Annotated in this window: 47 protein-coding genes and 1 tRNA gene (1 of these 48 only partly in view); 25 read left to right on the plus strand and 23 right to left on the minus strand. The window is 73.9% G+C overall.

Annotated elements, in window-relative coordinates:
* The first annotated feature begins 207 nt into the window (after window positions 1–207).
* The 8 genes from IE271_RS15030 to IE271_RS15065 all read left to right on the plus strand — a co-directional run bounded on the left by IE271_RS15030 (window position 208) and on the right by IE271_RS15065 (window position 9,675).
* Window positions 208–621, plus strand: coding sequence for a DUF3151 domain-containing protein (locus tag IE271_RS15030; RefSeq protein WP_190190795.1), 414 nt, complete (start codon window positions 208–210; stop codon window positions 619–621).
* A gap of 210 nt (window positions 622–831) precedes the next feature.
* Window positions 832–1,677 carry a tryptophan 2,3-dioxygenase family protein gene (locus IE271_RS15035; RefSeq protein WP_190190796.1) on the plus strand — a complete coding sequence of 282 codons (846 nt, stop codon included), beginning with the start codon at window positions 832–834 and terminating at the stop codon, window positions 1,675–1,677.
* A complete protein-coding gene (gene kynU / locus IE271_RS15040; protein ID WP_190190797.1) occupies window positions 1,670–2,890 on the plus strand; it encodes a kynureninase in 1,221 nt (406 codons plus the stop codon). Before IE271_RS15035 ends, kynU begins: the two co-directional genes overlap by 8 nt.
* Before the next feature lie 453 nt (window positions 2,891–3,343).
* Complete coding sequence (locus IE271_RS15045) at window positions 3,344–4,243, plus strand: alpha/beta hydrolase family protein (protein ID WP_190190798.1); 900 nt, start codon at window positions 3,344–3,346, stop codon at window positions 4,241–4,243.
* 141 nt (window positions 4,244–4,384) lie between these two features.
* Window positions 4,385–5,722, plus strand: coding sequence for a sensor histidine kinase (locus tag IE271_RS15050; RefSeq protein WP_373308769.1), 1,338 nt, complete (start codon window positions 4,385–4,387; stop codon window positions 5,720–5,722).
* Window positions 5,719–6,384: a response regulator gene (locus tag IE271_RS15055; protein WP_190190799.1), complete on the plus strand. Its 666-nt coding sequence runs from the start codon at window positions 5,719–5,721 to the stop codon at window positions 6,382–6,384. Before IE271_RS15050 ends, IE271_RS15055 begins: the two co-directional genes overlap by 4 nt.
* Before the next feature lie 157 nt (window positions 6,385–6,541).
* Complete coding sequence (locus IE271_RS15060; protein WP_190190800.1) at window positions 6,542–8,215, plus strand: serine/threonine-protein kinase; 1,674 nt, start codon at window positions 6,542–6,544, stop codon at window positions 8,213–8,215.
* Window positions 8,216–8,454: 239 nt separating this feature from the next.
* Window positions 8,455–9,675, plus strand: coding sequence for a cytochrome P450 (locus tag IE271_RS15065; protein WP_190190801.1), 1,221 nt, complete (start codon window positions 8,455–8,457; stop codon window positions 9,673–9,675).
* Here IE271_RS15065 and IE271_RS15070 read toward each other — a convergent pair.
* Both IE271_RS15070 and IE271_RS15075 read right to left on the minus strand, forming a co-directional pair.
* Complete coding sequence (locus IE271_RS15070; protein ID WP_190190802.1) at window positions 9,650–9,883, minus strand: hypothetical protein; 234 nt, start codon at window positions 9,881–9,883, stop codon at window positions 9,650–9,652. The two genes, IE271_RS15065 and IE271_RS15070, sit on opposite strands and share 26 nt — an antisense overlap.
* 211 nt (window positions 9,884–10,094) lie before the next feature.
* A complete protein-coding gene (locus IE271_RS15075; RefSeq protein ID WP_229919349.1) occupies window positions 10,095–10,928 on the minus strand; it encodes a diacylglycerol kinase family protein in 834 nt (277 codons plus the stop codon).
* A 197-nt stretch (window positions 10,929–11,125) separates the two neighbouring features.
* Here IE271_RS15075 and IE271_RS15080 point away from each other — a divergent pair, with 197 nt between their 5' ends.
* Entirely contained in the window at window positions 11,126–12,409 is a 1,284-nt protein-coding gene (locus IE271_RS15080) for an adenylosuccinate synthase (protein ID WP_190190804.1), read from the plus strand.
* A 73-nt stretch (window positions 12,410–12,482) separates the two neighbouring features.
* Here the strand turns inward: IE271_RS15080 and IE271_RS15085 are convergent, their stop codons facing one another.
* From IE271_RS15085 to IE271_RS15105, 5 genes are all read right to left on the minus strand, one after another.
* On the minus strand, window positions 12,483–13,133 hold the full coding sequence (locus IE271_RS15085) for a putative DNA-mimic protein (protein WP_190190805.1): 651 nt from the start codon (window positions 13,131–13,133) through the stop codon (window positions 12,483–12,485).
* Between the two features lie 78 nt (window positions 13,134–13,211).
* The gene (locus IE271_RS15090; protein WP_190190806.1) at window positions 13,212–15,689 is read right to left on the minus strand and encodes a dolichyl-phosphate beta-glucosyltransferase; all 2,478 of its coding nucleotides are present in this window, start codon (window positions 15,687–15,689) and stop codon (window positions 13,212–13,214) included.
* Entirely contained in the window at window positions 15,686–16,495 is an 810-nt protein-coding gene (locus IE271_RS15095) for a GntR family transcriptional regulator (RefSeq protein WP_190190807.1), read from the minus strand. Before IE271_RS15095 ends, IE271_RS15090 begins: the two co-directional genes overlap by 4 nt.
* A gap of 265 nt (window positions 16,496–16,760) precedes the next feature.
* Entirely contained in the window at window positions 16,761–18,122 is a 1,362-nt protein-coding gene (locus tag IE271_RS15100; RefSeq protein WP_190190808.1) for an aspartate aminotransferase family protein, read from the minus strand.
* A gap of 443 nt (window positions 18,123–18,565) precedes the next feature.
* Window positions 18,566–19,309: an SLATT domain-containing protein gene (locus tag IE271_RS15105; protein WP_190190809.1), complete on the minus strand. Its 744-nt coding sequence runs from the start codon at window positions 19,307–19,309 to the stop codon at window positions 18,566–18,568.
* A 257-nt stretch (window positions 19,310–19,566) separates the two neighbouring features.
* Between IE271_RS15105 and IE271_RS15110 the strand changes: the two genes are divergently transcribed.
* The 7 genes from IE271_RS15110 to IE271_RS42015 all read left to right on the plus strand — a co-directional run bounded on the left by IE271_RS15110 (window position 19,567) and on the right by IE271_RS42015 (window position 26,675).
* Complete coding sequence (locus tag IE271_RS15110; protein ID WP_190190810.1) at window positions 19,567–19,908, plus strand: YbaB/EbfC family nucleoid-associated protein; 342 nt, start codon at window positions 19,567–19,569, stop codon at window positions 19,906–19,908.
* 113 nt (window positions 19,909–20,021) lie between these two features.
* Window positions 20,022–20,621, plus strand: a complete 600-nt coding sequence (gene recR / locus IE271_RS15115; RefSeq protein WP_190190811.1) for a recombination mediator RecR — start codon at window positions 20,022–20,024, stop codon at window positions 20,619–20,621.
* A 45-nt stretch (window positions 20,622–20,666) separates the two neighbouring features.
* On the plus strand, window positions 20,667–21,326 hold the full coding sequence (locus IE271_RS15120; protein ID WP_190190812.1) for a DUF5063 domain-containing protein: 660 nt from the start codon (window positions 20,667–20,669) through the stop codon (window positions 21,324–21,326).
* A 336-nt stretch (window positions 21,327–21,662) separates the two neighbouring features.
* Window positions 21,663–22,937, plus strand: a complete 1,275-nt coding sequence (locus IE271_RS15125) for an aspartate kinase (protein ID WP_190190813.1) — start codon at window positions 21,663–21,665, stop codon at window positions 22,935–22,937.
* Window positions 22,937–24,004 carry an aspartate-semialdehyde dehydrogenase gene (locus IE271_RS15130; protein ID WP_190190814.1) on the plus strand — a complete coding sequence of 356 codons (1,068 nt, stop codon included), beginning with the start codon at window positions 22,937–22,939 and terminating at the stop codon, window positions 24,002–24,004. The genes IE271_RS15125 and IE271_RS15130 overlap by 1 nt, the downstream gene beginning before the upstream one ends.
* A gap of 341 nt (window positions 24,005–24,345) precedes the next feature.
* A complete protein-coding gene (locus IE271_RS15135; RefSeq protein ID WP_373308770.1) occupies window positions 24,346–25,041 on the plus strand; it encodes a SigE family RNA polymerase sigma factor in 696 nt (231 codons plus the stop codon).
* Window positions 25,038–26,675: a hypothetical protein gene (locus tag IE271_RS42015; RefSeq protein ID WP_229919350.1), complete on the plus strand. Its 1,638-nt coding sequence runs from the start codon at window positions 25,038–25,040 to the stop codon at window positions 26,673–26,675. Before IE271_RS15135 ends, IE271_RS42015 begins: the two co-directional genes overlap by 4 nt.
* A gap of 188 nt (window positions 26,676–26,863) precedes the next feature.
* Here IE271_RS42015 and IE271_RS15145 read toward each other — a convergent pair whose 3' ends face one another.
* From IE271_RS15145 to IE271_RS15180, 8 genes are all read right to left on the minus strand, one after another.
* Window positions 26,864–27,781, minus strand: coding sequence for an SURF1 family protein (locus tag IE271_RS15145; RefSeq protein WP_190190815.1), 918 nt, complete (start codon window positions 27,779–27,781; stop codon window positions 26,864–26,866).
* A 180-nt stretch (window positions 27,782–27,961) separates the two neighbouring features.
* On the minus strand, window positions 27,962–29,917 hold the full coding sequence (locus tag IE271_RS15150; protein ID WP_190190816.1) for a S9 family peptidase: 1,956 nt from the start codon (window positions 29,915–29,917) through the stop codon (window positions 27,962–27,964).
* Between the two features lie 145 nt (window positions 29,918–30,062).
* Window positions 30,063–32,006, minus strand: a complete 1,944-nt coding sequence (locus tag IE271_RS15155) for a potassium channel family protein (protein WP_190190876.1) — start codon at window positions 32,004–32,006, stop codon at window positions 30,063–30,065.
* Between the two features lie 301 nt (window positions 32,007–32,307).
* A complete protein-coding gene (locus IE271_RS15160; RefSeq protein WP_229919351.1) occupies window positions 32,308–33,519 on the minus strand; it encodes an acyltransferase family protein in 1,212 nt (403 codons plus the stop codon).
* Window positions 33,520–34,052: 533 nt separating this feature from the next.
* Window positions 34,053–38,327, minus strand: a complete 4,275-nt coding sequence (locus tag IE271_RS15165) for an nSTAND1 domain-containing NTPase (protein WP_444546144.1) — start codon at window positions 38,325–38,327, stop codon at window positions 34,053–34,055.
* A gap of 602 nt (window positions 38,328–38,929) precedes the next feature.
* A tRNA-Pro gene (locus IE271_RS15170) sits at window positions 38,930–39,003 on the minus strand.
* A 75-nt stretch (window positions 39,004–39,078) separates the two neighbouring features.
* Entirely contained in the window at window positions 39,079–39,846 is a 768-nt protein-coding gene (locus tag IE271_RS15175; RefSeq protein WP_190190819.1) for a Pr6Pr family membrane protein, read from the minus strand.
* A 223-nt stretch (window positions 39,847–40,069) separates the two neighbouring features.
* Window positions 40,070–40,996 (minus strand): metallophosphoesterase, encoded by a 927-nt coding sequence (locus IE271_RS15180; protein ID WP_190190820.1) that lies wholly within the window; start codon window positions 40,994–40,996, stop codon window positions 40,070–40,072.
* A 98-nt stretch (window positions 40,997–41,094) separates the two neighbouring features.
* Here IE271_RS15180 and IE271_RS15185 point away from each other — a divergent pair, with 98 nt between their 5' ends.
* Entirely contained in the window at window positions 41,095–41,559 is a 465-nt protein-coding gene (locus tag IE271_RS15185; protein WP_190190821.1) for a GatB/YqeY domain-containing protein, read from the plus strand.
* A gap of 159 nt (window positions 41,560–41,718) precedes the next feature.
* Here IE271_RS15185 and IE271_RS15190 read toward each other — a convergent pair whose 3' ends face one another.
* Complete coding sequence (locus IE271_RS15190; RefSeq protein WP_190190822.1) at window positions 41,719–44,031, minus strand: transglycosylase domain-containing protein; 2,313 nt, start codon at window positions 44,029–44,031, stop codon at window positions 41,719–41,721.
* Between the two features lie 584 nt (window positions 44,032–44,615).
* On the opposite strand from IE271_RS15190, the gene IE271_RS15195 reads away from it, so the two are divergent.
* Window positions 44,616–44,954 carry a WhiB family transcriptional regulator gene (locus IE271_RS15195; RefSeq protein WP_190190823.1) on the plus strand — a complete coding sequence of 113 codons (339 nt, stop codon included), beginning with the start codon at window positions 44,616–44,618 and terminating at the stop codon, window positions 44,952–44,954.
* A 21-nt stretch (window positions 44,955–44,975) separates the two neighbouring features.
* Here IE271_RS15195 and bagB read toward each other — a convergent pair whose 3' ends face one another.
* Together bagB and bagA are read right to left on the minus strand one after the other, a co-directional pair.
* Window positions 44,976–46,346 (minus strand): ATPase BagB, encoded by a 1,371-nt coding sequence (gene bagB, locus IE271_RS15200; RefSeq protein ID WP_190190824.1) that lies wholly within the window; start codon window positions 46,344–46,346, stop codon window positions 44,976–44,978.
* The gene (gene bagA / locus IE271_RS15205; protein ID WP_190190825.1) at window positions 46,343–47,320 is read right to left on the minus strand and encodes an ATPase BagA; all 978 of its coding nucleotides are present in this window, start codon (window positions 47,318–47,320) and stop codon (window positions 46,343–46,345) included. The genes bagB and bagA overlap by 4 nt, the downstream gene beginning before the upstream one ends.
* Window positions 47,321–47,392: 72 nt before the next feature.
* Between bagA and sp36 the strand changes: the two genes are divergently transcribed.
* The 4 genes from sp36 (at window position 47,393) to IE271_RS15225 (ending at window position 49,867) form a co-directional block, all read left to right on the plus strand.
* Entirely contained in the window at window positions 47,393–47,554 is a 162-nt protein-coding gene (gene sp36, locus IE271_RS15210; RefSeq protein WP_093601778.1) for a Sp36 family protein, read from the plus strand.
* A complete protein-coding gene (locus tag IE271_RS15215) occupies window positions 47,551–48,018 on the plus strand; it encodes a RidA family protein (protein ID WP_190190826.1) in 468 nt (155 codons plus the stop codon). The genes sp36 and IE271_RS15215 overlap by 4 nt, the downstream gene beginning before the upstream one ends.
* A 149-nt stretch (window positions 48,019–48,167) precedes the next feature.
* Complete coding sequence (locus tag IE271_RS15220; protein ID WP_190190827.1) at window positions 48,168–49,040, plus strand: NUDIX hydrolase; 873 nt, start codon at window positions 48,168–48,170, stop codon at window positions 49,038–49,040.
* The gene (locus IE271_RS15225) at window positions 49,037–49,867 is read left to right on the plus strand and encodes an MBL fold metallo-hydrolase (RefSeq protein WP_190190828.1); all 831 of its coding nucleotides are present in this window, start codon (window positions 49,037–49,039) and stop codon (window positions 49,865–49,867) included. Before IE271_RS15220 ends, IE271_RS15225 begins: the two co-directional genes overlap by 4 nt.
* A 157-nt stretch (window positions 49,868–50,024) precedes the next feature.
* On the opposite strand, the gene IE271_RS15230 is transcribed toward IE271_RS15225, so the two are convergent.
* Window positions 50,025–50,699, minus strand: a complete 675-nt coding sequence (locus IE271_RS15230) for a Crp/Fnr family transcriptional regulator (protein WP_006382668.1) — start codon at window positions 50,697–50,699, stop codon at window positions 50,025–50,027.
* Window positions 50,700–51,223: 524 nt separating this feature from the next.
* On the opposite strand from IE271_RS15230, the gene nth reads away from it, so the two are divergent.
* The 3 genes from nth (at window position 51,224) to IE271_RS15245 (ending at window position 54,449) form a co-directional block, all read left to right on the plus strand.
* On the plus strand, window positions 51,224–52,270 hold the full coding sequence (gene nth / locus IE271_RS15235; protein ID WP_373308772.1) for an endonuclease III: 1,047 nt from the start codon (window positions 51,224–51,226) through the stop codon (window positions 52,268–52,270).
* Between the two features lie 136 nt (window positions 52,271–52,406).
* Complete coding sequence (locus IE271_RS15240; protein ID WP_190190829.1) at window positions 52,407–53,102, plus strand: NUDIX hydrolase; 696 nt, start codon at window positions 52,407–52,409, stop codon at window positions 53,100–53,102.
* 147 nt (window positions 53,103–53,249) lie between these two features.
* A complete protein-coding gene (locus IE271_RS15245; protein ID WP_190190830.1) occupies window positions 53,250–54,449 on the plus strand; it encodes a MarP family serine protease in 1,200 nt (399 codons plus the stop codon).
* A 98-nt stretch (window positions 54,450–54,547) separates the two neighbouring features.
* Here IE271_RS15245 and IE271_RS15250 read toward each other — a convergent pair whose 3' ends face one another.
* The 4 genes from IE271_RS15250 to nhaA form a co-directional block, all read right to left on the minus strand.
* Window positions 54,548–54,727: a hypothetical protein gene (locus IE271_RS15250; RefSeq protein ID WP_190190831.1), complete on the minus strand. Its 180-nt coding sequence runs from the start codon at window positions 54,725–54,727 to the stop codon at window positions 54,548–54,550.
* Between the two features lie 236 nt (window positions 54,728–54,963).
* Window positions 54,964–55,914 carry an alpha/beta fold hydrolase gene (locus IE271_RS15255; RefSeq protein WP_190190832.1) on the minus strand — a complete coding sequence of 317 codons (951 nt, stop codon included), beginning with the start codon at window positions 55,912–55,914 and terminating at the stop codon, window positions 54,964–54,966.
* Window positions 55,911–56,396 carry a phage holin family protein gene (locus IE271_RS15260; RefSeq protein WP_190190833.1) on the minus strand — a complete coding sequence of 162 codons (486 nt, stop codon included), beginning with the start codon at window positions 56,394–56,396 and terminating at the stop codon, window positions 55,911–55,913. Before IE271_RS15260 ends, IE271_RS15255 begins: the two co-directional genes overlap by 4 nt.
* A gap of 101 nt (window positions 56,397–56,497) precedes the next feature.
* A protein-coding gene (gene nhaA, locus IE271_RS15265) for a Na+/H+ antiporter NhaA (protein WP_190190834.1) crosses the window boundary here: on the minus strand, window positions 56,498–57,671 show its 3' portion. 227 nt of this gene lie beyond the right edge of the window; 1,174 of the gene's 1,401 nt are visible here — the last part of the coding sequence; its start codon lies beyond the right edge, outside the window — the gene reads right to left on this strand; its stop codon occupies window positions 56,498–56,500.

The following is a 57,671-nucleotide window of genomic DNA, read 5'->3' on the forward strand; positions in this document are numbered from 1 at the left end:
ACCGGCCGAACGGTCACTCCGGCCCACCGGCTGTCCACAGGGCCCGGCGTCCGCCGCGACGCCGGGCCCTGCGCGTGCCCGGCCGGGCTCCGCGTGCGCCGCGGCCGGGTCCTGCAGGCGTTCCCGGCCGGGCCCTGCCCGCGGCGGTCGCGGACAGGGTCGCCGTACCGGGGCCGGCGGCCCGCGGCCATGCCGCAGACTGGGGGCATGACCCTTCACGAGAACCTGCTCGGGGGACCGCCCCCGACCCGGCTGCCCGACGACCCGGAGCCCCGTGAGCTCCTCGCGAACGGCACGGCGCCCGCCGACGTCGCCGCCAAGTACCCCACCTCCTCGCTCGCCTGGGCCCAGCTGGCCGACGAGGCGTTCGAGCGGGGCGGCGTCGTCGAGTCGTACGCCTACGCCCGCACCGGTTACCACCGCGGTCTGGACGCCCTGCGGCGCAACGGCTGGAAGGGGCACGGCCCCGTGCCCTGGGAGCACGAGCCGAACCGCGGCTTCCTGCGCGCCCTGCACGCCCTCGCCCGCGCCGCGCAGGCGATCGGCGAGCAGGAGGAGTACGAGCGCTGCTCGCAGTTCCTGAAGGACTCCTCGCCGACCGCCGCCCAGACGCTGGGCTGAGCGGCCGCGCGGGCGCACCGGGCCCGCACCGGCCGCGCGAGCGTGCCGGTGGGGCTCCTGACCTCGCCTTCCGTGGGCCCGTCCGGACGTGACCGGGCGGGCCTTGCGATTTCCGGAGGCAATTGCGGAGGATGCCCGGTGGGGACCGGGGCCCCCGTGCCGGCATCGGCAGGGGCGGACCGCTACCCGGAGTACGCACAGGAGACAGCGATGTCCCAGAAGGCTCAGTCCCGCGAGGCACCGGAGCCCGAGACCCCGCATCTCGACTTCGCGGGGACCACCCCGTACGAGGACTACGTCAAGGCGGACGTCCTCACCCACCTCCAGCACACCCTCTCCGACGACCCCGGAGAGATGGTCTTCCTGGTCACGACCCAGGTGATGGAGCTGTGGTTCACCGTCGTCGTCCACGAGTGGGAGACCGCCGCCCGCGCGCTGCGCTCCGACGACGTGCCGGCGGCCATGGCGGCGCTCAAGCGCTCGGTGCGCGAGCTGGAGGCGCTCGACGCCTCCTGGAAGCCGCTCTCCGGGCTGACGCCGGCCCAGTTCAACTCGTACCGCGGGGCCCTGGGGGAGGGCTCCGGCTTCCAGTCGGCCATGTACCGCCGGATGGAGTTCCTGCTCGGCGAGAAGTCCGCGTCCATGCTCGTGCCGCACCGGGGCGCGCCGCGCGTCCACGCCGAGCTGGAGAAGGCGCTGCACGAGCCGAGCCTGTACGACGAGGTGCTGCGGCTGCTCGCGCGCCGCGGGCACGCGGTCCCCGACGCCGTCCTGAACCGCGACCCCGCGCAGCGCTACGAGCCGTCGCCCGAGGTCGAGGAGGTCTGGGCGGCCCTGTACGCGGGCGACGAGAGCGACGAGCTGGCCCGCCTCGGCGAGGTGCTGACGGACGTCGCCGAGCTGGTGTGGCGCTGGCGCAACGACCACCTCGTCGCCACCCGGCGCGCGATGGGCGCGAAGGCCGGCACCGGCGGTTCGGCCGGTGTGGCCTGGCTGGAGAAGCGGGCGCGCAAGAACGTGTTCCCCGAGCTGTGGACGGCGAGGTCCCGTGTCTGAGACGACGTACGCGCAGGCGGACGCGGAGGGGGCGGGGGCCCTCGCCGCGCGGGCCGCCGCACTCGACGCCGCCGACCCGCTCGCCGCCGTGCGGGACCGGTTCGTGCTGGACGACGTGGTGTACCTGGACGGGAACAGCCTGGGCGCGCTGCCCGCGGCCGTGCCCGGACGGCTCGACGACGTCGTGCGCCGGCAGTGGGGCGAGCTGCGCATCCGGTCCTGGGAGGAGAGCGGCTGGTGGACGGCGCCGGAGCGGATCGGCGACCGGATCGCGCCGCTGGTCGGGGCCGCGCCGGGGCAGATCGTCGTGGGCGACTCCACCAGCGTCAACGTGTTCAAGGCGGTCGTGGGCGCGGTACGGCTCGCGGGGGAGGGGCGCGACGAGATCCTGGTCGACGCGACCACCTTCCCCACGGACGGGTACATCGCGGAGTCGGCGGCCCGGATGACGGGGTGCGCGGTGCGGCCGGTGGCCCCGGCCGACGTGCCGGCCGCGCTCGGCCCGCGCACCGCCGCCGTGCTGCTCAACCACGTCGACTACCGCACGGGCCGGCTGCACGACCTGCCGTCCCTGACGGCCGCCGCGCACGGGGCGGGCGCCGTCGCGGTGTGGGACCTGTGCCACAGCGCGGGCGCGCTGCCGGTCGGCCTCGACGAGCACGGCGTGGACCTGGCGGTCGGCTGCACGTACAAGTTCCTGAACGGGGGCCCGGGTTCGCCCGCCTACCTGTACGTGCGCAGTGACCTGCAGGAACGGTTCGACTCGCCGCTGCCCGGGTGGACCTCGCACGCGGAGCCGTTCGGGATGCGCCCGGCCTACGAACCGGCGGCGGGCGCGGTGCGCGGCCGCGTCGGCACGCCCGACATCCTCTCCATGCTGGCCCTGGAGGCCGCCCTGGAGGTGTGGGACGGCGTCCGGATCGAGGAGGTCAGGGCCAAGTCGCTGGCGCTGACGGACTTCTTCCTGGAGTGCGTCGCGGCGTACGTCCCCGGGGACCGGGTCGTCCCCGTGACCCCGGCGGCCCACGCGGAGCGCGGCAGCCAGGTCGCGCTGCGCTGCCCGGACGCGGGCGACGTGATGAAGCGGCTGATCGCCCGGGGCGTGGTCGGCGACTTCCGTGAGCCGGACGTCCTGCGCTTCGGCTTCACCCCGCTGTACGTCGGCTTCGCCGACGCGGAGCGGGCGGCGGGGGTGCTGGCGCAGGTGCTGTGAGGGGCGGGCCGGGGGACGGCCCGCCCGCGTCCGTCCCGGCGCACCGGCCGCCCGGCCCGTACGCACGCGTGTGGCACGCCCGCCAGGGCGGACGGTGCCGAAGCGGCAGGGGAGGCGCTGACCCGGCACCGGGAGGTGCCGCCCTGGCGCCGAGGGGTGCCGCCCTGCCGGGAGATGCCGCCCGCGCACGGGAGGTGCCGTCCCGGTACCGAGGGGTGCCGTCCGGGTGCCGGAAGCGCCGTCCGTCGTACGGAGCCCCCGGTACGGGAGGTGCCGTCCCGCGGGCGTGTACGCGGCCGTCGGCCGCGCGCGAGGGCGGCGGCAGGACCGTTTGAGCCTCACCCAGCGTGACAACCCCGTGTCCGCGCATGTCACGGGCCTGATACCGTCCCCGCCGACGGCCGAAATCTTTCCAGGTCCGCCAATTCCGTTTCGCCCCAGAGAGGTTGGAGCATGCCGGACGACGCCGCTGCCCGCGAGGCCGCCCCCTCGGTCGACACCGCCGCCCGGGACGCCGCGGAGAGGGAGTCGGCCTTCGCGCACCCGCCCGTCGCCCCCGACGCCACCGCCGCGTACGGCGACCACCCCGACCAGGTGATCGACTTCCACGCGCCGCAGGGCCCCGGCGCGTCGGGGCCCGCCCCGCTGGTGGCCGTGTTGCACGGCGGTGCCTGGCGCGCCCCGTACGACCGCCGGCACATCACGCCGTTCGCCGCCTTCCTCGCCCGGCGCGGCTTCGCCGTGGCCGTCGTCGAGTACCGGCGCGGCGCCGAGGGCCCGGACGGCTCCGCCGCGGGCCGCTGGCCCGACACCCTCGACGACGTGGCGGCGGCGCTCGACGCGCTGCCCGGTCTCGTCCGCGAGGCGCTGCCGCAGGCCGACCCGCGCCGCACGGTGCTGACCGGGCACTCGGCGGGCGGCCACCTCGCGCTGTGGGCCGCCGCCCGGCACGTCCTGCCCGCCGGCTCCCCCTGGCGCACCGACGGGCCGGCCCCGCTGCGCGGCGTGGTGGCCCTGGCGCCGATCGCCGACCTCACGGTCGCGGACGAGCTGGGGATCTGTTCCGGCGCCACCCGCCAGTTCCTCGGCGGGGACGAGCACGTCGCCGAGCGGCTGCCGCACGCGGACCCCGCGCTGCTGCTGCCCACCGGGATCGCGACGACGCTCGTGCAGGGCCGTACGGACGTCGTCGTGCCGCAGGCCGTCGCCGAGTCCTACGCGGACGCGGCGGCGAGGGCCGGCGAGGTCGTGGGCCTCACCCTGCTCGAAGGGGTCGGCCACTTCCCGCTGGTCGACCCGTCGGCGGACGCGTGCGCGGTGGTGGCGGAGGAGATCGCCCAGCTGGCCTGGTGAACCCGCCCGGCGGGCCGGTTCCGGCCGCGCGGCGCCGGATCCCCGGGGCCCCCGTACGGCGTGTAGTACCTGAGACGGACCCGTGAGGACCCTTCTGAGTGCGGACGACGGGGAGGGGGCCGTCCGCCTACCGTCGTGTACGTGACCGAGACGACCCAGACCATGACACCGCGGAGAGACGACGGCAGGCCGCACGACTCCGAGATGCGGGTGGCCGCGGACGCCCTGCGCGGACTGCGGCAGGACCTGATCCACGACGCCTCCGTCTACCGGCCGCTGCCGCCCCGGGGGACGGACGGCCCGTTCGTCCGGAGGCTGCCCGCCGGACTGCGGCGCTGCGTGGCGTGGACACCGCACGCCGTGGTGGCGGTGGCCGCCTTCATCACGCTGCTCTCCACCTACTTCGACGTGGACGGGTCCGCGGGGCCCCTCTCGGTCCTGCTCGCGCTCCTTCCGGTGGCGGCCGTCCTGCTGACGCTCGTCAGGCCGGCCGGCGCGTTCTGGCTGTCCCTGGCGGCGACGCCGGTCGTCGCCCTGGCGAGCGAACCCTGGGCGGGCCTGCCCTGGACGGCCGGCACGGGGATCGCCCACTGGACGGTGCTCACGGTCGTCGCGGCCCGGACGCGTCCGCGCACCGCCGCGTGGATGTGGGCCATCACGGCGCTCTACGCCTTCGTGGCCGAGCCCCTCGGCGACGGCTACGGGACCAGCTCGGGACCCGTGCTGGTCCTGTCGGCGATGTCGCTCATGGTCGTCAGCCTCTGGCACGTCCGCACCGCCGCGCGGCGGGAGGTGACCGCCGAGCGGACCGTCACCGCCCACGAGCGCTCCCGGCGCACCCTGCTGGAGGAGCGCACCACGATCGCCCGCGAACTGCACGACGTGGTCGCCCACCACATGTCGGTCGTCGCCATCCAGGCGGAGGCCGCGCCCTACCGGGTGGAGAACCCGCCGCCGGAGCTGGAGCAGGCGTTCGTGACGATCCGGGAGAACGCGGTGGCGGCGCTCACCGAGCTGCGCCGCGTCCTCGGCGTCGTGCGCGCGGAGGACTACGAGGCGCCGGACGCCCCGCAGCCCACCCTGGCCGACCTGGACCGGCTGCTGGAGAACGTCCGCGACACCGGCCTGGACGTGGAGAAGGCGGTGATCGGCGCGGTCCGCGAGCTGCCGCAGGGCGTGGAGCTGTCCGCGTACCGCATCGTGCAGGAGGCGCTCAGCAACAGCCTGCGCCACGCGCCCGGCGCCGCGGCCCGGGTCGAGGTCGCGTACGTCCTGGGCGGTCTCGGCCTGCGGATCGTGAACGGCCCGGCGAGGGGGCTGGTCAAGCCGTCGCCGGGGTCCGGGCACGGCATCACGGGGATGCGGGAGCGGGTGACGATGCTGAACGGCGAGATGACGGCGGGCGCGACGGACGACGGCGGCTACGAGGTCGCGGTCTTCCTGCCGGTACCGGCCGCCGGGGCGGAGGAGCGGGCGTGACCATCCGGGTGCTGGTGGCGGACGACCAGATGATGGTCCGCGAGGGGTTCTCGGTGCTGCTCAACGCGATGCCGGACATCGAGGTCGTGGGCGAGGCGGTGGACGGCCGCGAGGCGGTGGCCAAGGTGCGCGAGCTGGCGCCGGACGTCGTCCTGATGGACATCCGCATGCCCGGCATGAACGGCATCGAGGCGACCCGCGAGATCGTCGCCGCGGACGGGGCGGCGAAGGTGCTGGTCCTGACGACGTTCGACCTCGACGAGTACGTGTACCAGGCGCTGCGCGCCGGGGCGTCGGGCTTCCTGCTGAAGGACGCCTCCGCCCGGCGGCTCGCGGACGGGGTGCGGGTGGTGGCGGCCGGCGAGGCGCTGCTCGCGCCCTCGGTGACCAGGCGGCTGATCACCGAGTTCTCCCGGCTCGGCGACGCGCAGCGGATGGCGGCCACGGCGCAGGCGGCGTACGGGGACCTGACCGAGCGGGAGACCGAGGTCCTGGTGCTGATCGCGCAGGGGCTGTCCAACGCGGAGATCGCCGGGCGGCTGGTGGTGGCCGAGTCGACGATCAAGACGCACGTGAGCCGGATCCTGGTGAAGCTGGGACTGCGGGACCGCACCCAGGCGGCGGTGTTCGCGTACGAGGCGCGGCTGGTCACGCCGGGATAGCGGGGAGCGGGGCGGAGGTCCGGCCCCGAACGGTCCGGCCCGCCCGGACCCCGGCCCCTGCCCCGGCCGGCGGTCGCGGCCCACCCTTTAGGCTGCTCCCGTCGATCAGTTCATCTGACCGGTGGTCAGGTGGCGGGGGTCAGGGGGACGAGGGCCGATGAACCACGCGACCGGAGCTTTCCAGCCGCTGCAGGCGGACGACCCGCTCCTGGTGGCCGGCTACCGCCTCGTCGCCAGGCTCGGCGCGGGCGGCATGGGCCGGGTCTACCTGTCGCACACCCAGGGCGGCCGGCCCGTGGCCGTCAAGGTGGTACGGCCGGAACTGGCCGACGACCCGGACTTCCTCCGGCGGTTCCGCCGGGAGATCAAGGCGGCCCGGCGGGTGAAGGGCGCGTACACCGCCGAGCTGATCGACGCCGACGCGGACGGCGTGCCGCCCTGGCTGGCCACGCTGTACGTGCCCGGCCCCTCCCTGACGGAGGCCGTCGCCCGGCGCGGGCCGCTGCCGGTGCCGGCGGTGCTGTGGCTGATGGCGGGCGTGGCCGAGGCGCTGCAGGCCGTCCACGGCGCGGGGATCGTGCACCGGGACCTGAAGCCGTCGAACGTGCTGCTGGCCGCCGACGGGCCGCGTGTGATCGACTTCGGCATCTCGCTGGCCTCCGACGCCACCTGGCGCACCGCCACGGGCTCCTCCGCCGGCACCCCCCTGTTCATGGCTCCCGAGCAGGCGTCCGGCGGTGAGGCCACGGCGGCCACCGACGTCTTCTCGCTCGGCCAGACGGCGGCGTTCGCTGCGCTGGGCGAGCCGCTCTACGGGGACGGCCCCGCGGCCACCGTGCTGTACCGGATCGTGCACGAGAGGCCCGACCTGTCCCCGCTGCCCGACCCGCTCCGTCCGCTGATCGCCCGGTGCCTGGCCGCCGACCCGCGGGAGCGGGCCACCCCGGCGGAGGTCGTCGAGTGGTGCCGGAGGCAGTTGGGCCCGGACGCCGACGCGGGCGCGGGACCGGCCGTCTGGCAGGAGGTCACGGGGCCGGAGGTGACGGTTCCGGCCCCGGCCCCCGACCCCGCTTCGGCGTACACGATGCCGGTGACCGCGTGGCAGCAGCCGTCGGCCGCGTGGCAGCAGCCGGTGGCACCGGGTCCGGAGGAGCGGCGGTCCCGAAGACGGCGCGTCGCGCTGACCGCGGCCGCCGGGGTGACCGCGGGCGCGCTGCTGCTGGCGGGCTCGGTGTGGACGGTCATGAACGTGACGGACCGGACCCGTCACCGGGACACGGCCGCGGACCCGGCGTCCGCCCCGTCCGGGTCCGCGCGGTCGTCGGCGTCCTCGTCCCCGGCGTCCGGGACGGCCTCCGAGAAGGCCTCCGGAACCAGGGGCGGGGCCGCGGGGTCGTCGGACCCCTCCTCGGTCCCGGCCTCCCCCCGGGCCGCGTCCGGAGCCCCGCGGGCCGTCCCGTACGCCGGGAAGTGGCTGGACGCCGACAACTCGCTGAGCCTCGGCGAGCAGGTCGACCGCAAGGACCGCAAGGGGGACGTCCGCTTCACCTGCGAGGTGGCCGGCTGCGCGCTGGAGAGCGACACCAGCGTGTTCTTCCCGATGGACGGCCTGGAGGAGGACATCACCTACGACCTGTGCAGTTTCTTCCTCAAGAGCAGGAACGCACCGCACGACCTCTCGCTGGCCGCGATGGCGAAGGGCAGCCGGTTCTGCGTCAAGGACTCCGACGGGGACGTCGCGCTGTTCGTGATCCAGGAGAAGTCGACCGCGATGCCGGACCTCGGCTTCGTGACGCTGGACATGACGGTCTGGCGGGCGGACCGGCCGTAGCCGCGCGGCCGGCCCGCCGGGACGGGTCCGCACCGCGCGCACTCCCCTCCGGCCGCCGTCCCGGGCCGTCGGCCGACGGACTCCAAGGGGCGGCGGCCGACGGACTCCACGGGCGGCGCGGGCACGGACCGCGCCGGGCCGCACCTCTCCTCCGGGCCGGTACCGGGCGGCACCGGCCCCGCCGGGCGCCTCGGGAAGACCCCTGTTCACGGGCGGGTCCGACGCGTTAGCGTCCGGGCATGTCAGGTCGCCGCACCGAGCTCGCCTTCGACCCCTGGGACCCGGCGTTCGTCGCCGACCCCTACCCCGCCTACGCCGAGCTGCGCGCCCGGGGGCGCGTCCACTACTACGGCCCCAGCGACCAGTGGCTGGTCCCGCACCACGCGGACGTCTCCGCCCTGCTGCGCGACCGCCGGCTCGGGCGGACGTACCGGCACCGCTTCGCGCACGAGGACTTCGGGCGGACGGCGCCGCCGCCCGAGCACGAGCCGTTCCACACGCTCAACGACCACGGCATGCTCGACCTGGAGCCGCCGGACCACACCCGGATCCGGCGCCTGGTGTCGAAGGCGTTCACGCCCCGCACGGTCGACAAGCTGCGGCCCTACGTGCACCGGCTGGCGTCCGAGCTGGTGGGAGAGCTGGTCGCGGCGGGCGGCGGCGACCTGGTCACGGCCGTGGCGGAGCCGCTGCCGGTGGCCGTCATCGCCGAGATGCTGGGCGTCCCCGAGTCCGACCGCGCGCAGCTGCGGCCCTGGTCGGCCGACATCTGCGGGATGTACGAGCTGAACCCTCCGGAGGAGGTCGCGCGGCGGGCCGTACGGGCGTCGGTGGAGTTCTCGGCGTACCTGCGGGAGCTGATCGCGTCCCGCAGGAGGGAGCCCGGCGAGGACCTGGTCTCCGGGCTGATCGCCGCGCACGACGAGGGCGACCGGCTGACCGAGCAGGAGATGGTCTCCACCTGCGTGCTGCTGCTGAACGCCGGGCACGAGGCGACGGTCAACGCCACCGCGAACGGCTGGTGGGCGCTGTTCCGCAACCCTGACCAGCTGGCCGCGCTGCGGGCCGACCGCTCCCTGCTGCCGACGGCGGTGGAGGAACTGCTGCGCTACGATACCCCGCTGCAGTTCTTCGAGCGGTGGGTCCTCGACGAGATCGAGATCGACGGCACGGTGATCCCGCGCGGCAGCGAGGTGGCGCTGCTCTTCGGCTCCGCCAACCACGACCCGGCGGTCTTCGAGGAGCCCGGGCGGCTCGACCTGTCCCGGACGGACAACCCGCACATCTCCTTCGGCGCGGGCATCCACTACTGCATCGGCGCGCCCCTGGCCCGCATCGAGCTGGCGGCGTCCCTGGGCGCGCTCCTCGACCTGGCCCCCACGATGCGGCCCGCGGCGGAGCCGGAGCGCCGGCCGAACTTCGTGATGCGCGGGCTCAAGGGCCTGGACGTCGTGCTCTGATCCGGTCGACCACCGCCCACAGGCCGAGGGCGGCGGCGACCCCGCCGATGACGAACAGGGGCAGCTCGGCGTAGAGCAGGCTGTAGTCCGTTCCCTGCTCGAAGACGTACCACCGCCCGTCGGCCCGGACCGCCCACAGGCCGAGCCCCGTCCCCGCTCCCGCCCCCGCCGTCAGGCACCCGGCGGCGGCCTGCGCACGCTCTCCCATGCCCACAGGACGCGTCCGCGGCGGCCGGGGGTTCCCACCCGCGCGCCGGATCCCGCGGCCCACGGATCCCACCCGTCCGCACCGCGCGGGACCGTGTGCTCCCGGACCCTCGCGGCCGTGCCTCGCCTGCGCGGGGACGCCGGATCACCGGGCCGCTGGATCGCCGGACCGTCGAGCCGCCGGGCCGCCGGGCCGGGCGCCCCGGCCCCGTTCAGTCGCCGCCCGGCAGGGTCAGTCCCCACGCCCGCTGCCGGACCGTCCACGTGCGGGTGCGGACCGGGCCCGAGGTCAGGGCGTCCGCGCGGTAGCGGAAGTCGGCGCCCGAGACCGTGATCGTGCGGGCCACCGCCCGGACGGGGGCCGCCTCCGCGCCGACCGAGGCGGGGCGGATCTCCACGCACGCGCCGCCGGCCGCGCCCGGCGCCACCGACACCGCCCGTACGGGCTGGTCCAGGTCGACGAGCGTGACCCCGTCCGCCTCGACGCGCAGCCGGGCGGGCCCCGGCCCCGGCGCGGGCGCCGTCCGCGCGGGCCGCGCCGCCAGCGTCCGCACCAGCGACCGGCACGTGCGCAGCCAGGGGGACGCGGAGTCCGCCGGGACCACCCGCTCGTCCCCGGACACCGGTGGTATCCGCAGGTCGCCGAGGACCACCCCGTCGCTGTCGTCGACCAGCAGGTCGAGCCGCCGCTCGGCTCCGTCGAGCACGGCGCGCGCGGCGGCCACCGCGCCCGTGGGCACGCCCAGCGAGCGGGCCAGCGCCAGCGCGCCGCCGACCGGGACGAGGGACACGGCGCAATCGGCCAGCTCCCGCTGCCGGTGCAGGGCGGTCACGGCCCGCAGCAGCGCCCGGTCGTCGCCCACCACGACGGGCCGGCGCGAGCCCCTGCGGGCCAGGGCGCGGTCGAATTCGTCGGGGCTGTCGGGGAGGCACACCTTGACGGCCGCACCCGCGCTGAGCACGTCTTTCGCGATCCGTACCGACTCCCCGTCGTCGCGACGGGCCACCGGGTCGATGACCACCAGGAGCTGGTCGGAAGCCGCCACCTCGGTCCTGCCTCGCTTCCTCGGGTAGCATCTTTGTGCAAGAGCCCCTTGCGCTATTGCGCCAGGGGCTTCGTCTATTCCGGGGCATCCGGGTCCGACGGGTCGCGGCCGACGAGGGTCGCCGGTATACGCGGTACAGGACGTGCCACGTACGTCCCCGACCTTGGACATGCCCCGCCCGGAAGGGGTGTACGCCTGTGCCCGCACTTGTGCTGCTCGGTGCTCAGTGGGGTGACGAAGGCAAGGGAAAGGCCACCGACCTGCTCGGTGGATCCGTGGACTACGTGGTGCGCTACCAGGGCGGCAACAACGCCGGCCACACGGTGGTCGTGGGCGACCAGAAGTACGCCCTCCACCTCCTCCCTTCCGGAATCCTCTCACCTGACTGCACTCCGGTCATCGGCAACGGAGTCGTCGTCGACCCGTCGGTCCTGCTCTCCGAGCTGAGCGGTCTGAACGAGCGCGGCGTCGACACGTCGAAGCTGCTGATCAGCGGTAACGCGCACATCATCACGCCGTACAACGTCACGGTCGACAAGGTCACCGAGCGCTTCCTCGGCAAGCGCAAGATCGGCACCACCGGCCGCGGCATCGGCCCGACGTACGCGGACAAGATCAACCGCGTCGGCATCCGCGTCCAGGACCTCTACGACGAGTCGATCCTCACCCAGAAGGTCGAAGCCGCACTCGACGTCAAGAACCAGCTGCTCACCAAGCTCTACAACCGCCGCGCGATCGCCGCCGACCAGGTCGTCGAGGAGCTGCTGGGCTACGCGGAGCAGATCCGCGGCTACGTCGCCGACACCACCCTGGTCCTGAACAACGCGCTGGACGACGACAAGGTCGTGCTGTTCGAGGGCGGCCAGGGCACGCTGCTGGACATCGACCACGGCACGTACCCCTTCGTGACCTCGTCGAACCCGACCGCCGGCGGTGCCTGCACCGGCTCCGGCGTCGGCCCGACGAAGATCAGCCGGGTCATCGGCATCCTCAAGGCGTACACGACCCGCGTCGGCGCCGGCCCGTTCCCGACGGAGCTGTTCGACGAGGACGGCGAGGCGCTGCGCCGCATCGGCGGCGAGCGGGGCGTCACCACCGGCCGCGACCGCCGCTGCGGCTGGTTCGACGCGGTCATCGCCCGTTACGCGACCCGCGTGAACGGCCTGACCGACTTCTTCCTCACCAAGCTCGACGTGCTCACCGGCTGGGAGCAGATCCCGGTCTGCGTCGCGTACGAGATCGACGGCCGGCGCGTCGAGGAGCTGCCCTACTCGCAGACCGACTTCCACCACGCGAAGCCGGTCTACGAGATGCTGCCCGGCTGGTCCGAGGACATCAGCAGGGCCAAGACCTTCGAGGACCTGCCGAAGAACGCGCAGGCCTACGTGAAGGCCCTGGAGGAGATGTCCGGCGCCCCGATCTCGGCCATCGGCGTCGGCCCGGGCCGCGACGAGACGATCGAGATCAACTCGTTCCTGTAGGACGGACGGTCCCGCACGGCACGGTGCCCCGGCGGGCGGGCGGTCGCCGCCCGCCCGCCGGGGCACCGCCGTCTCAGCTGAAGACGATCATCGAGCCCTGGGCCAGGCTCCGCGTCGCCGCGGCGTGCAGGCCCAGCCAGACGTGGCGCTCGCGGGCGAAGGGGCTCGCGTCGAAGGGGGCCGGGGCGGCCGGCTCCTCCAGCTCCGTGGGGCCCGCCGGCGGCTCCGGCGGCAGCGGCGGATTGGCCGGATCGATGCCCAGCGCCGGGGCCACGAACTCCAGCTCGCGCAGCAGCGTCTGCGAGGAGCCCAGCGGGCCGCCGCCGGCCAGCAGCTCGTCGTTGGACAGCGGGTGCGGGAAGTCGACGGGCACGTAGGCGCCCGCGTGGTCGTAGTGCCACACCAGGTGCGACTGCTGGGCCGTCGTCTCGAACATCTCCAGCAGCTGCTCGTAGTCGCCGCCCAGCTCGTCCACCGGTGTCACCGGCAGCCCGCACACCTGCAGCAGGTACGCGCGGCGCAGGAAGTGCAGCGCGTCGTAGTCGAATCCCGCGACCGGTGCCACGTCGCCCGACAGGCCGGGCATGTACGCGTACACCGGCACCGGCGGAAGCCCGGCCTCTCCCAGGACCTTGTCGTAGAGGGCGAGTTCCTCCGCGAAGGGGTTGTCGGGGGTGTGGCACAACACGTCGACGAGCGGAACCAGCCACAGGTCACAGGCCAACTGAGAGCTCCTCACGCAGGACGGGGCCGTGCCCGGCGGGCACGGCCGTCTGGGCAGCGTAATGGCTGCGCCCGGACCTCATCCCCCTCGGTGCAGATCCCACACCCAGACTCCGCCGACCCAGGTGCCCGGACGTCCCACGAGCCGCGCCACCGCCTCGCGCAGCGGACCGTCGTTGTCCTGCGGGGCCAGCACCAGCACGCCCGCGCGCCAGTACGCGAGGTCGCGGCGGGCCTGCGCCCGCCAGTTCTCCCCGATCACCGGGACCCGGCCGGTGTAGCGGACGTCGCGCAGCAGGTTCGAGGTGTGCCGGGGCGAGGCGCCGTAGATGCCGATGCGCTCGGGCCCGTACGGGCCGTTGAAGTAGCCGCCGGGCATGCGGAAGCCCAGGCCGGCCGCGGTCTGCCAGTGCAGCGCCTCCGCGTTGCCGGGGTCGGGCAGCGGCACCGGCACCAGCGACTCGCCCTCGTCGACGTACCTCCTCCAGGTCCCGTCGGCGATGAAGGCGGGCACGTCCGCGCGCTCCTCGGCCTTCAGCGGGGCCGGGAGGACCGGCAGCAGCGCGACCGCGACGGCGAGCAGCCCGAGCACGCGGGTGGCGACGGCGCCGGCGTCCCGTGCGGCCGGGACCGCCCGCGTCGCCGCCCCGGCCCCCGCCGGGGCCAGGGGCGGGGCGACCCGGGCGATCAGCAGGGCCACCAGCATGCCGAGGACCGGCGCGCACACCATCGCCACGCGGCCCTCGATGACCGACTCGAAGAGCGGCTTGTCGGCGAGCGCCGCCCACGGGCCCGGCAGCACCACGTCCGTCAGCGGAACGCGGATCTTCGGCCCCATCGACAGCAGGGCCGCCGCGACCGCCGTGACGGCGAGCGCCTTGACCACGGCCCGCTCCCACAGCCGGACCACGATCGCGAAGGCGAGGGCGACCAGCGGCCAGCCGTAGAACGCGTTCTGCTCGGTGGGGTTGAGCGACAGGGCGTTCGCGCTCTCCTCGTTCCCCATCAGCAGCGAGCGCTCCGCGAAGGAGAGCAGGGCGAGCGGGCTGTTGCCCGCGTTGTCGCCGTGCAGCACGCTCTTGTAGCTCTGCGGGCCGAAGAACTGCCAGTACAGCGGGAACGCGACGAGCGGCAGGCAGACCGCGCCGCCGATCAGCAGACCGCGCAGCAGCGGCCGCCACGCGGCCCGGGCGACGTCCCGCCGCACCGCCGCGTACGCGAGCGCGAACAGCAGCATCCCCATCGCCGCCAGCAGCAGCGGCTCCTCGCCGAGGAAGACCTGGTACGCCACCATCAGCCCGAGCACGACGCCGTCCCGGACGACGCGGGTGCCCGCGCACAGCCGCAGCGCCCGGTCGACGATCAGCGGGATCATGAACAGGACGATGAAGTTCGGGTGCGCGTTGGCGTGGCTGACCATCGGCGGGGCGAAGGCGGCGAGCGCCGCGCCCGTCCAGGCACCGCCCCGGTGGGGCGTCAGCCGCTTCACGATCAGCCAGTACCAGGCGGCGGCCGTCGCGGCCAGGCCGAGCGTCATCACCAGGTTCAGCGCGACCGCCGGGCCGCACAGCCGGGTGACGGGCGCGAAGGGGACGGACAGGCCGAGCATGACCGTGTTGGCCATGAGGTTCACGCCGTCGGGGAAGCCCTGCAGGTCGGTGAAGAGGGGGTTGCGCAGGTGCCGCACGTTGTCCGCGGTGACCGCGAAGAACCACTCCCACTGGTTCTGGTCCTGGAGGGAGTCCGGCAGGTAGCGGTGGTCCGGGGAGACCCAGCGGCCCGCGTACAGGGCCACCGCCATGAGCAGGAAGAGGGCGATGGCGAGGAGGTCGGCGGGGCGCGGGGAGCGGACCCTGAGCCGGGTCAGCTCGGCGAGGACGCGGGCGTAGTCCAGGGGCCGCACCTTCGAGCCGGGCTGGTGCGCCCAGCGCACCGGGACCTCGGCGACGGGCCAGTCGGAGTGCCGGAAGTGGCGGAGGATCTCGACGTCTATGCCCCAGCCGTCGAGGCGGGAGGCGGCGAAGGCCGCGCGGGCGCGGTCGCCGTCGAACAGCTTGAAGCCGCACTGGGTGTCGCGGATGCCGGGCACCGCGACGCCGCGTATCAGGAAGTTGCCGGCCCGGCCGAGGTACTCGCGCAGCCGGTGCTGGTGGCTCTCTATGGTCGCGCCGTCCGCGGCCCGCGAGCCGATCGCCGCGCTGTGGCCGTCGCTGAGCGCCTTGTCGAGCCGGTCCAGCTCCTCTATGGGGGCGGCCAGGTCGGCGTCGGTGACCAGCACGCGGCGCCCGTACGAGGCGAGGACGCCCAGGCGCAGGGCGTGGCCCTTGCCGCGGTTGCGGGGGCTGGTGACGAGCTGCACGCGCCCGTCGGCGGCGCTCGCCGCGGCGGCGACGTCGCGGGTGGCGTCGGTGGAGCCGTCGTCGACGACGATCAGCTCCCAGTCGCCGAACCGGCCCTCGTTGTCGCGCAGGTGCCCGACGATCGCGTCCAGCGTCGGGCCCAGCCGCCGCTCCTCGTTGTACGCGGGGACGACGACCGACAGGTCGACGGATCTCATTCGCCCGCCAGACGGTCGATGAGGGCGAGGGTGTGCGTGTTGTAGGCGGTGACGATCGCGTGCGCGGCGGCGGCGTCCCGGTCGGCCAGCGCGTCCACCAGCTCGCCGTGCCCGGACCACAGGCAGCCCCGCAGGTCGGGCAGCCGCCGCAGGTGCTGCACCGCGCACGCCCAGGACTGCACGCGCAGCCGGTGCAGGAAGTCCGCGAGGTACGGATTGCCGAACAGGGCGCTCAACTCGCGCCAGAAGCGCAGGTCGTAGCCGATGAGGATGTTCATGTCGCCCGCCTCGGCGGCCCGCTGCGCCTCCTCGCCGCGCCGTCTGACCCCGGTGAGCGCGGCGGCCGTCCGCGGGTCGTCGGTCCCGGCGGCGAGCGCGGCCTGCGCGGCGCGGACGCGGGGGCCGGCGGGGATGGCGGGCCGGCCGTCCACCGTGCGCACGGCCTCCGCCGCCGACCCGCCGGCGACGGCCCCGGTCAGGGCGTCGGCGTCGGACAGCAGGTTGCGGAAGATCCCGTCCGTGATCAGCGCCCGCGCCTCGGTCATGTCGCGGAAGTCCTCCAGCGAGTACTCGTGGACGCGGAAGCCGCGGTGCTGGTCGGCGTCGAGCAGGCCCTGGGCCGAGAGGTCCACCAGGGCCTCGCGCACCGGCGTCGCCGAGACGCCGTACTGCTCGGCGATCTCCTTGACCGTGAACTCCTGGCCCGGCTGGAGGCGGCCGGCCAGCACCTCGTCGCGGAGCGCGTCCGCGATCTGCTGCCGCAGGGTGCTGCGGGTAACGGCGCCGTAGCCGCCGGTGCCGGACATGGTGGTGTCCCTCCCCCGATCCGGGTAAGTGCTCGCCTATGTCTACGAGCACGTCACCTTACGCGTTCGAGTTCACCCCACTCGTCCGCGCGTCGGCCGGGGCCGTACGGGACGGCGTCCGCGGTGACGTGCAGCACCGGACCGTACGGGACGACGGTGCCGGCGCGCACGACGGCGTGCCGGACCCGACCGGGGTCGGGCCGGACCGTACGGGACGGGTGCCCGAGGGGCGCCGCCGTCCCGTCCGGCCCGCCGGTCCGCCGCCTCAGGCGGCGGTCGTGTGGCGGTCGGCCACCGAGAGCGCCTCGTCCAGCGCGGCCAGCCCCTCCTTGGCCTCGGCCTCGGTGATGGTGCACGGCGGCACCACGTGGGTGCGGTTCATGTTGACGAAGGGCCACAGGCCCCGCTCCTTGGCCGCCGCCGCGAACGCGGCCATCGGGGCGTTGTCCTCGCCCGTGGCGTTGTAGGGGACGAGCGGCTCGCGCGTCTCCCGGTCCCGCACCAGCTCCAGCGCCCAGAAGACGCCCGTGCCGCGCACCTCGCCGACGCTGGGGTGGCGCTCGGCCAGCTCGCGCAGTCCGGGCCCGAACACCTCCTCGCCGAGCCGCGCCGCGTGCTCGACGACGCCCTCCTCCTCCATCACGTGGATCGTCGCGACGGCGGCGGCGCAGGCGAGCGGGTGCCCGGAGTAGGTGAGCCCGCCCGGGTACGGACGGCGGGCGAAGGTCTCCGCGATCGCACCGGAGATCGCGACGCCGCCCAGCGGCACGTACCCGCTGTTCACGCCCTTGGCGAAGGTCATCAGGTCGGGCGTCACGCCGAAGAGGTCGGCCGCGAACCACCTGCCCGTGCGCCCGAACCCGGCCATGACCTCGTCGAGCACGAGGACGATCCCGTACCGGTCGCACAGCGCGCGCACGCCCGCCAGGTAGCCCGGCGGCGGCACCATGATCCCGGCGGTGCCCGGTACGGACTCCAGGACGATCGCGGCGATCGTGGCGGGGCCCTCGAAGACGAGGGTGTCCTCCAGGTGCTGCAGCGCCCGCTCGCACTCCTGCCGCTCGTTCTCGGCGTGGAAGGGGGAGCGGTACAGGAACGGCGCCCAGAAGTGGACCACGCCGGCCGCGCCGGTGTCGTTGGCCCAGCGCCGCGGGTCGCCGGTCAGGTGGATCGAGGCGGCGGTGGCGCCGTGGTACGAGCGGTAGGCGGAGAGCACCTTCTGGCGGCCGGTGTGCACGCGGGCCATCCGCACCGCGTGCTCGACGGCCTCGGTGCCGCCGTTGGTGAAGAAGATCTTGTCCAGGTCGCCCGGGGTGCGCTCGGCGATCAGCCGCGCGGCCTCCGAGCGCGCCTCGACCGCGAAGGCGGGCGCGAAGGTGGTGAGGGTGGCGGCCTGCTCCTGGATCGCGGCGACGACCTTCGGGTGCTGGTAGCCGAGGTTGGTGAAGACGAGTCCGCTGGTGAAGTCGAGGTAGCGGCGGCCCTCGTAGTCCCAGAAGTACGAGCCCTCCGCGCCGGCGACGGCGAGCGGGTCGATGAGCTCCTGCGCGGACCAGGAGTGGAAGACGTGCGCGCGGTCCGCCGCCTTCACGGCGGCGCCGGCCCGGGGATTCGGCTGAGCGGTCATGCGGGTGAGCGTAGAGGCCCGGTGGGCGCGCGCGACATCGGCGTCCTGTCCGCTCCCCGGGGACGAACACGACAGTGTGTCGCCCGCTCGCCCGCCGCGCCGGCGCACGGAGGCATCCCGCCCCGGAGACCGCCCCGCACCGACGGCCACGGTCGGCCCCGTACCGGGCGAACGGCGAACACCCCCGGCTCCGCGCCCCGCGTCCGGACCGGACGACCGCGCCCGGCGACCCCGCGCACGGACTCCGCCCGGCCCCGCGAGCGCGACGCCTCAGCGGGGCTCCGGCGACGTCGGCTTCGCGGTCCCGGGCGGGTGCCCGGCTCCGGGGCCGGACCTGCCGACGCGCCTGCGGCCTGCGTCGCGGTCGCGGGCGCGCCGGTCCGTGTCCGGCATCGCGCACGTGGGCGTCCGGCCTTCCGGGCGGGTGCCCGGGGCGCGGCGCTTCAGCGGGGCTCCGGCGGGCGCTGCCGGGGCATGTTCGGTCGGGCGCCCGGCGGCAGCGGCGGGCGGCCCGGGGGCGGCACCGGCTCGCTCCGCGCCGGGACCGCCGCGACGGACGCCTGGAGGCCGAGCGGCGCGGCCCCGCTCCGCAGCCCCACCATCCAGTCCGCCGTCTCCACCCGCACCAGCTCCGACACGTCCTCCGAGAACCGCCGCAGCACCGCGAGACACCGCTCGGCGGCCTCCCCGGCCGTCCCCTCCGTCGGCCCGAGCACCTCGCGCACGCACTCCGAGGCCCAGTCGAACTGCAGCGCCTGGAGCCGCCGCAGCACGGCCTGGGCGGTGGCGACGTCCCGCGTCCAGCCGGACGTGAACCCGAAGTACCGGTCCACCCCGGCGCACGCGACCGCGAGCAGCAGCGCCAGATAGCCCCAGGCGGCGGCCCGGACGGCCACTCCGGCGAGGTCGAGCAGGGGCAGCGCGGCCCCGGCGAACGCACCCGCCGCGGTCCCGGCGCGCAGCACCCGCGACGCCCGCCGCTTGCGCGTACGGTCGGACAGATAGCGGGACGCCGTGGCCAGCGCCCCCGCCTCCACCCACCGGTACAGCTCGTGCAGCCGCTCGGCCGGCTCCCCCCAGTCGCCCAGCGGGAACGGCCGCCCCGTCAGGTCGCCGGACCGGCGTCCCGTCCCGTCGTCCGGTCCGTCCTGGGGTGGCCCCCCGGGCTGCATCTCCGGCTGGCTCACCCGACGCTCCCTCATCATTACGCTGCGTGACGACAGCATGGCGCACGACGTGGCCACACCCCGCCTTACTACCGCTCAATGGGTGGCTGTGGTGGCCTTTTCGGGTTCACTCCGCCCGTACGAGGGGCGTGATCAGGTATAGGGCGTCGCCTCGCCTCACTCGAAAGAGTGGCGGAGCGATCGCCCCCCGGACCACGTAGGCTCGTGCCGAGGCGGAAAACCCCGCCCGGACAGCCGTACGAAACCAGGAGCTGATCGTGATTCCCGGTGGTGGCCAGCCCAACATGCAGCAGCTGCTCCAGCAGGCCCAGAAGATGCAGCAGGACCTCGCGCGCGCCCAGGAGGAGCTCGCGCGCACCGAGGTCGAGGGTCAGGCCGGCGGCGGCCTGGTGCACGCGACCGTGACGGGCTCCGGCGAGCTGCGGGGGCTGCGCATCGACCCGAAGGCGGTGGACCCCGAGGACACGGAGACCCTCGCCGACCTGATCGTCGCGGCCGTCCAGGCCGCGAACGAGAACGCCCAGCAGCTCCAGCAGGAGAAGCTCGGCCCGCTCGCCCAGGGGCTGGGCGGCGGCGGCCTCCCCGGACTGCCGTTCTGAGTCACCCCGGCCTTCCCTTCTAAGACGGGCGACGGCCAACTACCGTACGTACCAAGGACCCGGACGGGGACGGCGGTACGCAGCGACAACCGCGAAACCAGGAAGGCAATCCGTTGTACGAAGGCGTGGTCCAGGACCTCATCGACGAGCTGGGACGGCTGCCCGGCGTCGGTCCCAAGAGCGCGCAGCGGATCGCTTTCCACGTGCTGCAGGCCGAGCCGACCGACGTGCGCCGGCTCGCGCAGGCGCTGATGGAGGTCAAGGCGAAGGTCCGCTTCTGCGCGACGTGCGGGAACGTGGCGCAGGAGGAGCTGTGCGCGATCTGCCGCGACCAGCGCCGCGACCCCGCCGTCATCTGCGTGGTGGAGGAGCCCAAGGACGTGGTGGCGATCGAGCGGACGCGGGAGTTCCGCGGCCGCTACCACGTGCTCGGCGGCGCCATCAGCCCGATCGAGGGCGTCGGCCCCGACGACCTGCGGATCAGGGAGCTGCTGGCCCGGCTCGCCGACGGCACGGTCACGGAGCTGATCCTCGCCACGGACCCCAATCTGGAGGGCGAGGCCACGGCCACGTACCTCGCGCGCATGATCAAGCCCATGGGGCTCAAGGTCACCCGGCTGGCCAGCGGACTGCCGGTCGGCGGCGACCTGGAGTACGCCGACGAGGTCACCCTGGGCCGCGCCTTCGAGGGAAGGCGACTGCTGGATGTCTGAACGGGTGAACGTGTGAACATGTTCAAAGGGAAGGTCGTCCTCTAGATGTCTGACGCCACGCTGCACGCGACCAGCCAGGACCCCGGTGACTTCGCGGTCCAGATCGCCGACCAGATCGAGAGCTTCCTCGTCGCCGTCACCGAGGTGGCCAAGGGCGACGAGCCGGACTCGGCGGTCCCCTTCCTCCTCCTGGAGGTCTCCCAGCTGCTGCTGGCCGGCGGCCGCCTGGGCGCCCACGAGGACATCGTCCCGGACGACCGCTACGAGCCCGACCCGGGCCCGGAGCAGGACGTGGACGAGCTGCGCGAGCGGCTGGCGAGAATGCTCGAACCGATCGACGTGTACTCGGAGGTCTTCGACCCCTACGAGCCGCGCAGGGCGCCGGTCCCGGCCCGGATCTCGGACGACCTCGCGGACGTCGTCGCCGACCTGCGCCACGGCATGGTCCACTACCGGGCGGGCCGCACCACCGAGGCCCTGTGGTGGTGGCAGTTCTCGTACTTCTCCAACTGGGGCTCGACGGCCTCGGCGACGCTGCGCGCCCTGCAGTCCGTGGTGGCGCACGTCCGGCTGAACCAGCCGCTGGCCGAGCTGGACGGCCTGGACACCGACCAGGACCTGGGCGAGGACGCCCTCGCGGAGGAGGCGGGCCGGGTGATGGTTCAGGAGATCGCGGGCCCGCTGGGCCTGCGGACGGTCAAGTAGCTCCCGCGGACGGTCGAGCGGTGCCCGCATGCGGCCGGGCGGCCCCGGTGGAGGGCCGGACGGCCCCGCCGGTCCGGGTCCGCACGGATTCCGTGTGTCGTTCCCGGCGCGGCCGGGCAGGGCGCCCCGTGACGTGTCCCACTTTCCGAGTGCCCGGTCGGCCAGTGGGAATGAGCGCCCGGGAACGAGCGGCCGGACACCGCGGGAACGGCCACTTCGTGGGCGGGATGTCTCACGATGTGGCATCCTCCGGGACGAACCCGGCCGCTCGTTAGACTGAGCCGACCGCAGTACACGTGTATGTGCGGACAGATACGGACTGAGCGAGGAGCGCACGTGGGCCTTGTCGTGCAGAAGTACGGAGGCTCCTCCGTAGCCGATGCCGAGGGCATCAAGCGCGTCGCCAAGCGGATCGTGGAAGCGAAGAAGAACGGCAACCAGGTGGTTGTCGTCGTTTCCGCGATGGGCGACACGACGGACGAGCTGATCGATCTCGCCGAGCAGGTGTCGCCGATGCCTGCCGGGCGTGAGTTCGACATGCTGCTGACCGCCGGAGAGCGGATCTCCATGGCCCTGCTGGCCATGGCGATCAAAAACCTGGGCCACGAGGCCCAGAGCTTCACCGGCAGTCAGGCGGGCGTCATCACCGACTCCGTCCACAACAAAGCCCGGATCATCGACGTCACGCCGGGCCGGATCAAGACCTCGATCGACGAGGGCAACATCGCCATCGTCGCCGGGTTCCAGGGCGTCTCCCAGGACAAGAAGGACATCACCACGCTCGGCCGTGGCGGTTCCGACACCACCGCGGTGGCCCTGGCGGCCGCCCTCGACGCCGACGTGTGCGAGATCTACACCGACGTCGACGGCGTGTTCACCGCCGACCCGCGCGTGGTGAAGAAGGCCCGCAAGATCGACTGGATCTCGTTCGAGGACATGCTGGAGCTGGCCTCGTCCGGGTCCAAGGTGCTGCTCCACCGCTGCGTGGAGTACGCCCGCCGCTACAACATCCCGATCCACGTGCGCTCGTCCTTCTCGGGCCTGCAGGGCACCTGGGTCAGCAACGAGCCGAAGCAAGGGGACCAGAAGGTGGAGCAGGCCATCATCTCCGGTGTCGCTCACGACACCTCCGAGGCCAAGGTGACGGTCGTCGGCGTCCCGGACAAGCCGGGCGAGGCCGCCTCGATCTTCCGCGCGATCGCCAATGCCGAGATCAACATCGACATGGTCGTGCAGAACGTGTCCGCCGCCTCCACCGGCCTGACGGACATCTCCTTCACGCTGCCGAAGACCGAGGGCCGCAAGGCCATCGACGCGCTGGAGAAGGCCAGGTCGGTCATCGGCTTCGACTCCCTGCGCTACGACGACCAGATCGGCAAGATCTCCCTGGTCGGCGCCGGTATGAAGACCAACCCGGGCGTCACCGCGAGCTTCTTCGAGGCGCTGTCCGACGCGGGCGTGAACATCGAGCTGATCTCGACCTCCGAGATCCGCATCTCGGTCGTCACCCGCAAGGACGACGTGCCGGAGGCCGTGCGCGCCGTGCACACCGCCTTCGGGCTCGACTCCGACAGCGACGAGGCCGTCGTCTACGGAGGCACCGGCCGCTGATGGACCGGACCGGGAAGCCGGCGCTCGCGGTCGTGGGAGCGACCGGGGCCGTCGGCACGGTCATGCTCCAGATCCTGTCCCAGCACGCGGACATCTGGGGCGAGATCCGCCTGATCGCCTCCCCGCGCTCGGCCGGCCGCAAGCTGGCCGTGCGCGGCGAGGAGGTCGAGGTCGTGGCGCTCTGCGAGGAGGCATTCGACGGGATCGACGTCGCCATGTTCGACGTGCCCGACGAGGTCTCCGCGCGCTGGGCGCCTCTCGCCGCCTCCCGGGGCGCGGTCGTCGTCGACAGCTCCGCTGCCTTCCGGATGGACCCGGACGTGCCGCTGGTCGTGCCCGAGGTCAATCCGCACGCCGCCCGCATCCGCCCGCGCTCCCTCGTGGCCGGCCCCAACTGCACGACGCTCTCCATGATCGTCGCGCTGGGCGCGCTGCACGCCGAGTTCGGACTGCGCGAGCTGGTGGTCTCCAGCTACCAGGCGGTGAGCGGGGCGGGCCGCGCCGGTGTGGACACCCTGCGCCGCCAGCTGTCCCTCGTCGCCGGCACGGAGCTGGGCACCGGCCCCGGCGACGTGCGCCGGGCCGTCGGGGACGACACCGGTCCCTTCCCCGAGCCCGTCGCGCTCAACGTGGTGCCCTGGGTCGGGTCCCTGCGCGAGGACGGCTGGTCCTCGGAGGAGATGAAGGTCCGCGACGAGTCCCGCAAGATCCTCGGCCTGCCGGACCTGCCCGTCGCCGTCACGTGCGTGCGCGTGCCCGTGGTCACCACGCACTCGCTGACCGTCCACGCGCGCTTCGAGGACGAGGTGACCGTCGACCGGGCCCGCGAGATCCTCGCCACGGCCCCGGGCGTCGTGCTCTGCGACGACCCGGCCTCGGGGGAGTTCCCGACGCCCGCCGACGTCGTGGGGACCGACCCCACCTGGGTCGGGCGGGTGCGCAGGGCGCTCGACGACCCGACCGCCCTCGAACTCTTCGTCTGCGGCGACAACCTGCGCAAGGGGGCGGCGCTGAACACCGCCCAGATCGCCGAACTGGTGGCCGCGGAGTTCACCGGCGCCCCGTGAGCGCGGCCGGCGGCCCGGTCCCGCCGGAAAAACTTACGGCCACGGCCGAAAACCTGATTAGGATCTGTGTGCGTTTCGTGATCCGGTGGGTGGGCCGGACCACTTCGTCCGGTCTCTCCGGCGTACCGAGGACTTTTCTCCCCGTACCGCGCAACCGCGCGCGCTACGGGGAGCGTCTTTGCGGTCGCCCTCCAGGGGCGTCCGGGAAGCGCGGTCACATGGGGCTTAGGGGAAGAGCTGGTACGCATGAGGGCATATGGCACAACGACGGACGTGATGTCTGAAGCGAACCCGTTGCCCGTCGCGTACAACCCCCGAGGGGTGACACGGGTCCAACAGGCGTGGCAGAGGTACTCGACTTCTCTCCGAAGCTCTTCGAGCAAGGGGTTCCCCCGGCGGCGGCGCGCGGTGCGTCCCTGCAGCCGCCCCGCCGTTCCCGCCGGGGCGGCCCGTCCGGCGGCATGCCGGTGATCGCCCCCATGCCCGCGGCGCGGTCGGCCCGCGTCCCGAGCCAGCGGGAGGGCGTCGAGGACACCGTGGCCGTCGGCACGACGGTCGACCACCTCACCGAGACCTACCGGGCGCACTACCGCTCGCTGCTCGGCCTGGCGGCGCTGCTGCTCGACGACACCGCGTCCTGCGAGGACGTCGTGCAGGAGGCGTTCATCCGGGTGCACTCGGCGCGCAAGCGCGTGCGCGACCCGGAGAAGACGCTGGCGTACCTGCGCCAGACCGTCGTCAACCTCTCCCGCTCGGCCCTGCGCCGCCGCATCCTCGGCCTGAAGCTGCTGTCGAAGCCGATGCCGGACATGGCGAGCGCCGAGGAGGGCGCGTACGACCAGCTGGAGCGCGACGCCCTCATCAAGGCGATGCGCGGCCTGCAGCGCCGCCAGCGCGAGGTCCTGGTCCTGAGATACTTCGCGGACATGACCGAGGCGCAGGTCGCCGAGACGCTCGGCCTGTCGCTGGGTTCGGTGAAGGCGTACGGTTCCCGCGGCATAGCGGCGCTGCGGGTGGCCATGGGGACCCCGGCATGAGCGAGCACGACGAGCGGCACGGGCCGCGCGACCGGCACGAGCACGGCGGGGACGAGCACGGCAGGGACGAGCGGCGGTACGCGGCCGGACGTCACGGCGAAGAGCACGAACAGCAGGCTGGGAACGGAACTGTGAATCACGGCCCCTCCGACCGACCGGGTTCCGGAGAACCGGGCGAGCCGGGCAGGACGGACGCGAGCACGGACACCGGCGAGGGCGGCTCCGGCGCGGCCGCCGACCGGGACGCGGCGGACGCGGGCGGCCGGTCCGCGGCCTCGGCCGTACCCGGGACGTCCGACCCCACCGCACCGGCCGCCTCCGAGCCGTCCGCCCCCACCATGCCGACCGCCTCCGGGACCTCCGGCTCCACGGCCGCGGACACCTCTGCGGCGTCCGGTTCCGCGGCGTCGGACGTCCCCGAGACGGTGGCTCTTCCGAGGGCGGGCGGCTCCGAGGCGTCCGGTTCCACGGCGTCGGACGTGCCTGAAACGGTGACTCTTCCGGCCGCGGACGTCCCTGCGGCGTCCGGCTCCGCGGCGTCGGACGTCCCCGAGACGGTGGCTCTTCCGGCGGTCGGCGGCTCCAAGGCGTCCGGCGGCTCCGGGACGTCCGGTGGCGCGGGCGCGGGGGACACGGACGGGCCCGGTCTCGACGAACTGGCCCTGCGCCGGCTGCTGCACCAGGCCGTCGACGAGATCGAGCCCACGGACGGCACGCTGGAGCACCTGCGGCGCGCGGTGCCGGCCCGGCGGGCGCGCAAGCGCCAGGCCGCCGTCGGCATGGCCGCCGCGGCCCTGTTCATCGGTACGGCCGTCCCGGCGCTCCTGCACGTCTCCCAGGCCACCGGCCCCAACGCCGACCCGTCGATCGCCGCCAACAGCGAGCGGACCAAGGACGAGGGCGGCAAGGCCGAGGAGGCGGCCGACGGCGGCAGCAAATCCGACGCCTCCTCCGAGAAGTCGGACGGCGGCGGCAAGGACGGCAAGAAGGAGAAGAAGGACAGGGAGAGCGGCGCGAGCAGCGGCGCCACCAGCGGGGCCGATCCGTCGACGACCTCGGCGAGCGCGCCGGCCTGTACGCCGGTGCAGCTCGGCAGCGCCACCGCGAACGTCGGCGCGCCCGACGCGGCCGGCGCGGTCTACGGCTCCTTCCGGGTCGCCAACGTCTCCTCCGCCAGCTGTACCGTCACCGGGCCCGGCGCGGTGACGGTCGCCCCCCAGGGCGCGGCCGACGGCTCGCAGGTCCACGCGGCCCGGCACGTGGCGGGCGATGCGGCGGCCGGGCTGCCCGACCCGTCGACGGAGTCCGGCACGCTGGTCCTAGTGCCCGGCGCGGCGTACGAGGTGAAGTTCGCCTGGGTGCCGTCGCAGACCTGCCCGTCCACGGGCGGCGGCGGCGACGGCGAACCCGTGCCCGACCCGTCGCCCACGAACCCTCCCGTCGAGGGCGGCGACGACACCGCCTCCGAGGGCGACAACACGATGTCCACGCAGCTCATGCGGCAGGACGGCACGCTGGACGGCAGCGTCGCGGTCTCCCACACGGCGCAGGGCGGCGCCCCGACGGCGACGACGACCGTCTCCAACGCGTGCGCGGGCTCGGTGTACTACACGGGAGTACTGGCGACGTCCTGAGACGGGACGGAGCGGACCGGGGACCGGGCCGGGAGCATCGTCCGGAGACGGGGATCCCGGGACGGGGGAGTCCGGGGACGGAACGGCTCGGCGAAGATCCGGCGGCCCGGTGGGCGACGGTCGGCCCGGCGGACGGGCGGACGTCCGTCCGCCCGGTGAAGCCGTCCGCGGTCGGGCGGCGGAAGTGGTCAGGCGGTGGGAGCCGCCGGCGCCCGGTCGGCGTCCCTGCCGCCGGAGCCGCCTTCGCCGCCGGAGGCGTCCGCCGCACCCGGCCCGTCCGCGGTCGTGGACGCGGCCCCCGGGGAGCGGTCCTCGCCGTCCCCGTCCGTGCTGCTCCCGTCCGGCCCCGTCTCCACGAGCCCCAGCTCCGCGTCGCGGGCGAACTCCACCTCGCGGCGCAGCAGCCGGAACCACATGAAGACGACGAAGCCCGCGAAGACGAACCACTCGCCGGTGTAGCCGAGGTTCTGGAACGCCTTCAGGTCCAGGCCCGTGTTCTGCGGCGCCTTCGCGGGCACGGCGGTCATCCCGGAGTCCGCGTCGGCGAGCGTGATCCAGGCGTCGTACACGTCGTACGGCACGATGTTCACCAGCGAGGCCGCGCTGATCACACCGGTCTGGCCCGCCGGGAACCCGCCCGCCGCGGTCACGCCGTCCGCCCCCGGGCTCTCGGACGCCTGCAGCGCGCCGGTCACGGTGACCTCGCCGGACGGGGCCGCGGGCGCCTTCGCCGCGTCCGCGTCGCCCGGGAGCCAGCCCCGGACGACGGGCAGCGCCCTGCCGCCCTCGACGCGCAGCATGGTCAGGACGTAGAAGCCGCGCCTGCCGTCCAGCGTCCGGTCCGGTACGAGCAGCTGCTCGCCGTACCGGCCCGTCGCCGTGGCCTGCCGCCCCGACGTGCTCCGGTCGACGGGCAGCAGCTCGGCCAGCGGCCGGGCGGGCTCCCGCTCGGCCGACTCGGCCTGCTCGCTCACGGACCGGTGGTCCTGCATCCGGTCCTCGAACCGGCCCAGCTGCCACGACCCCATGAAGACGCAGAAGGGGATGGCCAGCAGGACGAAGACGTTGATCCCCCACCAGCGGGGCGTCAGCAGGAACCGGTACACGCCTCCAACGGTACGGTGCCCGCCCCGGAGTCCGGGCCGAGGGGTACCGCCACGGCCGCCTCCGCGCCGTCCCCGCACCGCCGCCGTGGCCGGCGGTGCCCCGGCCGCCGCGGACGCGGCGGCCGTCCCCTCGCCACCGCCGCGGCGGGTGTCCCGGCCGCCGCGGCGGGCGCCCGGGGGCTACCGCCGGGGCAGGTGCCGGTCCGCGAAGTCCAGCTCCAGCCTGACCTGCTTGATCCGCTCGTCCACCACCAGCGAGCCGTGCCCCGCGTCGTACCGGTACACCTCGTGCACGGCGCCGCGCGCGGCGAGCCGGTCCACGTAGTTCTCCACCTGGCGGATCGGGCAGCGCGGGTCGTTGACCCCGGCGGAGATGTAGACCGGGGCCTTCACGTCGTCGACGTACGTCAGGGGCGACGAGGCGGCGAAGCGCTCGGGCACTTCCTCCGGGGTGCCGCCGAGGAGCGTCCGGTCCATCGCCTTCAGCGCCTCCATCTCGTCGTGGTACGCCGTGACGTAGTCCGCGACGGGGACCACGGCGATGCCGAGGGTCCACGCCTCCGGCTGCACGCCGAGGCCGAGCAGCGTGAGGTAGCCGCCCCACGAGCCGCCGGTGAGGACGAGTCGCTCGGGGTCCGCGAGCCCGGACGACACCGCCCACTCCCGCACCGCCGCGATGTCCTCCAGCTCGATCAGGCCGACCCGGTGCTTGAGCGCGTCCGTCCACTCCCGGCCGTACCCCGTCGAGCCCCGGTAGTTGACGCGCACCACCGCGTACCCGTGGTCCACCCAGGCGGCCGGGCCGGCCGCGAAGGAGTCGCTGTCGTGCCAGGTCGGCCCGCCGTGGATGTCGAAGACGGTGGGCAGGGGACCGGTCGTGCCGGCCGGGCGCTGGACCAGTGCGTGGATGCGGCCGCCGGGCCCCTCCACCCACACGTCCTCCACCGGGACCGAGCCGGGCGACTTCATGCCGGGCGGGTCGAGCACCACGGCGCCGGTGGTCGAGCGCACCGACGACGGCTCGGCCGAGGACGACCACAGGTACTCCACGGTGCCGTCCGGCCGGGCGGTCGCGCCCGACACCGACCCCCGCGGCGTCGGCACCCGCTCCAGCGCGCCCGACGCCAGGTCGTAGCGCCACAGCTCGCTGCGCGCCTCGAAGCCGTGCACGACCAGCAGGGCCGACCCGTCCGGGTACCACTCGGCGCCCACGTCACCGGGCAGGTCCAGGACCAGCTCCGTCTCCTCGCCCGTGGCGACGTCCCACACCAGCGGCTCCCACCGGCCGCGCCGCTGGTGCCCGACGAGCAGCCGCGTGTCCCCGTCGACGGGGGCGAAGCCCAGCACCTCCAGGCCCAGCTCCTCCTTGCCGCCCCTGGTGTCGTCCAGCTCGGCGACCGTCGATCCGTCCGGGCGCAGCACCCGCAGCGCCGAGTGCATCGCGTCGCCGTGCTCGGTGTGCTCGATCGCGATCAGCGTCCCGTCGTGGGAGAGGTCGCCGACGCCGGCCGACTCGCGGTGCCGGTAGATCTCGACCGGCTTCTCGCCCTCCCTGACCAGGTGGATCGTCGAGCCGTCCTCGTCGGTGGAGCGCCCGACGACCGCCGTGCGCCCGTCCCGGCCGAGGGCGAGCCCGGCCGGGTAGGACGGTTCGAGCCCCGGCGCGGCCGGCTCGTCGCCCGAGGCCCCGGGCCCCGCCGGGCCCCGTCCCCCCGGCGCCCCGGCGAACGGCTGGCGCCGCCAGATCCCGAACTCGTCGCCGTCCTTGTCGTCGAACCACCAGATCCACTCGCCGTCGGGCGTCAGCGTCCCGTCCGTCGTGCCGTTCGGCCGGTCCGTCACCTGTCGCTGCTCACCCGTGGCCCGGTCCCAGGCGTACAGCTCGTACGTGCCCGTCGCGTTCGAGGAGAACAGCGCGCGGTCGGGGGCGTCCTCGGCCCAGTCGGGCAGTGACACCCGGGGCGCCCGGAACCGCTTCTCCCAGTCCGGTACGGCCTCGCCCCCCGGCGCGCCGTCCCGGGGCCCGCCGCCCCGCGGCGCCGCCCTCGGCACCGCTCCCGCCTGCGGCGTCTCGATGTGTGCCGCTCCTGCCTGCGTCGTTCCGTCGTCCGGTCCCGACCCGTTGCTCTCAGTCATGGCCCCATACTGCCCGGCCCGGGCGGGAACGTGCGGGAGAGCGTCCTCGCCTGTGGAAAACTCCTCCCCGGCCGTGCCGGGCCCGGCACGCGGCGTCCGTGCGTACGCCCCGGAACGGCCCCCGGAGCGTTCCCAGGACGGGTCGTCACGACTGGCCGATCCGTCGCGTCCGCCGCCCCAGCAGTTCCGCGAGCCCCCGGCGCGTGGCCGCCAGGACGACGCGGTCCTCGCGGCCGAGGACGTATCCCGGCGGCAGGTCCCACACCAGCCCCGACGCCTGGCCGGCGCGGCGCTCCTCCGGGGCCGCCGTGTCCAGGGCGAGCACCCGCCACTTCCCCTCGCGGAACGCGTCCGCGACCGTACGGCCCTCCAGCTGCGGGCACTCGGCGACGTCCACGGCCGCGAACAGCAGCACCCGGCGCTCGACCGGGATCGCCCCCAGGACCTGACGCCCCATCATCGCGCCGGCGAAGGCGGGCGCCGCCAGGTGGGAGACGCTGCGGCTGCGGGTGAGCGCGCCCGGGTGCGCGGCGCGCAGGGTGCGGTACACGGCGGTCGCGAAGTCGTCGTCGTACAGCCGCAGGACGACCCGCAGGTCGGGCCGGACCGACCGGGCGTACAGGGCGGCCTCCAGGTTCGTGGTGTCCTCGCTGGTCAGGGCGAGCAGCGCGGCCGCCCGGTGGATCTTCGCGGCCTCCTGGACGCCCTCCTGCGTCACGTCGCCGACCACCACGGGGACCCGCAGCCGGCGCGCGAGGGGGACGCCGCGCGCCTCGGGGTCCGCCTCCACGCACACCACGGGGATGTGCAGCTCCCGCAGCCGAGCCAGCACCCGCGTACCGATCTTGCCCAGGCCCAGCAGGACGACGTGGCCGGAGAGCCCGCGCGGCGGTCTGCGCAGCGCGGTGCCGTTGCGGAAGGTGCCGAGGGCCTCCAGGACGGCGGCCAGCAGTACGGGCAGGAGCAGCAGCCCGACGAGTCCGGAGAGCAGTTGCAGGATCTGCCGGCCGCGGCTGTCCTCGAGGGCCGGTTCGTTGATGGCGAAGAGGTCCAGGAGGGTCAGGTAGGTGGCGTGCAGCGGGTGGTCGCCCGTGACCAGCATCGAGGCGACGGCGAGCGCGACGACGCACGCCACGAGGCCCGCGAACGACCAGCGCAGCCGCCGCGAGAAGAACTGGGAGAACGGCACGGCGCTGCGGCTCGTCGGCTGCGGGGGACCGGAGTACGACACGGCCTCCAGGACGACGGTGCCGCGCCCGGTCGCCGCCGCCACGGACTCCTCGCCGGGCAGCAGCCGCGGCCCGTCCCCGCTGCTCTCCGAACCCTCCGCGCCCGCCGGGTCGCTGGTCGTCGCCGACAGCAGCGCCAGGGTGCACAGCCCCGGGTCGGCGACGCGCCCCGGCCCCGGCGGCTGGCGCTCCACCGCCCGCAGCATCAGTCCGTCGGTCTGCACGACCTTGCTGGTGCCGGCCACGGCGGTGGCGGCGAGCGCGGGCGCGGCGGTGTCGGCGTCGGAGAGCACGGTCGTGGAGACGTCCTCGGCGCCGCCGAACCCCGTGCGGGGGCCTGCGCCGTTCCGCGCCCCGTCGCCGGGGTCCGCCGTCGCGAGCGCGGACGCCTGGTCGAGCAGGGCCTGGAGGTGCCGGCCGAGCCGCCGGTTGTAGAGCCGGATCACCAGCCGCAGGCGGGGGTTGAGCCGGCGCGCGGTGAGCGCGGCGCGGATGTTCGTCTCGTCGTCGTCGTGCACGAGGGCGAGCGCGGCGGCCCGCTCCACCCCGGCCTCGGAGAGGACGGCCTCGGTCAGTTCGGCGGCCTCCACGACCTGCTCGGCGATCGCCCGCCCGGGGTCGCCCTCGCCGGTGCCGCCGGTGCCGGCGGTGCCGTTCCCGGGCGCCGTGCCGTTCCCGGCCGCCCGTGTCACGGCGGCCGAGACCCGGTCCAGCAGGGTCGACGTCCGGACCCGCCCCACCACGGGCGGGCGGACCGTGCGCCCGTCGGGCGGGACGACGAGGGTGACGGCCTCCCCGTACACCCCGCGCAACTCGGCCGCCAGCCGGTGCGCCAGCGCGTCGTCCCCGCACACCACCATGTGCGCGCCGCCGTGGGCCGGTCTGCCCGACGGCGTCGTCCCCGCAGCCCCGCTCTGTCCCGGAAAAGTCGCCACGGAGGAGAAGACTGCCCTATGACCTCGGCCGGTTCCGCACGGGTGCCCGATCGGTACGCACCGTGACCACCGGTACGCACCGTCACCGCCGGTACGCACCGCGGCCGCCGTCCCGGAGGGGACGGCGGCCGTGACGGTGTACGGGGAGAGTGACGGTGTACGGGGAGAGAGGGAGGGCCGGGCTCCGCGGCCCTGTGCCCGGGGCCCTGCGCCCGGGGACGGACGCTCAGCCCTTGGCGGTGCCGGCGCCCCCGGCCGCCCCGGACGGCGTTCCGGCGGCGGCCGGGTCCTGCGCCTCGCGCGCCCTCCTGCCGGCGGTGTCCGCGCGGCGGTCCGGCTCGGCCGCGTCCCGCTTGAAGGCCCACTCCATCCTCGGCTCCATCGCGAAGCGGAAGACGCGCTGCACGGGTGGCGTGCACAACAGGGTGATGACGGCGGCGGCGAACACGGTGACCGCGATCTCGCCGGCCGGCCCATGCACCCAGCCGTGGTCGTACCAGTGCCAGAACCGCGAGCCCTTGGCCAGGAAGCCGTGCAGCAGGTAGCCGTACAGCGTGCCCGCGCCCAGTGCCGTGAACCACATCGTGCGGCCCGGGACCCAGGCGAGGAAGCAGGCGACCAGGACCACCGAGCAGCCGAAGAGCGCGAGCGTCATGACGGCGCCGGTCCAGCCCGGCGCGGCCAGCTCCTGGGCGCTGTCGCGGCGGTAGAACCAGGCCGCGTTCATCTGCGGCGCCGCCCAGTAGGCGACGGCGAGCGCGCCCGCGAGGACGGGCAGGGCCAGCAGCCGGGCCGAGCGGCGCCGCACCCGCCGGAAGTGCTCGGGCCCGAGGCACAGCCCCAGGACGAAGAAGGGCAGGAACTGCAGCACCCGCTGGAGGTCCAGGTCGTCGCCGATGTCGGGGGAGACGGAGGCGAGGACGGCGATCGCGAGGGCGATCGGCAGCGGCCACCGCACGATCCGCCACAGCGGGGTGGTCAGCCGCCAGATGAACAGCGCCCCCAGGAACCAGGTGAGGTACCAGGGGTCGAGCAGGCTGATCGGATGGGCCGGGTCGTCGTCGGCCCACCGCTTGAAGAGCGAGTACGCCACCTCGAAGACGACGTAGGGCACGGCGACGCCGGTGACCAGCCGCCGGATCCGCTTCGGGCTGCCGTCGAAGCTGCGCGAGAAGTAGCCGGAGATGACGATGAAGGCCGGCATGTGGAAGGTGTACACGGCGATGTACAGGGCCGCCGCCGCCCTGCTCTCGCCGCGCAGCGGCTCCCACGCGTGCCCCATGGCGACGAGGACGATGGCCAGGTACTTGGCGTTGTCGAAGAAGGCGTCGCGCTGGGCGGGCCTCGGCGCGGAGGCGGCCGCCGGCGCGTTCGCTCTCGCCCGCGACGAGGAGCCCGGCGAGGACGCCGCGGCGGTCCCCGGAACTGACTCGGACACGGTCCCCGCCCTCGCCACGACCTCTGCCTCTCGTTCGGTTCCCGAGTGCCCGGCACGGGCACTCCTACGGTCCGGACCCCGGCCGGCCGGTCCTGCGGCCGGACCGGCGCGGCCGGTGTGCGCGGGCGGCCCTGAGGCCCTTCGCCGACCGGACGACCGCGCGCTCCGTCACAGGCACTCCCTCGTGGAACCCCGGTGGACGTCATCGCGTCTTACCGGAAACGAGGCAATCATGTGACCGGCGGCCATCCGCGGCACGGTAGCCACCACTCGCACCTCCCGTAAACCTGGGCAGCTCAGGGGAGGGGGCCGAGGGACGGATACCGGGCACCTTCGTTCCGGTACGGCGCGTCCTCAGGGGCCGGCGGCGCCGGCGTCCCGCGCGGGCACGAAAAATGCCCGATCGCTGGCGACGGGGGATGCACCAGCGATCGGGCTGCGGCAAGCGTAACAACGCCGCTCGCGCGGCGGGGGCGAACCGCTCGGGCGGAGCCGGGGGTTGTGATCGGTATCACGTCGTGCCGGGGAGGCGGCTACCGGTCGCACGGGGGGTCGTAGGAGAGGCGCGGGAGGTATTCGTGCCACTTCTCCCGCGTCAGGACGTTGCGGGTGGTCGAGCAGACGCGCCGGATGGCCTCGTCGACGTCCAGGTTCCACAGCCTGACCGTGTCCGCGCCGCTGGAGACGCCGAGCATGTGGCTCTCGGGGCTGAAGGAGAGGAAGTTCCCCGTCTTGGCGTTGGGGCTCATCGCCTGCCCGATGGCGGCGGCCCCGGAGGGCTCGTCGACGTCCCAGAGCCGGATGGTGTTGTCGTTGCCGCCGCTGGCCAGGGTGCGGCCGTCCGGGCTGAAGGTCAGGGACACCACCGCCTCGGTGTGGCCGGTGAGGGGATCGCCGAGCGGGGCCGCCGTACCGGTGCCGGTGTTCTTCCAGAGCCGGACCGTGTCGTCGTCGCCGCCGCTGGCCAGGGTGCGGCCGTCCGGGCTGAAGAGGAGGGTGTTGACGGGGCCGGAGTGTCCCTTGAGCGGTGCGCCCCGCGGGGTCGCGCGGCGGGGGTCGGTGACGTCCCAGAGGCGGACGGTGCCGTCGGCGCTGCCGCTGGCCAGGGTGCGGCCGTCCGGGCTGAAGGCGAGGCCGTTGACGTAGCCCTTGTGGCCGGTGAGCGGCTTGCCGAGAGGACGGGGCCGGGACGGGTCGGCGACGTCCCACAGCTGGACGGTGCGGTCGTCGTGGTCCGTCGCCAGGGTGCGGCCGTCCGGGCCGAACGCCAGGGCGTCGGCGCCCGCGTAACGGGTGCGCAGCTTCACCGGCGGGCCGTGGGGGACGGGGTGCGCGGGGTCGGCGACGTCCCACAGCTGGAAGGTGTTCTCCCCGCCCGTCAGCGCCGCGAGGGTGCGGCCGTCGGGGGAGAACACCAGGGAACGGGCGACGTCGCCCGCCGACATGAACGGCTCGCTCAGCGCAACGGGCCGGTCCGCGGCCGCCACGTCCCACAGACGTATCCGCCCGTCGCGCGCGGCGGTCGCCAGGACCCCACCGTCCGGGCGGAAGGCGCCGACCTCGCCGACCATGTCCGACCCCGGGAGCGACCAGAGGCGCACCTTGCTGTCGCCGTTGCCGGTGGCCAGGGTGCGGCCGTCGGGGCTGAAGCCGAGGGCGTACATCTCGCCGCTGCCCCCGGCCAGGGGCTCGCCGACCTGCGACGGGTACGCCGGGTCGCCGACGTTCCACAGGCTGGCCGTGGAGTCCGCGCTGGCGGCGGCGAGCATGTCGCCGTCCGGGCTGAAGGCCACCGACCACACGGGTCCGGTGTGGCCGGTGAGCGGGGTGCCGATCTGCTGCGCGTCCCCGGGGTCGGCGACGTCCCACAGGCGTACGGTGTCGTCCGCGCTGCCGCTGGCGAGGGTGCGGCCGTCGGGGCTGAACGCCACCGAGTGGACCAGGCCGGAGTGGCCCTCGAGCGCCGTGCCGATCCGCCGCGGGTGGCGCACGTCGGCCGTGTCCCAGAGCCGGATCGTGTCGTCGTTGCCGCCGGTGGCCAGCGTCCGTCCGTCGGGGCTGAACGCCACGGCGCGGACGGCGGCGGTGTGCCCGGTCAGCGTGGCCAGGGCCGTCGGCCGGCTCCGCTCCGCCACGTCCCACAGGCGGACGGCGCCGTCGTCGGAGGCGGACGCCAGGGTGCGGCCGTCCGGGCTGAAGGCGAGCAGGTAGATCGTGCCGCCGTGGCCGTTCAGAGGGGAGCCGAGCCGGCGGGGGTGGCCGGGGTCCCGCACGTCCCACAGCCGGATCGTGCCGTCGTCCCCCGCGCTGACCAGGGTGCGGCCGTCCGGGCTGAACAGCGCGGTGCTCACCCAGCTCGTGTGGCCGGTGAGGGGCCCGCCCAGCCGCCGCGGGCGGGTCGGGTCGGAGACGTCCCACAGCCGGACGGTCCGGTCGTAGCCGGCCGTCGCCAGGAGGTTCCCGCTCGGGTCGAACGACGTGAGGTAGACGGCGCCGGTGTGCCCGAGGAGCGGCGTGGCCAGCGGGGAGTTGACGATCGAGACCAGGCGGTTGCCGGCGCCCTGGTCGTCCGGGCGGAGGCGGTGGGCCACCAGGTCGAGCTGGGCGGACAGCGACGGGTCCGTGTACTGGACGCGGTCGGCCTCCGCGACCACCTGCTCGAACACCGCGTCGTTGCGCTGCTGCCACGCCACCACGGCCGAGCCGACGGCCACCACGGCCAGGGCGACCAGCGCCGCCACCGCGCCGCGCCTGAGCAGCACCGTGCGTCTGCGCAGCCGGACCGAGGCGGCCAGGAACTCCATCGCGCTGCGGGTCAGGAAGGTGTCGCCGGCGGACTGCGCCCAGGCGCGTGCCTGCTCGAGGCGGGAGCCGCGGTAGAGCAGCGACGTGTCGCGGTCCGAGCCCTCCCAGGCCCGGCCGTCCTCCTCCAGGCGCTGGCGCAGCAGGTGGTCGTTCCTGCCCTCGTCGATCCAATTGCGCAGGCGCGGCCAGGCGTGCAGCAGCGCCTCGTGGGTGATCTCCACGGTCTCCGCGTCGAGCGTGACCAGCCGGGCGCGGACCAGGGCTTCGAGCGACTCCTCCGTCTTGCCGGGGTCCGTCGACTCCGCGGACAGCTGACGGCGCGTGCCCCGTCTGCGGGTGGCGTGGGTGTCCTCGCCCAGCCGGACCAGCCTGAGCAGGAGCAGCCGGGCGGCCGTGCGCGCCGCCGGGTCGAGGCCGGACCAGGCGCGCTCGGCGGTCGCCGCCACCGCTCCCTGGATCCCGCCCGCCGCGCGGTAGCCGGCCAGGGTGAGCCGTCCCGCCTTCCGCCGCTGCCAGGTGGCGAGCAGGGCGTGGGAGAGGAGCGGCAGCACGCCCGCGTCGTGGGCGCCGCGGGGGCCGTCGGCGCTCACCTCCCGGACGATCAGTTCCGCGAGGCCCGGCTCCAGTTCCATGCCCACGGCCTTGGCCGGGCCGGTCACCGCCTCGCGCAGCTCCGCGGTGGTCAGCGGTCCGAGCACCATGTGCCGGTGCTGGAGCGCGTCGGCCAGTTCGGGATGGTCCAGGCACCGCTCGTAGAAGTCGGCGCGGACGCCCAGGACGACGAGTACGGGGGCCGGCCCGCCGGAGCCGTCGGGGTCCCCGGGGCCGGCGGGCGTGCAGGCGGCGTGGAGGATCCGGATGAAGGCGCGCCGCTCCGCCTCGTCCGGGCAGAGGGTGAACGCCTCCTCGAACTGGTCCACGATGACGACCGGACGGCCGCCGGAGGGTCTTGCGCGCCGCGCCCACGCGGCGACGGCCTCCCGTACGGCGTCCGCGAAGCGTGAGGCGTCGGACGGGTCGGACGGATCAGGCCGATCGGATGTACGGAGCGAGTGGGGTGCGTCCGGCACACCGGACGCGTCGGACGCACCGGAAGCGCTGGATGCGTCGGGTGTACCAGATGTTCTGAATACCCCGGGTGCACCAGATGCGCTGGATGCATTGGATGTGTCAGATGCCTCAGAGGTGCTGAGCGCACTGGATGTGCCGGATGTGCCGGCGGGTGGGTCGGGCTCCCCCGTCGCGGGCTCCGCCGCGTCTTCCTCCGTGTCCCCCTCCGGGCCGCGCACGACGGCCGCGAGATCGGGTATCCGGCGGACCAGTTCCCCGAGGGGGTCGGCCCCCGGCACGAGCTGCAGGACCTCCCGCGCCCGGTTTGTCCCGCCGCCCAGCGCGCCCTCCTGCAGCGCGGGCACCAGGCCGGCGTGCAGCAGGGAGGACTTCCCCGCCCCCGAGGCGCCGACGAGCATGACGAGCCCGCCGGTCCCCTCCACCGCGCGGAGCTGTTCCACGAGGGCGCCGGTGCTGCGCTCCCGCCCGAAGAACCACCGGGCGTCCTCCTCGCGGTACGAGGCCAGTCCCCGGTACGGACACACGCCGGAGACGGGCGGCGCCCCGGCCGGGGGCTGCTTCTCCTCCTCGGGGCCCTCGTCCCGGTCGCCGACCGGGTCGGCGACCGCGCGCTCCCACAGGCGCTGCCACTGGGCCAGGTCGTACAGGCCCTTGGAGACCGGCACGGGCCGTGCGCGCCGCGCCTGGGGGATCAGGACGTGCAGCACCGCCGCGAGGGCGGCGAACTGGGCGGGCACGTTCCTGGCCCGCCGCCAGTCGCTGATCCGCTGGGCGGACACCCGCACGGGCCGCCCGCGCTCGTCGGCCCGCTGCAGCCGGTCGACCGCTCCGGACACCAGCTTGAGGGGCGGATTACCGGCCTCCTTGTACAGCAGCGCGAGCCGTTCCGCGAAGGCCGTACGCGCCCCCGAGTCGGCACCCAAGGTCTCCACCCCTTACTTCGCTCGCGCCTCACTTCCGGACCGGAAAACTCACTTTATACGGCTGACCTGCGGTTATGTCGCCAACCGGACGCTCGGGCCTCCTCCGCCGGAGCCCCAGATGGCACGATCGCGGTGCAGTGGCGCTCCCGTCGCACGTCGCCCGGACAGGCCACCATTCCAGTGCTCCGACGGGCAACTCCCGCCATACGTTCTCGGCCAGCTCCCCTGAGCGACGAGGCGGCGGTGAAGGCCCGTCGCGTGAGACCGACAGACCAGCGGAACCGGTGCCGGACCATCCGCTGTCGTACTGACCAGGTGCCCGGTCACCACCCGATCCACACCGGCACGGCGCCGATCGACGCCGCCCCGCCGTCCGGCACCGGTCCCCACGAGGGGAGGGACCGGCGCCGGACACTCGGGGTCCGTACGTCCTCCTCCGCGCTCACCGCGGGGTCGGCCCGTCCACCACCGAAACCGAACGGACCGGTCCGAACCGGTCCGGACCGCGCTCGAACCGGCAAGAGCCGACCCCGAACCGGTCCGAGCCGTACCCGGGAACGCGTCAGGCCCGGCTTCCGTGACGGAAACCGGGCCTGAGCCTTACTTCACTGTCGGGGTGGCGGGATTTGAACCCACGACCTCTTCGTCCCGAACGAAGCGCGCTGCCAAGCTGCGCTACACCCCGATGTCACTCCCGGGCGTGCTGCCCTTGGCGACGTCGTTTACTTTAGCCCACCCGCCGCCGGAGACGAAATCCGGTTTACGAGGACCTGCGGCGGCGTGCGCCGGGGCGGATGTGGTCGAGGGCCACGAGCAGGACGCCCAGGCCGTAGAAGGTCAGACCCAGGACCGTCGCGTTGCCCAGGGCGCCGATGTAACCGATCCTCTGCGGGTTCAGGAACGGGTACAGGTAGCGGGTCCCGGCGTCCGGCAGGGACAGCGCGCCCAGAACGGCGACGAGGACCGCGTAGAGCAGCGGGCAGACGAGCCAGGACGCGGCGTAGGACAGGCGCAGCGAGGCGGGGCGGGTCAGCAGCAGCCAGTCCAGCAGGGCGGCGAGGGGGAGCGCCGTGTGCAGGAGGTGGAGGGAGACCGCGTGCCAGCCGGTCACGGGGACCTGGCCGCCCGTCATGGAGGGGCCGCTCGTGGCGTCCGCCACGACCAGGTGGTGGACCAGGCCCGCGACCGTGACGTACAGCAGCGTGGCGCCGGTGAGGGCCGGGGGCAGCGGGCGGCGGGCGGTCCAGGCGCGTCCCGCCGACAGGGCGTACACCACGGCCGCCAGGGCGCCGGCCTGGACCGTGAAGTAGCTCAGGGTGCGCAGCGGGCTGCCCAGGAGCAGTTCGAGGGCCACGCCCGCGGCCGCCGTCAGGGCGATCAGGGCGCGGTAGCCGGCGGCGAGGGGCTGGCGCACGCGCGGAAGCACCGCGTCCGCCGGGACGACGGGCATGACGGCCGCGGACGCGGCGGCGGCGACCCCTGGGATGGCCGGGAGATCGGGGAGATCCGTGGGTATGGGGGCGGTCATGCCCCCAAAGTAGGTATAGGGGACAAAAGGTGCGACGGGTGATGGGCTGTTCGGGTGGCGCCTGCTGCCTGCGCCACCCTCTGCCGCCTGCCGCCTGCCGCCTGCCGCCTGCCGCCTGCCGCCTGCCGCCTGCCGCCTGCCGCCTGCCGCCTGCCGCCTGGGCGGCGGAGGGCGCGGGCGGTCCCGGCCGCGGACTCGCCGGGGCCGCCCGCAAGGGCCGTGCCTAGGCCCGCGGTGCCAGCGTCAGCAGCGTCGCCTCCGGCGGGCAGGCGAATCTCACGGGGGTGTAACGGTTCGTGCCGCAGCCCGCCGAGACGTACATGTAGGAGGTCCGGTCGTCCACCGTGTGCGTGGACAGGCCCTTGACCCGGTCCGTGTCCAGGTCGCAGTTGGTGACGAAGGCGCCGTAGAAGGGCAGGCACAGCTGGCCGCCGTGCGTGTGGCCGGCCAGGATCAGCGGATAGCCGTCCGCGGTGAACGCGTCGAGGCTGCGGAGGTAGGGGGCGTGCACGACGCCCATCGAGAAGTCGGCCGAGTCCGAGGGGCCGCCCGCCACGCGCGCGTACCGGTCGCGCTTGATGTGCGGGTCGTCGATGCCGGTCAGCTCGATCTCGTAGCCGTCGATCTTCAGGGTGCCCCGGACGTTCGTCAGGTTGAGCCAGCCCGCCGTGTCGAAGCCGTCGCGCAGCTCCTCCCAGGGGTTGTGCACCACGTTCCGCGCCGGGGCGTTGCCGTTGAGGCCGTGCTTGCCCTGGGTCTTCTCGATCAAGTACCGCGCGGGGTTGCGGAGTTTGGGGCCGTAGTAGTCGTTCGAGCCGAAGACGTACGCCCCGGGGAACTCCATCAGCGGTCCCAGCGCGTCCAGGACCTCGGGCACGCCCTCCGGGTCGGAGAGGTTGTCCCCGGTGTTCACCACGAAGTCGGGGCGCAGACCGGCCAGGGAGCGCAGCCAGCGCTGCTTCTTGCGCTGTCCGCTGACCATGTGGATGTCGGAGACGTGCAGCACCCGCAGGGGGCGCATGCCGGGGGGCAGCACCGGCACCGTGACCCGCCGCAGCCGGAAGGAGCGGGCCTCGAAGCCCGCCGCGTACAGCAGTCCGGCGGCGCCAACCGCCGTGATTCCCAGGGGTACTCCGTATCGCGCGCGCATGGCCCCATCGTGTCAGACCGCGCGGATCTGCCGCGCCGGCCTGTGGACAACCCGAAATGAAGGGGCGCCCGGCCTTCCGTACCTGCGACAATCGAGCCATGACCACGCTCAAGTCGAAGCTGCAGGAAGACCTCAACGCCGCGATCAAGGAGCGCGACGAGCTCCGCTCCTCGACGCTCCGGCTGACCCTCGCCGCGATCACGAAGGAGGAGGTCGCGGGCAAGGAGAAGCGCGAGCTCTCCGACGACGAGGTGCAGAAGGTGATCGCCAAGGAGGCGAAGAAGCGCCGCGAGGCGGCCGAGGCCTTCGCGCAGGGCGGCCGCGCCGAGTCGGCCGAGCGGGAGCGGGCCGAGGGCGAGGTCCTCTCCGCCTACCTGCCCAAGCAGCTCTCCGACGACGAGCTCCGGCAGATCGTCGCGCAGGCGGTCGAGGAGGCGAGGGCGGCCGGCGCCGAGGGGCCGCGCGCCATGGGCCAGGTCATGAAGATCGTGAACCCGAAGGTGGCGGGCCAGGCCGAGGGCGGCCGCGTCGCCGCGGCCGTCAAGAAGATGCTCGCCGGCTGACGCCCGGCTGCTCACCGGCCGGCACCCGGCCCCGGACGCGCGGGAAGAGCGCGGGACACGGGGCGCACGACATGGGGAAGGGGTGCCCCCGCCGCCGGGGGCACCCCTTCCCCATGTCACCGTGCCCCCGCGGACCGCGCGGAGGAGGCGGTCACCGGCTCACTGCCACCAGCCGCCGTTCCCGTTCCCTCCGCCGTTGCCCCCGCCGTTGCCGTTGCCCCCGCCGTTCTCGTTGCCGCTGATCCAGCCCTCGGGGATCGAGAAGGTCGGCTTCGGGAAGGCACCGCCGTCGTTGCCGCCGTTGCCGTTGCCGTTGCCGCCTACGACGCCGTTGTTCCCGCCGTTGGCGGCGCCGCCCCCGTCGTCGTTGCCGCCGTCGTCCCGGTCGTCGTCGCCGCGGCCGCCGCCGTCGGGAATGTCCACGAGGGTGAAGTCCGGCGCGTCCTTGCCCTCCAGGGCGCCCGCCATCATGTCCCGCCAGATCGGTCCGGGGACCTCACCGCCGTACACCTTGTCGTAGTACCGGCCGCCGATGGAGATGCTGGTCATCCGCCGCTTGTGCGCCGGGTCGCCGACCCAGACGGCGCCCGCCATGTTCGGGGTGTAGCCGACGAACCAGGCCGCGTACCGGAAGTCCGTCGTACCGGTCTTGCCCGCGCTGGCGCGGCCGCTGAGGCCCGCCTGCTGCCCCGTACCGTCCTCGACCACGCCCCTGAGCAGCGTGTTCATCGTGTCGGCGGTCCTCTCCGACATCGCGCGCGAGCAGGTCGACTTGGGCACGTCCAGGGACTTCTTCTCGTCGCCGACCTGCTGGCTGACCGACTCGATGGCGACGGGCGTGCAGTACGTGCCGCGGGAGGCGAAGGTCGCGTACGCGTTCGCCATCGTCAGCGGCGACATCTCCTGCGTGCCGAGCGCGATCGACGGAGCCTGGACGATCTTGCCGCCGTCCGCGCGCTCGACGCCCATCTTCTTCGCCATCCGCGTGACCGGGCAGATGCCGATGTCGCTGATCAGCTGCACGTAGTAGGTGTTGACCGACTTGGCGGTCGCCTCCTTCATGCCGTACGGGCCGACCTCGGACTCGTTCTCGTTGCTGAGCGTCGCGCCCTCGGTGTTCACCCACTTCTTGCCGTCGCACACCGAGACCGGGCTCGGGTACTCCATCTCGTACGGCGAGGAGTAGCTCTGCCCCGCGGACCTGCCGCCCTCGATGGCGGCCGCGGCCACGATCGGCTTGAAGGTCGAACCGGGCTGGTAGCCCGCGCCGCCGCCCATCTCCTTGTCGACGGAGAGGTTGATGGTGGTCTCGTTCTTGGACAGGCCGTACGGGCGGGACTGGCCCATCGCGAGGATCTTGCCGGTGCCCGGCTCCACGATGGTCGCGGCGGTCGCCACGTCGTCGCTCTTGTTGACGTGGTCCTGCACCGAGGCCTGGACCGAGTCCTGCGCCTGGGGGTCCAGCGTCGTGCGGATCGTCAGACCGCCCTGGTTCCAGATCTTGGCCCGCTTCTCCTTCGTCTCGCCGAAGGTGGGGTCGTTCAGGACGACCTCGCGCACGTAGTCGCAGAAGAAGCCGGCGCCCTTGACCGCGGTGATGCAGCCGTTCTTGGGTCTGCTGACGTCCAGCCCCAGCGGTCTCCTCTTGGCCGCGTCGGCCTCCTGCTGCGTGATGTCGTGCACCTCGGCCATGCGCTGCAGCACGACGTTGCGCCGCTTGGTGGCCTCCGCCTCGTCGTTGACCGGGTCGTACCGGGTCGGCGACTGGACGATGCCGGCGAGGAGCGCGGCCTCCTCCAGCTTCAGGTCCTTGGCGGGCTTGGAGAAGTAGCGCTGCGAGGCGGCCTCGACGCCGTACGCCTGCTGCCCGAAGAACGTGATGTTGAGGTAGTTCTCCAGGATCTTCTTCTTGCCCAGCTCCTCCTCGACCTGGATCGCGTACTTCAGCTCGCGGACCTTGCGGCCGAGGGTCTGCTGGGTGGCCTGGGCGACCTTCGTCGGGTCGTCGCCGGCCTCCTCCACGAAGACGTTCTTCACGTACTGCTGCGTGAGCGTCGAGGCGCCCTGGGCGACGCCGCCGCTCTGCGCGTTCTCGTTCAGCGCGCGCAGGATGCCCTTCAGGTCCACCGCGCCGTGCTCGTAGAAGCGGGAGTCCTCGATCGCGACGATCGCCTTCTGCATGTACGGCGAGATGTCCTCGAGGTCGACCACCGTGCGGTCGCGCGAGTAGACCGTGGCGATCTGGCCGCCCTCGCTGTCCAGGATCGTGGTGCGCTGGCTCAGCGGCGGGCGCTTGAGGTTCGCCGGGATCTCGTCGAATCCCTCGACCGAGCCCTTCGCCGCGAGGCCCAGCGCGCCCGCGGCCGGCAGCGCGATGCCCGCCATGACCGCACCCGCGAGCACACTGACACCGAGGAACTTGGCGGCCTGCTGCGTTGGCGACAGACCCCCGCCCGAGCGCTTTTTTGCCATGAGGGCAGCCTAATCCGTAGTCCGAGCCGTTCCGAGGGAGCGCCTGTCCGTCGGGATGTTCGCGTACCGGATCGTGACATCGGCGGGCGGCGGGGCCCCGGCCCGCACCGTGGCCGACCGCAGGCGAAGGCGCCCGGCCGTGCTCCGTCCGGCGGCTTCCGCTTCACGGCACGGCAACGGGAGGCACCGACGTTTCCATTTCCCGGACACGCGTATATGCCTTGGCCTAAGCTGCTCTCGACTGTCACAGCAGCGCGGTCGGGTACCTATACGTACGGCGGACCCGAATCGTTCCGGAGATCCTCCACTTTTCCCGTGGGGCGTGTCCGAATCCGCCTCGTGCGTCGCTGGTTGTCCGATGTGACCCAGGGAAACTGTCCCGTTCTGCCGGGATGGTCGCGTATGTCGCGGGGTCACTCCCCCGGGTGATCTGCCGCTTACCCATAGTCCGTTCGGACCATTCAAGATTGGGCCCGACGGGGGTGTTGCGCCGTGCCCACCTTCCGTAACGTCCTCAACTGGCGGCGGTGAATATGCCGCTGCCGCCGTGGGGGAGCCTCGATTCGGGAGAGGACGGCGCCGGTATGGGCTGGGTAACCGACTGGAGTGCGCAGGCGGCCTGCCGCACTACCGATCCGGATGAACTGTTCGTTCAAGGAGCAGCGCAGAACAGGGCCAAGGCGGTGTGCACCGGATGCCCGGTGCGCACGGAGTGCCTGGCCGACGCGTTGGACAACCGCGTCGAATTCGGCGTGTGGGGTGGCATGACGGAGCGGGAGCGCCGTGCCCTGCTGCGCCGGCGTCCCACCGTCACCTCGTGGCGCAGGCTGCTCGAGACCGCGCGTACGGAGTACGAGCGCGGAGCGGGACTGCTGCCCGTCGACGAGGAAGAGACGTACGAGAACTACGCGGCGGTGGGCTGACCGGCCTCCGCCGATCGTCCCTCACGCTTCTCGTCCCGCTCCGGCCACGTCGTCGTCACGACCGGCCGCGAGCCGGTCCCCGATGTCCCGCAACCCCGCGAGGTCGTGCACGTCGCCGGGGAGCGCGGCCACTTCCGCCACCGCCACCTCGGGGTGGAGCGCGGCGAAGCGGTCACGCGTGCGCTGCTCGCGGGAGAGCAGTTGCATGCGGTCGGCGTGGAGCCTCAGCAGGCCCGCCGTGAGCCGGTCCACCGTCCTGTCCTGCGCGACGGCCTCCGGGCCGGTCCGATCCGTGGCGGGGGAGCCTTCGTCGGAGGTGGGGCCGGGAGCGCCGGACGCGTCCGTGGCGGTTTCGGAGCCGGTGGTCGGGGACGTGGGAGAGTCTGAACTGGCGTACGTGTCGGGAGAGTTACGAACAGCAGCCTTCCCGTCCGTCTGATCGACAATGCGGGAGTCGTCAAGATTTTCCGCGGCGGCGAGCGCCCGCTCGGCGGAGAGCCGGGCGGCGCCGCTGCCGTGGACCCGGTTGAGCACCAGACCCGCGAGCGGCATGTCCTCGGCCGCCAGCCGCTCCACGAAGTACGCGGCCTCGCGCAGCGCGTCCCGCTCCGGGGCCGCCACCACCAGGAAGGCCGTGCCGGGCGCCTGCAGGAGCTTGTACGTGGCGTCCGCGCGGGTGCGGAAGCCGCCGAACATCGAGTCCATGGCGGCCACGAAGGTCTGCACGTCCTTCAGGAGCTGGCCGCCGAGCACCTTGCCGAGGGTGCCCGTCATCATCGACATGCCGACGTTCAGGAACTTCATCCCGGCCCGGCCGCCGACCTTCGCGGGCGCCAGCAGGAGGCGGATCAGCTTGCCGTCCAGGAAGGACCCCAGCCGCTTCGGGGCGTCCAGGAAGTCCAGCGCGGAGCGCGAGGGCGGGGTGTCGACGACGATGAGGTCCCACTCGTCGCGGGAGCGCAGCTGGCCCAGCTTCTCCATCGCCATGTACTCCTGCGTGCCGGCGAAGCCCGCGGAGAGGGACTGGTAGAAGGGGTTGCGCAGGATGGCGGCCGCCCGCTCGGGGTCCGCGTGCGCCTCGACGATCTCGTCGAAGGTGCGCTTCATGTCGAGCATCATTGCGTGCAGCTCGCCGCCGCCGGTCTCGTCGATGCCCTTCACCCGGCGCGGGACGTTGTCGAGCGCGTCGATGCCCATGGACTGGGCGAGGCGGCGCGCGGGGTCGATGGTGAGCACGACGACCTTGCGGCCGCGCTCGGCCGCGCGCAGCCCCAGGGCCGCCGCGGTGGTGGTCTTGCCGACGCCGCCCGAGCCGCAGCAGACCACGATGCGGGTCCTCGGGTCGTCGAGCAGCGGGTCGACGTCCAGGACGCGTGCCGGGTCCAGACTCATGAGATCCCTTGCTGACGCAGTTCCGTGGCGAGTTCGTACAGTCCCGCGAGGTCCATGCCCTCGGCGAGCAACGGCAGTTCGTGCAGGGACAGGTCCAGCCCGCGCAGCACCTCGCGCTGGGCGCGCTCCAGGGCGTACCGCTCGGCGTACTCGCCGGCCTGGGCCAGCAGGGGGTCCACCAGCCGCTCGGCGGTGCCGCCGCGGCGGGCGCCGCCGAGGCCCACGGACGACAGCGACCGGGCGACGGCGGCCCGGGGAGCGTCCCGCAGAAGCCGCAGGTCCTCCTCGTCGAGGACCGCGGGGCGGACCATGTTCACGATGACGCGGCCCACCGGGAGCTGGGCGGCGCGCAGCTCGGCGATGCCGTCCGCGGTCTCCTGGACGGGCATCTCCTCCAGCAGCGTCACCAGGTGGACGGCCGTCTCGGGCGACTTCAGGACCCGCATGACGGCCTGGGCCTGGTTGTGTATCGGGCCTATCCTCGCCAGGCCCGCCACCTCGTCGTTGACGTTCAGGAAGCGGGTGATGCGGCCGGTGGGCGGGGCGTCCATGACCACGTAGTCGTAGGCGAACCGGCCGTCGCGGTCCTTCCTGCGCACCGCCTCGCAGGCCTTGCCGGTCAGCAGGACGTCCCTGAGGCCGGGCGCGATCGTCGTCGCGAAGTCGATCGCGCCGAGCTTCTTCAGGGCGCGTCCGGCGCCGCCCAGCTTGTAGAACATCTGGAGGTAGTCCAGCAGCGCCCGTTCGGGGTCGATGGCGAGGGCGTACACCTCCCCGCCCCGCGGAGCGACGGCGATCTTCCGCTCCTCGTAGGGCAGCGCTTCGGTCTCGAAGAGCTGCGCGATGCCCTGTCTGCCCTCGACCTCCACCAGGAGGGCGCGCTTTCCCTCGGTCGCGAGGGCGAGCGCGAGGGCGGCGGCGACCGTGGTCTTTCCGGTCCCGCCCTTGCCGCTGACGACCTGGAGCCTGCTCACGTATGCGAGCCTAACCAGTCCGCGCCCGGGCTACGCGGGAGGCCGTGGACGACAGCGGCTACAGTCGGCCACATGACCAAGTGGGAATACGCAACCGTGCCGCTGCTCGTCCATGCCACGAAGCAGATCCTGGACACCTGGGGCGAGGACGGCTGGGAGCTCGTCCAGGTCGTGCCCGGGCCGAACAACCCCGAGCAGCTGGTGGCCTACCTGAAGCGCGAGAAGACCGCGTGAGCCTCGTCGAGGGGCGGATCGCGGAGCTCGGGCTGACGCTGCCCGAGGTCGTCCCGCCGCTGGCCGCGTACCAGCCGGCCGTCCGCAGCGGCGCGTACGTGTACACGGCCGGGCAGCTGCCGATGGTGGAGGGCAGGCTGCCCGTCACCGGCAAGGTCGGCGCCGAGGTCACGCCCGAGGAGGCCAAGGAGCTGGCCCGCACGTGCGCGCTGAACGCGCTGGCCGCGGTCAAGTCCGTGACGGGCGACCTCGACCGGATCGCGCGGGTCGTGAAGGTCACGGGCTTCGTCGCCTCGGCCCCCGACTTCACGGGTCAGCCCGCCGTGCTCAACGGCGCCAGCGAGCTGCTCGGCGAGGTGCTGGGCGACCGCGGCGTGCACGCGCGCAGCGCGGTCGGCGTCGCGGTGCTGCCGCTGGACGCGCCCGTCGAGGTCGAGATCCAGGTCGAGCTGGCGCAGGACTGACCCGGTTCGGGGCCGGGCCGGGCGAGAGCGGCCGGACGGGCCCGGCCCGCCGCCTCCGGCGGCCGGTCACGGGTCCGTCCCCGGGTTCCCGGAAGTGTCCGGAATGCGTGCCTCTCGAACATCAGCGCACTACGGGATAGCCTCCGCCCATGGCGAACGGTCAGTGGTACCCCCCGGAGTGGCCCGGTCGCATCCGCGCGCTGGCGGACGGCGAGCTCACCCCCGTGACCCCGCGCAGGGCCGCCACCGTCATGCTGCTCAAGGACGGCAGCGGTGGCGCCCCCGCCGTGCACATGCTGCGCAGACGCGCCTCCATGGCCTTCGCCGCGGGCGCGTACGCCTACCCCGGCGGCGGGGTGGATCCCCGGGACGACGACCGCCGCGTCCGCTGGGCGGGTCCCCCGCGCGCGTGGTGGGCCGACCGGCTGGGCGTCGACGAGGACTCCGCCCAGGCCGTCGTCTGCGCGGCGGTGCGCGAGACGTACGAGGAGGCGGGCGTCCTGCTCGCCGGGCCGACCGCCGGCACCGTGGTGGGCGACACGACGGGCGACGACTGGGAGGCCGACCGCGCGGCCCTGGTCGCCCGGGAGCTGTCCTTCGCCGAGTTCCTGGAGCGCCGCGGCCTCGTCCTCAGGTCGGACCTGCTCGGCGCCTGGGCGCGCTGGATCACCCCGGAGTTCGAGCCGCGCCGCTACGACACCTGGTTCTTCGTGGCCGCCCTCCCGGAGGGGCAGCGCACCAGGAACGCCTCCACGGAGGCCGACCGCACCGTCTGGATCCGCCCCGCCGACGCCCTGGAGGCGTACGACCGGGGCGAGCTGCTGATGATGCCGCCCACCGTGGCGACCCTGCGCCACCTGTCCGCGTACGCCTCGGCGGCCGACGTGCTCGCCGACGCGCCCGGCCGCGACCTCACCCCCGTCCTGGCCGGCGCCCGGCTGGTCGACGGCGAACTGGTGCTCAGCTGGCCGGGGCACGAAGAGTTCACCAAGCACGTACCGACCGGGGGAGCCCCCGCATGACGGAAGCAGCGGCCCTTCCCGGGCAGCCCCGCGGCGGGGTGCTCTCCGGCTCCGCCACCGCCCGGACCGTGAACGTCCTCGCGCCCAACGCCTCCGCCATGACCCTGGACGGCACCAACACCTGGATCGTCGCCGAGCCGGACTCCCGCCTGGCCGTCGTGATCGACCCGGGGCCCCTGGACGAGACCCACCTGCGGGCCGTCGTGGAGACCGCCGAGCGGGCCGGGAAGCGCGTCGCGCTGACCCTGCTGACCCACGGCCACCCGGACCACGCGGAGGGCGCCGCCCGCTTCGCCGAGCTGACGCGCACGCCCGTGCGGGCGCTCGACCCGCGGCTGCGGCTCGGCGACGAGGGGCTGGCGGCCGGTGACGTGGTGACGACGGGCGGCCTGGAGCTGCGCGTCGTTCCGACGCCCGGCCACACCGCGGACTCGCTCAGCTTCCACCTGCCGGCCGACCGGGCCGTCCTGACCGGCGACACCGTCCTGGGGCGCGGGACCACCGTGGTGGCCCACCCCGACGGCCGCCTCGGCGACTACCTCGACTCGCTGCGGCGGCTCAGATCGCTGACGGTCGACGACGGGGTGCACACCGTGCTGCCGGGCCACGGGCCGGTCCTGGAGGACGCCCAGGGGGCCGTCGAGTTCTACCTGGCACACCGGGCCCACCGGCTCGCCCAGGTGGAGACGGCCGTCGAGGACGGCCATCGGACGCCGTCCGAGGTCGTCGCCCACGTGTACGCGGACGTCGACCGCTCCCTGTGGCCGGCCGCGGAGCTGTCGGTCCGCGCTCAGATGGACTACCTGAGGGAGCACGGGCTGATCTAGCGGGGCACGGGCCGCGCGGCGGGAGTGCGGGCCGGTGCGCGGTGCGCCAATCCGCCGAGGGGGCGAACGCGGAAGGGTTCCGCCCCGGACCGGGGCGAACCCTTCGCGCACTGTCCGTCCGCCGCCGCACGGCCGTGGCCGCCGCGGCGAGGGGTGGTCAGCGGGACCGCTTGGCGAGGCGCTCCACGTCCAGCAGGATCACGGCGCGGGCCTCCAGGCGGAGCCAGCCGCGGCCGGCGAAGTCGGCGAGCGCCTTGTTGACCGTCTCGCGGGAGGCGCCGACCAGCTGGGCCAGCTCCTCCTGGGTCAGGTCGTGCACCACGTGGATGCCCTCCTCCGACTGCACGCCGAAGCGGCGCGACAGGTCGAGGAGCGCGCGGGCGACACGGCCCGGGACGTCCGAGAAGACCAGGTCGGACATCTGGTCGTTGGTCTTGCGCAGCCGGCGGGCGACGGCGCGCAGCAGGGCGGCGGCCACCTCGGGACGCGCGTTGAGCCACGGCTGGAGGTCGCCGTGGCCGAGGCCCAGCAGCTTGACCTCGGTCAGCGCCGTGGCGGTGGCCGTGCGCGGGCCCGGGTCGAACAGCGACAGCTCGCCGATCAGCTCGCCGGGACCGAGGACCGCCAGCATGTTCTCGCGGCCGTCGGGGGACGTGCGGTGGAGCTTGACCTTGCCCTCGGTGACCACGTAGAGGCGGTCACCCGGATCACCCTCGTGGAAGAGCGCGTCGCCGCGCGCGAGGGTCACCTCACTCATGGAGGCGCGGAGCTCCGCGGCCTGCTCGTCATCGAGCGCCGCGAAGAGCGGGGCGCGCCGCAGAACGTCGTCCACGAGTTCTCTCCTTGTCGACCTGCATCAGGGGACCTCGTTCCCCATCTTGCCGGACGTTTACAACAGTGTGATCTGTCACAAGGATGCCGTACCGGTGTCCCGTGCAGTGCGGCAGGGGGCCAATCGGGGGCCGATCCCGTGCGGCCGGGGCGGATGTCGGCGCCGGGCTTTAGGCTGGCCGGGTGTCCAAATCGCCGGTGAGAGCACAGGCCGAGGGGGCTGCGCGGGTGACCGTACGTCCTGATTCCGCTGTGGGCGAACGGGCGCCCGGCGGAACGGATGACCCGGCGAATAGGGCAAAAGGGTCACCTGTGAAGAAGTCCGCGGCCGAAAGGCCCACCGCGGCGAAGCAGGCGGCGACCACCGCCGGGAAGACCGGGAAGACGACGACGGTGAAGAAGACGACCACCGCCAAGAAGGCGGCCACTGCCAAGAGGGCGACCGCCGCCGGGAAGGTCCCGGACGACCGGCCGGCCGCGGGGGAGACCGCGGAAAGGACCGCCGGAACCGTGACGAAGAAGACCATGGAGACGGCGAAGAAGACCACGGGTGCGGCGAAGAGGACCGCCGGGACGGCGGGGAAGTCCGCCGGGACCGCGGCGAAGAGGACCGCCGGGGCGGCGAAGAAGGCCGCTGGGACGGCGAAGAAGACCGCCGGGAAGGCGGCCGGGAAGGCCGCTTCCGGCCGGGCGCCCGCCGTCGCCCCCGCCCGGCCCCCGAAGAACGAGTCGCGCACCGCGCTCGTCCGCCGCGCCCGCCGGATCGACCGGGAGCTCGCCGAGGTCTACCCGTACGCCCACCCCGAGCTGGACTTCGAGAACCCCTTCCAGCTCCTGGTCGCCACGGTGCTCTCCGCGCAGACCACCGACCTGCGGGTGAACCAGACGACGCCGGCGCTCTTCGCCAGGTACCCCACCCCGGAGGACCTCGCCGCCGCCGACCCGGAGGAGGTCGAGGAGATCCTCCGCCCGACCGGCTTCTTCCGGGCCAAGACCAAGTCCGTCATCGGGCTGTCGAAGGGGCTCAGGGACGACTTCGGGGGCGAGGTGCCCGGCCGCCTGGAGGACCTGGTCAAGCTCCCCGGAGTGGGCCGCAAGACGGCCTTCGTCGTGCTCGGCAACGCGTTCGGGCGGCCCGGGATCACCGTGGACACCCACTTCGGGCGGCTCGTGCGGCGCTGGAAGTGGACCGAGGAGACCGACCCGGACAAGGTCGAGGCGGCCGTCGGCGGGCTCTTCCCGAAGAGCGACTGGACGATGCTCTCGCACCACGTGATCTTCCACGGCCGCCGGATCTGCCACGCCCGCAGGCCCGCCTGCGGCGCCTGCCCCATCGCTCCGCTCTGCCCCGCGTACGGCGAGGGCGAGACGGACCCGGAGAAGGCGAAGAAGCTTCTGAAGTACGAGAAGGGAGGCTTCCCGGGGCAGCGCCTGAAGCCCCCGCAGGCGTACCTCGACGCGGGCGGCGTCCCGGCGCCCCCGCTCGGCGCCGCCGTGGCGAGGCCGGAGGCGGAGGCGGCCTCCGGCGGCGAGAGGGCCGGGGGCGAGGCGCCCGCACCGGAGGCCGGATGACCCCGGAGGGGAGCGGGGCGGGACCGGCGGCGGTCCGGGCGATCCCGCCGGAAGGAAAGGTTCCGGCACAGCGGGCCCTACGGGCGGAACGAACCACGGGACGCCACGCGTTGAGTCCCGCAGAACGGGGGTGGCGATGACGCACGCGAGCCACATGCACGACGGGGAGCTCGTCCTGAGCACGGACGGCCTGCCCGGCTGGCTGGACCCGGTGGTGCGCGCCGTGGAGACGGTGCGGCCGCGCCAGCTGAGCCGGTTCCTGCCGCCGGCCGACGGCACGGGCCGCCCGTCCGCCGTGCTGATCCTGTTCGGCGAGGGCGAGCGCGGCCCCGAGCTGCTGCTCATGGAGCGCTCCGGGTCGCTGCGCTCGCACGCGGGGCAGCCCGCGTTCCCCGGCGGCGCCCTCGACCCCGAGGACGGCGACCCGCAGGGCGACGCCCCGCTGCGGGCCGCGCTGCGCGAGGCCGAGGAGGAGACCGGCCTCGACCCGCGCGGCGTCCAGCTCTTCGGCGTCCTGCCGAAGCTCTACATCCCGGTGAGCGGCTTCGTGGTCACGCCCGTCCTGGGCTGGTGGCGCGAGCCGAGCCCGGTCGGCGTGGTCGATCCCGCCGAGACGGCCCGGGTCTTCACCGTTCCCGTGGCGGATCTCACGGATCCCGCCCATCGTGTGACGACGGTGCACCCCAGCGGCCACCGGGGCCCGGCATTCCTGGTCGAATCGGCCCTCGTGTGGGGCTTCACGGCCGGCATCATCGACCGCCTTCTGCACTTCGCGGGCTGGGAGCGCCCCTGGGACCGGGACAAGCAGGTCCCGCTCGACTGGCGCGCGTGACAGGGTGGCGTGCGTGCTGTGTATCCGCCGGGGCCGCCGCGCCCTCCTGCCGCCGTGCGGCCCGCCGTCGTACGGGCCGCCGCCGTGCGGCCCGGGACCACGGCCGGAACGCGGCGACCGTGACGTGACGAGGCGAGGCCTGAACCTGTGAACGTGCTGGACATCCTGTTGCTGGTCGCCGCCGTCTGGTTCGCGATCGTCGGCTACCGGCAGGGCTTCGTCGTCGGCATCCTGTCGGTGATCGGCTTCCTCGGCGGCGGCCTGGCAGCGGTCTATCTGCTGCCCGTGCTCTGGGACGTCCTGACCGAGGGGTCCGAGGTCAGCACCTCCGCCGCCGTCGTCGCGGTGATCATCGTCATCGTCTGCGCCTCGGTCGGCCAGGCGCTCACCACGCACCTCGGCAACAAGCTGCGCAGATACATCACCTGGTCCCCGGCCCGCGCCCTGGACGCCACGGGCGGCGCGCTCGTGAACGTCGTGGCGATGCTGCTCGTCGCCTGGCTGATCGGCTCCGCCCTGGCCGGCACGACGCTGCCGACGCTCGGCCGCGAGGTCCGCGATTCCACGGTGCTGCAGGGCGTCTCCCGGGCGCTGCCCGACCGGGCCGACACCTGGTTCGCCGACTTCTCCTCGGTCCTCGCGCAGAACGGCTTCCCGCAGGTCTTCAGCCCGTTCTCGAACGAGCCCATCACCGAGGTGCAGGCGCCCGATCCGGCGCTCGCGGACAGCCCCGTCGCCGCCCGCGCCAAGCGGTCCATCGTCAAGGTCACCGGCACCGCGCAGAGCTGCGGCAAGGTCCTCGAAGGCACGGGCTTCGTCTTCGGCGAGCGCCGCGTGATGACCAACGCCCACGTGGTCGGCGGCGTGGACGAGCCCTTCGTGCAGATAGGCGGCGAGGGGCGGCGCTACGAGGCGAAGGTCGTCCTCTACGACTGGCAGCGCGACATCGCCGTGCTCGACGTACCGGACCTGAACGCGCCCGTGCTGCGCTTCGCGGACGAGGACGCGGACAGCGACGACGACGCGATCGTGGCGGGCTTCCCCGAGAACGGCGCGTACGACGTGCGCCCGGCGCGCGTGCGCGGCCGCATCACCGCCAACGGCCCCGACATCTACCACCGCGACACCGTGCGCCGCGACGTCTACTCGCTCTACGCGACGGTGCGTCAGGGCAACTCCGGCGGTCCGCTGCTCACGCCCGACGGCCGGGTGTACGGCGTCGTGTTCGCGAAGTCCCTGGACGACCCCGACACCGGCTACGCGCTCACCGCGGACGAGGTCCGCGAGGACGTCGCCCGGGGGCGCAGCGCCAACCAGCAGGTGGACAGCGACAGCTGCGCGCTGTGACGGCCAGGGCGACCGGTGCGTCCGCACCGCCCGGCGTCAGGACCTGACGCCGGGCCGGCTCCACGTGGGGTCGGCGGGGCGGAATCGGCCCCGGGAGATCAGTCCTTGGGGTGGCGCAGGCGCGCCGAGACCCAGCGGGCCCGGCGCCTCAGGATGTGCGGGATCCCCACGCGGGGATCGGCGGCCACCACCTGCGGGGTGCTCCTCTGATACGAGGTCAGCCCGCTGTCCGGGCGGCGGTTGCGTGCTGCGTCACTGTAGTCGTGCGTCCAGCCCATACCCCGACCTGTGCCCCTGGCCCATGGTCGGTAACCGCCTCTGGTGCGTCCAATTGGCCTATGCGCGAGGCAAGTGGCGTTCATAGGACAAACGCTGCCGGACGTACCCAGTACGGGCCTGCGAAGGACCGGGAGCCGGGCCGGGGCCCCGGCCCGGGGAGCGGGGCCGGACAGCGGCGGCCGCGGCCGTGGGGACGGCGGCCCGGACAGGGGGAACAGCGGCCCGGACAGAGGGATCAGCGGTCGGGCTCGGGGTCCTTCAGCCAGTTGACCAGCTCGGCCGAGAAGGCCGCCGGGTCCTCCTCGTGCGGGAAGTGCCCGAGCCCGTCGAACAGCCGCCAGCGGTAGGGGGCCTCGACGTACTCGCCCGACCCCGCGGCGCTGCGCGTGCGCATCACCGGGTCCAGCGACCCGTGCAGATGCAGCGTCGGCACCCGCACCGGCCGCTTCATGCGGCGGTTGAACTGGATGCCGTCGGGCCGCGCCAGCGAGCGGACCATCCACCGGTACGGCTCGATCGAGCAGTGCGCCGTCGAGGGGATGCTCATGGCGCGCCGGTACGCCTCCACGGCCTCGTCGTCGGGCAGCCGCGGCCCGGACCACTCCCGTACCAGACGGCCCACCAGGGCTCCGCCGTCCGCCATGAGTTGACGCTCCGGCAGCCAGGGCCGCTGGAAGCCCCAGATGTACGAGCTCGCGGCGGTCTGCCGGACGTCGGAGAGCATCGCCGAGCGCCACCGCCGGGGGTGGGGCATGGAGGCGACCGCGAGCCGGCGCACCAGCTTGGGGCGCATCACCGCGGCGGTCCAGGCCAGGTAGCCGCCGAGGTCGTGGCCGACCAGGGCGGCGTCGGGCTCGCCCAGGGAGCGGACGACGCCGGTGATGTCGAGGGCGAGGTTGGCGGGGTCGTAGCCGCGCGGGGTGCGGTCGCTGCCGCCGACCCCCCGCAGGTCCATGGCGACCGCGCGGAAGCCCGCGTCGGCGAGCGCCACCAGCTGGTGCCGCCAGGTCCACCAGAACTGGGGAAAGCCGTGCAGCAGCAGGACCAGCGGCCCGTCGCCCAGCTCGGCGATGTGGAAGCGCGCGCCGTTGGCCGCGACGTCCCGGTGGATCACCTCGTGTCCGCCGGGGATGTCGAGCCGGACGACCGAGGCGGGTTGGGCCGAAGGGGTGGCGGGGTCCGTCATGAGGACGAGCGTGCCACAGCCTCGGCGTGCGTACTGCCCGGGCCCGCGGAGTTCTGCCGGGGGTGCGGCTTGGCGTGCTGCAGGACGGACGCCGTCTCCTTGACCGAGGCCGCGGTCTTCTGCGGGCCCTTGCCCTTCTTGGCCTTCTTCGCGAAGACCAGGCCGATGAGCGCGAGGAACCCGGCGACCAGGACGTTCGCGGCGAAGGAGAGCAGGAAGCAGACGGCGAGGTTCCAGTCGCTCCAGGTGCGGATGCCGTACGCCAGGGCGAAGCTGAGCATGGGCAGCGAGAAGATCAGCACCGCGCCGGCCGCGGAGAAGGCGCCACCGCTGACCGCGCCGCGCTTGACGTCCTGCTTGAGCTGCGCCTTCGCCAGCGCGATCTCGTCGTGCACCAGCGCGGACATCTCGGTCGTCGCCGAGGCGAACAACTGGCCGATGCTGCGTTCGGCGCCGACCGGGCTGCCGTCGGGTGCGCTCATCGCGGTCTCCCTGCTCTCTGCGGACTGTGCCGCGGTGGGTCCGCGGGCGGCCCGCGGTACTGCCGCGGACTGCTGCGGACGTTATGGATGGACAGGTCAGATCATGCCGGACTGTCGTGCTGGTCGCCTGCCCCGCCCATCACTTCGGCAAGCCTTCGATGCTCGGCGGCCTTCCGCTCGTGCATCTCGGCCATCCGCAGGTGGTACTCCGGGTCGTCCTGCTCGTACACGTCGGGGATGCCGTCCTGGTCCTCGTCGCGCTCCTCGGCCTCGCACAGCCGCCGGTACCGGTCGTTGCGGATCTTCAGCAGGACGGAGGACAGCACGGCCGCGATCACGGAGCCGGTGAGGACGGCCGCCTTCACCTCGTCGGTCAGTGCGGCGTCCCCCTCGAAGGCGAGCTCGCCGATGAGCAGGGAGACCGTGAAGCCGATGCCCGCCAGCACGGCCACCGCGAAGACGTCGGCCCAGGCCAGCTCCTCGGACAGCGACGCACGGGTGAAGCGGGCCGTCAGCCAGGTGCCGCCGAGGATGCCGAGGGTCTTGCCGACGACGAGCCCGAGGACGACACCGAGGGTCTCCGGCCGGGAGAACACGTCGCCCAGTGCCCCGCCCGACAGTGAGACACCGGCGCTGAACAGTGCGAACAGCGGCACGGCGAGTCCGGCGGAGAGCGGGCGCACCAGGTGCTCGATGCGCTCCCCGGGGGAGGTGCGCTCGCCCTCGCGGGGGGTGCAGCGCAGCATGAGGCCCATCGCGACGCCGGCGATGGTGGCGTGGACGCCGCTGTTGTACATCAGCGCCCAGACCACCAGCGCCAGTGGCACGTACACGTACCAGCCGCGGACCCCCGTCCTGAGCAGCACCCAGAAGACGGCGAGGCCGGCCACGGCGCCGCCCAGCGCCGCGAAGTCCAGGTCCGAGGTGAAGAAGACCGCGATGATCAGGATGGCGAAGAGGTCGTCGACGACGGCGAGCGTGAGCAGAAAGGCGCGCAGCGCGGACGGCAGGGAGGTGCCGATCACCGCGAGGACGGCGAGCGCGAAGGCGATGTCGGTGGCGGTGGGCACGGCCCAGCCCGCGGTGGAGCCGCCACCGGCGACGTTGACCAGGGTGTAGACGAGCGCGGGCGCGGCCATGCCGCAGAGCGCCGCGATCACCGGCAGGGCCGCCGCCTTCGGGTCGCGCAGGTCGCCCGCGACCAGTTCGCGCTTGAGCTCGACGCCGGCGACGAAGAAGAAGACGGCCAGAAGTCCGTCGGCCGCCCAGTGCCCC

It is taken from the genome of Streptomyces minutiscleroticus (assembly GCF_014650875.1).
Taxonomy (GTDB): Bacteria; Actinomycetota; Actinomycetes; order Streptomycetales; family Streptomycetaceae; genus Streptomyces; species Streptomyces minutiscleroticus.

Coding starts and splice junctions, on each gene's coding strand:
- IE271_RS15095 (WP_190190807.1), bottom strand. CDS start 16,495: ATGTCCGGCACCGGCGGCTACGGCGCCGTTACCCGCAGCACCCTGCGG.
- IE271_RS15120 (WP_190190812.1), top strand. CDS start 20,667: ATGTCTGACGCCACGCTGCACGCGACCAGCCAGGACCCCGGTGACTTC.
- IE271_RS15035 (WP_190190796.1), top strand. CDS start 832: ATGTCCCAGAAGGCTCAGTCCCGCGAGGCACCGGAGCCCGAGACCCCG.
- IE271_RS15150 (WP_190190816.1), bottom strand. CDS start 29,917: ATGACTGAGAGCAACGGGTCGGGACCGGACGACGGAACGACGCAGGCA.
- IE271_RS15100 (WP_190190808.1), bottom strand. CDS start 18,122: ATGACCGCTCAGCCGAATCCCCGGGCCGGCGCCGCCGTGAAGGCGGCG.
- IE271_RS15060 (WP_190190800.1), top strand. CDS start 6,542: ATGAACCACGCGACCGGAGCTTTCCAGCCGCTGCAGGCGGACGACCCG.
- sp36 (WP_093601778.1), top strand. CDS start 47,393: ATGACCAAGTGGGAATACGCAACCGTGCCGCTGCTCGTCCATGCCACG.
- IE271_RS15155 (WP_190190876.1), bottom strand. CDS start 32,006: ATGGTGGTGTGCGGGGACGACGCGCTGGCGCACCGGCTGGCGGCCGAG.
- IE271_RS15070 (WP_190190802.1), bottom strand. CDS start 9,883: ATGGGAGAGCGTGCGCAGGCCGCCGCCGGGTGCCTGACGGCGGGGGCG.
- IE271_RS15190 (WP_190190822.1), bottom strand. CDS start 44,031: ATGGCAAAAAAGCGCTCGGGCGGGGGTCTGTCGCCAACGCAGCAGGCC.
- IE271_RS15220 (WP_190190827.1), top strand. CDS start 48,168: ATGGCGAACGGTCAGTGGTACCCCCCGGAGTGGCCCGGTCGCATCCGC.
- IE271_RS15185 (WP_190190821.1), top strand. CDS start 41,095: ATGACCACGCTCAAGTCGAAGCTGCAGGAAGACCTCAACGCCGCGATC.
- IE271_RS15065 (WP_190190801.1), top strand. CDS start 8,455: ATGTCAGGTCGCCGCACCGAGCTCGCCTTCGACCCCTGGGACCCGGCG.
- IE271_RS15130 (WP_190190814.1), top strand. CDS start 22,937: ATGGACCGGACCGGGAAGCCGGCGCTCGCGGTCGTGGGAGCGACCGGG.
- IE271_RS15045 (WP_190190798.1), top strand. CDS start 3,344: ATGCCGGACGACGCCGCTGCCCGCGAGGCCGCCCCCTCGGTCGACACC.
- IE271_RS15195 (WP_190190823.1), top strand. CDS start 44,616: ATGGGCTGGGTAACCGACTGGAGTGCGCAGGCGGCCTGCCGCACTACC.
- IE271_RS15180 (WP_190190820.1), bottom strand. CDS start 40,996: ATGCGCGCGCGATACGGAGTACCCCTGGGAATCACGGCGGTTGGCGCC.
- IE271_RS42015 (WP_229919350.1), top strand. CDS start 25,038: ATGAGCGAGCACGACGAGCGGCACGGGCCGCGCGACCGGCACGAGCAC.
- IE271_RS15225 (WP_190190828.1), top strand. CDS start 49,037: ATGACGGAAGCAGCGGCCCTTCCCGGGCAGCCCCGCGGCGGGGTGCTC.
- IE271_RS15250 (WP_190190831.1), bottom strand. CDS start 54,727: ATGGGCTGGACGCACGACTACAGTGACGCAGCACGCAACCGCCGCCCG.
- IE271_RS15240 (WP_190190829.1), top strand. CDS start 52,407: ATGACGCACGCGAGCCACATGCACGACGGGGAGCTCGTCCTGAGCACG.
- IE271_RS15255 (WP_190190832.1), bottom strand. CDS start 55,914: ATGACGGACCCCGCCACCCCTTCGGCCCAACCCGCCTCGGTCGTCCGG.
- IE271_RS15260 (WP_190190833.1), bottom strand. CDS start 56,396: ATGAGCGCACCCGACGGCAGCCCGGTCGGCGCCGAACGCAGCATCGGC.
- IE271_RS15175 (WP_190190819.1), bottom strand. CDS start 39,846: ATGACCGCCCCCATACCCACGGATCTCCCCGATCTCCCGGCCATCCCA.
- bagB (WP_190190824.1), bottom strand. CDS start 46,346: ATGAGTCTGGACCCGGCACGCGTCCTGGACGTCGACCCGCTGCTCGAC.
- IE271_RS15090 (WP_190190806.1), bottom strand. CDS start 15,689: ATGAGATCCGTCGACCTGTCGGTCGTCGTCCCCGCGTACAACGAGGAG.
- IE271_RS15030 (WP_190190795.1), top strand. CDS start 208: ATGACCCTTCACGAGAACCTGCTCGGGGGACCGCCCCCGACCCGGCTG.
- nth (WP_373308772.1), top strand. CDS start 51,224: ATGGAGACGGCGAAGAAGACCACGGGTGCGGCGAAGAGGACCGCCGGG.